Raw genomic sequence first — 57,671 nt, forward strand, 5'->3', positions numbered from 1 at the left:
ACAGTGGAGATTCCTGTAGCGCCAACCCTAGAAGTGCACCTAACATATCGAGAACTCAAACACACGAGATCGTCCATGCTGATGCCCTCGTAAATGTCATCAATGCAGCAAAATCAAATGGAGAACTTGGTAGCTTACATGATGATTTGCAATCGTGTAATCTAGTAAAAGATCAGTATGTAGCAGAAACTAACTCCGAACTACAGAGCGAAATCAGTCGCCAGCAAGATCATTTGGATCACGCGGGCCAAAGTAGATGGATACCATTTTGTGAGAATGACGGCGACCCTACCGTTGAACTAGAGTGTGGTGTCGATGGTTTACAATGCAGCCCCTCAAATACATACCCTAGCCCATAGAAATCTGATGGAGAAAACCATGTCGAAGTTCTTTATTGCACCTATATTGTTTGTTTTGAACATCTTTTTTAGCATCCATGTGTATGGTCAACCGGGGGCATTCGAAACAAGCGTAGTTGATGAAAATGGAGTTGTTCACCCCATTCAAATTTCCCAAGAAACAATTGCAAGAGCGATTGTTAGTAATCACGATGCACTGCTTAGTGCGCAAGTTCTGGCAATTAGAGATCCTGATTTTGATAGCCCTGTTTTGGAGTCCAGGTTGATTGAGCTAGAGCTAAAGGTAATTAAGTGGTACAAAACGTTGGAGCAGAGCGCATCAGAGACCAATGTCACAGTGCTTGTCAATAGCGACCTATTGGCAATGCCCGGAAAGAGACACTCAAGGCAGAGAGAAAAGCATGGCGTTACTAATATTGGCCCAGGTACAGCAATTCACGGGGAATCCTTCCCTGACAATGGTGCGGTTATTCTACCCAATGAAAGTTATTTGATGGGTTTCCGTAATTTTAATGGCAAGCTAAGACTTCCAACGAATCCGGAATCGCTGCACTGGGGTGACGAAATGAAGGCGCTGGAGACGGCGCTGGATAACCTGAACCTGAATTAATACACAAGGGGGTGGGGGTGCCGGGGATATGTCAGTCGTACGCACTTGCTTTCGAATGCGTCACTACGACAAAGCGAGGTTAATTGGAAGCAAAAGAAAAATTGCCGCGTATTGACACCCCCAGATTGGCACCTGGCGAAGTACAGGCGGTTGCTGAATCTCAGATTCTTGCGCCAGGCGAAGCCATATCATGGCGATATACTTTTGAATAACTTATCGACGAATTTCAGGCTTTCATAGATCAGGATAACTACAGCAGATTGAGTGTCCGAGCAGACCTGTTTTACGAAGCTGGAGCTGAATCCTCCGAACACTCTGACGCTAGCGGTGATGTGTTTAGCATAACCTGGCGGGCCAATATGTAGGATTGTCGGCTGATTACTGTTTTAAGCAAAAGAGATATTCATGTTTAGGAGCCCAATATATTCTTTAGCCACCATCATGTTCTTGGGCTGCAATGCGATTGTAGCCAACGAGCGGGATACGGAATTGACTTGGGAGTATGTTGAATCAGCCGATGAACAAAGAATGATTGCGTTCAGAGCCGAGTTTGGTTTCGACAGCGATAATATCGCTCGCATCGTTAAGGTGATTCTAACGAACACTTCGCACGAAACTCTGAAATTGTCCATGCCATCAAAGGAGAGCCTAACCAGGCTTGTAAATATTCGACAAGACCCCAAAGTATTCGCAATTACAGCGTCTTACGATCTTCCCATACTTGACATTGGTGAATCAGAAATAATTGAGATAGAGTCAGGAAAAAATGCTGTTTGGGAAGTGTCCATAAATAGCGCGGTCGACGATTTGGCGCACTATGAAGCCGTTGCCGACTATGATGAGATAAGAATCATTTTCCTGTTTAGAGGGCTGAAACTTACGGAGGGGACTGACCCGGATGATAGAGGTGAGCGGATTTCATATATTCTGCGCTGGACAAAAGCTGAAGGGCGACGGGTGGATTCTCAATAGAATTTGGGTGAGTCGACTCCATCAGTAGACTGGGCCGAGGTACTCTTTGCATAAGGTGGGGATTACCATTCGGCGGGATAGGGTCTGGTCCAGCAGGAGCTTCATGCTGCGTTGATTATCAGGGAGTGATGCTCTCGTTCAGCAGCATAAGCCAGGCAGGCCTGAATCTGTTCAACGCTGAGTTCGGGATAATCTTCCATCACGTCCTGAGAGCTCATACCTTGGGATAACCAGCCCAGCACGTCATAAACGGTAATACGCGTGCCTTTAACGCAGGGCTTTCCACTGCGCTTACCGGGTGTAATGTCGATGTAGTTCTGGAACTGCATGGGAATCACCTGTTGAGTAGGCAGGCATGTAGGCCTGCCCTGATATCTACTCGCCTAGCATAGGGCAAAATCGCGATAACTGGAAGGCGACAAGGGTCTATGGCCTGTATTAACGGGGTGACATCGGGGGTGGGGTTTGGTCCAGCTATGAAGCGTCATGCAGACAATTCAGTGAGGCCGCACGTCAGACTGGCTGGGATGAGTTTGGTGTGCGATACCGGCAACAACACCGACTCCCACAAGTGATTCTGGCTTAACCCGCCCAGCTCCCCGGGCAAATACCCGACACGCTCTCGAACAGTTGCAGGGTAAAGACTCAATGCAGGCGGCGCGATTCCATCAACTCTTCTTCAAAGAGCTTTTTGACGCGCAACAATTCCTTCATGTCACCCTCTGATTTGAGCAGGGGCAGGTGATTTTCAATATCGAGGATGATGTTGGTGATACTGCCGGTATCCAACGCGCTAAGGTCCACGTCAAACGGCCAGATCATATCTTGGCTGGTATCGTGACTCATGACTTTCCCGGCAGACCCCTGTAAACGAGTTGGCAGACTAAATGGCATACTCATTGTGTCGTCCGCGCCGGGGAAAGCTTTAACGGCCTGTTAACCCATGGCCTCACGCATCAATCGGTTCTTCAACAACGGCCACCCGTCGACTGCACGCATGCCGGTGTTACGCAGCCAGCGCACGGCCAGCGGCTGATCGGCGTAGAGCCGCTTGAAGCCTTCCATCATGGCCATCATCGCCAGATTATGGGGTTTGCGGCGGCGCTGGTAACGGCGCAGAACCATGGGATCCGTCAACTGGCGTCCGACCTGGACGGCGCGCATCAGCTCCCCGGCCAGCGCCTGCACGTCCAGCAGACCCAGGTTGGCGCCCTGACCGGCCAGTGGATGAATGCTGTGCGCCGCATCGCCCACCAGCACCACGGCGTCGCGGAAATAATCGCGGGCATGGCGTTGGCGCAGCGGAAAGCTGTAGCGCTGCGCGCAGTCGCTGATCGGTCCCAGCCAGTGCTCGCTGGCCCGGGTCAGGGCCTGACAGAAGGCAGCATCGTCCATGGCCATCAGCTCGGCGGCCTTGTCGGGCAGCAAGGACCAGACAATGGAACAATAGTGTTCGGCATCCTCGGCTGATTCAGACGATGCCAGCGGCAGAAATGCCAGTACCCCTGCGTCCATGAAACACTGCCGCGCCGTGGCTTGATGCGCATCACGGGTTTTGATGCTGGTGACAATGGCCTGGTGTTCATAATCCCATTCGCGAGTGTCGAACCCGGCCATGGCGCGCAACGGTGAATTGGCGCCATCAGCGGCAATCAGCAGGCTGGCGGTGATGTGCTGGCCATCGGCCAGAGTCAGTTGTGCGCCGACACCCGGATCATGGCGGTAGGCGTCCAGTGTTGCCGGTGCCAGTATGGTCAGCTCAGTTTTGTTATCGCTCCCGTGCGCCAGCCGCTGCAGGCCATCATGCAGGGCGCCAGTCAATACACTGTTTTCAACGATATGACCCAGTTCAGGGGCATGGATATCGTGGGCGGCAAAATCGATACTGGCAGTACCATCGGCCTCATGTACGTGCATGCGGGTATAGGCGCACAGGCGATCCGCCGGCATGGCCTGCCACACACCCAGACTTTCCAGCAGACGCTGCGAGGCGGCGGTCATGGCACTGACCCGGGCATCATAGTCGGCAATATCGTTGACTGGCGTGTCCTGCAGACCCTGCAAGGGTTTACTGTCAATCAGGGCAAGTCGCAGCCCGCTGTCAGCCAGCGCCAGCGCCATGGCCGCACCGGTGATACCGGCACCCACTATCACTACATCATAGTCATTCATGCGCAATCGCCCTGTCCACCTTGTTTTGCCGTATTCGCCCTATCTGTCTTTGGCTGCATCGTCTATATTACGGCTTATCTTAACGGTATCGAATCAGCCTTGATAGCAGGAGTTTATCATCCATGACAGCAGAAATGACCGTCGATGCGGCGCAAGCCCTGATCGGCACGGAAACCGGCATCAGCCAGTGGCACACCATCAGCCAGGAACAGGTCAATCAGTTTGCCGACACTACCGGTGATCATCAATTCATTCACCTGGATGAGGAACGTGCCAAAGTGGAAACGCCCTTCGGCGGCACCATCGCTCACGGTTACCTGACCCTGTCCTTGCTCAGCATGCTGGGCGCCGAGGCCGGCACTGTACGCCTGGCAGGCACCAAAATTACCATCAACTATGGTCTGGACAAGGTGCGCTTTCTGAATCCGGTGCGCGTCGGTTCGCGTATCCGTGCCCGCTTTGTCATGCACAGCATTACTGAAAAAAATCCCGGGCAGTACCTGATCAAGCATCAGGTCACCGTGGAAATTGAGAACCAGGACAAACCGGCCATGATCGCTGAATCACTGAGCCTGGCCGTTACCGGTTGACTATCAGATCTTTTGACTAACTTTCAGGACAACAACCATGCAACAGAAAATCCGAATCACTTTACGAGGGTTAATGATTGTGGGACTACTGACGCTTATTTCCTGTGCCGGTGACCGACCGACAACATTGGGCGTACAGGATGGTCAACTGGCTGCCTGCCCGGATTCACCCAATTGCGTGAGCAGTTTCGAGCAACGCGAGAGCCATGCCATTGCGCCTTTGACGGGTAACCTTGCCGCCGTGCGAGCAGCGCTTGAAGAGATGCCGCGAGCAGTCATCGTAACGCAGGAGAACAATTATATTCACGCTGAGTTCACCAGCCGTCTGATGGGTTTTATAGATGATGTTGAATTTCTCGCCGACCCGGCCTCTGGTCAGGTACACGTACGCTCGGCGTCGCGGCTGGGCCACAGCGACCTGGGCGTGAACCGCGAGCGCGTGGAAACAATACGCGGATTGATGACAACGAATTGACCGCTGTTTACAGGCGAGCCGAACGCCGGTCGGCCATGCCCATGGCCTGACGGGCAAACCAGCCTTTGGCCGGCGGCATCAGGTCCATCATCAGCAAACCCAGGTTGCGCCCCATCGCCAGTGCTGGCTGCGAGTTGGAGAACAGGCGGGTCGTCAGGTCGCTGAAGGCAATGGTTTTGCTCTGGTCGCCCGACTGCGCCGCCAGAAATGCCTGCAACACTTCCATTGAACCCGGGCTCCGATCACCCTTGTGTGCGGTCACAATCAACCCGGCCAGTGCGCGCGCATCACGCAAGGCCAGATTCAGACCCTGGCCGGCAACCGGATGCAGGGTGTGGGCAGAGTTGCCCAGCAGAACAATGCCGGGACGAATCTGTTCTCTTGCCACGGTCAGACTCAATGGGAAAAGTGACCTGGCGCCTGCCTGCGTGATCCGGCCCAGCCGCCAGCCAAAGCGTTGCTGCAGGGCGTCAATGAACTCAGCGTCCGGCAATGCCATGATACGCTCTGCACTGTACTGTTCCTGCTCACCCTTGGCGTTTATGTTGTTAGTATCAGCCAGCGTCCAAACCAGGGCGCCGCGATGCTGGCGTTCGCGCCCGGTACGATGGTCGGCCAGCGGCAGCACCGCCAGTGGCCCGGTGTCGGTAAAGCGCTCAAAAGCCTGCCCCTGATGATCATTGGCAAATGCAATATTGCAGATCAATGCCTGCTGCCCATAGTGCTTTTGTTGTACTGCAATCCCCAGCTGTTGGCACAAGCCGGAACGGCCACCGTCAGCCAGTACCAGCAGGCGGGTCTTTATTTTTTCCAGGCTGGCGCCTTTAATCGTTAACATGGCACCATCGCTGAGTGGCTGCACATGCTCGACACTGGCAGGCGCGCAAACGGTCAGCTGCTTGCTGTCGCGCAGGGCCTGTTGCAGGACACGCCCCAGGTGACGATTCTCTGCCACATAACCCAGGGCATCCACGCCCATCTGCTCGCTGTGCAATCGGGTCGCGCCAAAATGGCCGCGATCCGACACATGGATATCACGAATCGCGGTGACATCGCTGGCCAGCGCCGGCCACAAACCTGCCTGCTCGTAGATCAGGCGACTGCCCCAGGACAGCGCCGTACTGCGCGCATCAAAATCAGCAGCCCCAGCGTTGTTTTCCGGGTTTTGTACCGGGGCGGCGTCGAGCAACAGAACACGCAGAGCGCTGCCTCCGGCCAGGCGTTCAAGCAACAGTGCAAAACTGCCACCGACCAGGCCGCCACCGGCAATAACGATGTCGTATTCCGCGCTTAATTTGTTGTCAGTCATGATGTCTGTGGGTTGCTCTTGCTGCTACAGCCCGGCTCATCAAACGCGCCGGGCCATCAGGGTTTCAATTGCTTCCGTGGTCTTGGGTACACCATCGGACAGCACCTTATTGCCGGTTTTGGTGACCAGCACATCGTCTTCGATACGGATACCGATACCACGCCATTTTTTGGCAACCTTTTTATTGTCAGGCGACACATAAATGCCCGGCTCCACCGTCATCACCATGCCCGGTTCCAGTCGGCGGGGTTTGTCGTTGCACAGGTAACTGCCGGCATCATGCACGTCAATACCCAGCCAGTGACCCGCACGGTGCATGTAGAAATCGCGATAGGCGCCGGTTTCGATTAATTTGTCCGGATCCCCTTTCAGCAATCCCAGCTCGACCAGGCCATGGGTGATGATCCGCACTGTGACATGATGAGGCTCATCCCAGGGCACGCCGGGGCGGGTGACGGCGATCGCTTCCAGTTGGGCCTTAAGGACGATGCCGTACAACGCTTTTTGTTCGGCGCTGAAATGGCCGCTGACCGGAAACGTGCGGGTGATGTCGGCAGCGTAATAGTCGTATTCGCAGCCGGCATCAATCAGCACCAGATCTCCGTCACGCAGAGGGTCACGGTTCTCAATGTAATGCAGGATGCAGGCGTTGGCGCCAGCAGCCACAATGCTGTTGTAGGCGGGCGCGCGACTACCCGACATCATGAACTCATGCACCAGTTCGGCTTCCAGGTGGTATTCATGACGACCCTCACGCGCAGCCAGCATGGCGCGTTTATGGGCGCGCGCAGAGATATCGGCAGCCGTCTGCATCAGCGCGATTTCGCTTTTGCTCTTGAACAATCGCATCTCATGCAGCAACGGATCCAGCAAAACAAATTCATGCGGCGCTTTGGCGCCCATGCGGGTGCGGCTACGAATATTTTTTACCCAGCCGCTGACGCGTTGATCAAAGGTCGGCTCCCGCTCCATGCAGTAGTACACGCGCTCGCAACCATCCATCAGGCCCGGCAGAATGTCATCTATCATACTGATGGGATACGCCTCGTCCAGCAACAGACGTGTTCTGGCCTGCTCAGGCCCGGTCAGGATGCCGGTCCACAGCTCTTTGGTTTTGTCTTTGGGCTGACAAAACAGCACGACTTCGCCCTGTTTGCGTCCGGGAATCAGCGCCAGTACTGCGTTGTCTTCGGTAAAACCGGTCAGGTAATAAAAATCGCTGTCCTGCCGGTACGGGTATTCGGTGTCATTGCTGCGGGTGCGCTGCGGCGCTGCAGAGAGCAGGGCGATGCTTTTTTTGCCGATTTTGCCCATCAGAGCCCGGCGACGCTTTTTCGCCTGCAGGTATTTATCGGCGCCGGCGACACCAGCAGCCTTGTCCGGGCGCTGTGATTTAGGTTTTGCCATAGATTTTCCTGAGATTGTGCCTCGTGTTATTGACCGCCCACAGCCAGCTCTCTATAGTAAGGGTCCAGTAACGGAACCGGCTGGCTAGACTCCTGCCTCTGTAATCGATATGAATGACGATCAATTCAACACCCTTGATGAAAAAATCGATGCCCTGGTGGCATTGTGCGCAGCTATGAAGCAGGAAAACCAGCTGCTGCGGGCCAGTCAGCATAACTGGCAAACGGAACGCCAGCAACTACTGGAGAACAACCGCCAGGCCAAAAGCCGCCTGGAATCGGTCCTCAGCCGTCTGAGATCCATGGAACAGTCGCAAAGCGCCTGAGTGTGAAAATTTATGAACAACCCCCAGGAAGAAGCCAGCACGGTCGTGGTGAAAATCCTTGATCGCGAATACCAGATCAGCTGCCCGCCTTCAGAACAGGATGCATTGCTCAAATCGGCGCGTTATCTTGATGAAAACATGCGTAAAATCAAGGCCCGCGGCACAATTCATGGCCTGGAAAAAATTTCCGTGATGGCAGCATTGAATATCACTCATGAACTGCTGCAGAAGAACCGCCAGATCAATGAATCACGCCACAGCTCGGCGCAGCAGATCAAATACCTGGAAGACAAAATTGAACGTGCATTGCATAACGCGCGGCAGATCGAGCTGTAAGCCGCACCGTTGCGGCCTTCTGCTCTAACAGAGCGCGCTGTTACAAAAAAGTTCTCGCTTTTACTCGATACCCCAAAATAACTTCTATATACTCGATTCATAGTCACCTGGAGTACAGGCCAGCTGAAAATGTTCTTGAGCCGATATCTGTTACTCCGGAGGCTCTTCGCAATGATGTTGTTGAGCATGTCCGCACGACGGAAAGCCTGATACATCGCTGGAGCCACCACCTGAACCTGTGGGTTCAGGACTATTTCGGCAGCGGTACTCTGGGTGGCTTCCACTTGCTGCAGCCTTCCCATCAACATGCCTGATAACGCATGAAACCTTCATCGCCGGACCCCATCCCAACACCTGCCACACGCAAAGCCCTGCGCCAGCGTCTGCGGCGGATACGTCGGCAGCTTTCCTTCAGTCAACAGCGCAATGCGGCTCGCAGCCTTGCCCGGCAACTGCTGCATGCACCAGCCTGGCAATGCGCGCGCAGGATCGCCTTCTATCAGGCTGTGGCCGGGGAAATCGACCCGGCACCGGCATTGCGGCATGCCTGGCGGCAAGGCAAAGCCTGTTACCTGCCTGTGCTGCATCCTTTCAAGCCTGAGCACATGCTGTTTGTCCGGGTCAGACCTGACGACCGGCTGACGCGCAACCGCTGGGGTATTCCGGAACCGAAGCTATGCCTGAAAGACATATTGTCGCCGCGTCAGCTGCACCTGGTGCTGATGCCATTGGTAGGGTTTGATGAGGCGGGCAATCGTATCGGTATGGGCAAGGGGTTCTATGACCGGGCTTTTTCATTCATGCACGGCAAACATGGCCAACCTGTGCTGGTCGGGCTTGGTCACGAATGTCAGAAAGTGGCAGAAGGGATCACGCCTTCCGCCTGGGATGTTCCGCTTGATGCGCTGGCAACGCCTCGGCGCTACAAACCAATACGAAACCTTAAGTCCTTGTAAGATATCGGTTTATAGCAACCCGCTTTGCGCTACACCACTGACCAGGACACTGAGTCCAAACAGAACAACAACGACCATTAGCATATCTGGTTTGCGTTTCATGAGATGTCCGCTACTGTTAAATATCTGATTATTTAATTATTCCATTTTCCAGTTAATTAAGCCTGTCATCTAATAAACTATCAAGATAACCCTGCTAACATGCTGAAGACTAATACAATAGCAGGGGCTTGACAATCATTCATTGCAAAAATTTTACAAGTTTTTTTATCAAACCATGCCTTAATCTCTGTATCGGCACTTGCCTGAAATAAATATACTGTATATATTTACAGCTACACGACGCCCGACAACATCACGGCACCGGAGCACAGGCATGAACACAAACGCACCCACAGGTACAACAACGACCACGCCGCAGCACACGCCTGGCCAGGTTAGTGTGAGCGGCGAGAATGGCGAGAATAGCGAGAGTGCCAAGATCGACCAGTTGCTGCAGCAAACGCAGGGCCTGTGGCGCGGCAGCCATCAACAAAGCCCCGCTTCCCGGATCACCGCCAGCACCAGCCAGCGGCAAAAGGATGATTTTTTTACCGGCGGCCTTTTTGCTGATGATCTTTTTACTGCCGACCCCGCCCCGTTTGCTGCCGACAGCACCAGTGGCGCGGGCCAAAGCACCGGTCATGCCGAACTGGACGCACTGTTGCCCTGGGGAGCATGGCCACAGTCCGGGCTTATCGAGGTGGTCAACAAGCAGGCTGGCATCGGTGAATTACAGCTGCTGGCACCTCTGTTACAGGCACGCAGCCAACAAAAATCCTCCATTCTCTGGATCGCACCACCTTATCCGCTGCACGGCCCGGCGCTGGTCCAGATGGGCGTCAATACCCGCAACAGTTTTGTGGTACCGGCGCAGACCAGCTGCAACCAGGCCCTGTGGAGCATTGAAAAGGCCCTGCAGTCGCAGGAATGCGGCCTGGTACTGGCCTGGCAGAACTGGCTCAGTGCCCGCGTTATCCGCCGCCTGCAACTGGCCGCACGCGAAGGCAACACCCTGGGCATCCTGTTTCATCAGCGACCGGCAGCACATTCACCGTCAACACTGCAGTTGCAATTGAGCAGTGCGCCCGTCAGCGAAGCCGGATATCGCAACATGGACGTGCAGGTACTCAAGGCGCGCGGCAGCCACAGACAGGGACGGGTGCGCATTAAACTGCCATGCTGAGCAGCAGGCAGCATAAAACGCCTGCTCACACACCGCACGCCCATACAGCACGGAAAAGCACCCATACTCGCCGCAGGCTCAAATCAGAACATCATATCCGGCGCAGTCCGGTTGCAGGCAGCAGGCGCACCACTTTGTGGTATGCGCTTCATTTCCCGACACTTGTTACCCGGCCCGATGATCAGGTCACCACGTCTTCTGCCATCTCACTTATCGCACAACATTGCCAACAGATAAGCGATTACATCAGTCTGGACGGTGATGACGCCCTGGTACTGGAGGTTGGCAGAAGCCTGAATTATTTCGGCAGCCTGGCGCGCATCAGAACACGCATTGAATCCGGCATAGCGGCACAAGGGATACACATTGATTTTTTCCAGGCGGTGACACCAAACGCCAGCGCCAGCTTACTGCTGGCCCGTACCGGACATAATGTCGCGTTCGGCAAACCTGAGGACCTACGCTCACGCCTTGGCGGGATTCCCACCAGCGCACTTGCCATTGATATCCGGATCTGTAAAAAGCTCGCCAAATGCGGCCTTTTCTATTTAAGAGATATCTGGCGCCTGCCGTTGCCGGAACTGCGCATAAGATTCGGCAGACACTTCAGTGACTATATTGAACAGTGCCTGGGGTTACGCGCGGAAATGCGCATACCCTGGCAGGCAAGGCCGGATTATCATGATCGTTACGATGCCGAGCACGGCCTGTGTTCCGTGCAGCAGATTCTTTATGCCTGCGAACAACTTCTGCACCGGCTTGAAGCCTTTCTGAAGCAGAATCATCTTTGTACCGATGAACTGGTTTTTACTATGGATTATGCCAGTGCTGGCGAAGCGCAGAATTGTGAACGGGTCAGCGTCAACATTCGTAAAGCCGATCGTGCAGCAGCCTTGTTTCTGTTGTTGCTGGAGACGCGGCTGTCGGATATGCATTTTTGCGGAGAAGTTTACGCCATAAATTTGCGTGTCACGCAGTTCACCGACTTCAGGCCGGCAGGCGGCTTTCAGCACAGGAAGCAGACACAAAAAGAAGGGGTAAATTCGCAACTGCTTGACACGCTGGCCGCAAGGCTTGGCAGCAATGCGGTGCAACGACTCCTGATTCGACAGGATTACTGTCCGGAATTTTCCACTCTCATGGCGCCTTATCTGGCACCCTTGACAGAGGACAAGGCAGACGCCTGGCACAGCAGCTTATCTGTTAGCCAAAATCCATGCTGGTTGCTGGCACCACCGCACCCGTTGAGTATCCGGAACCAGCAACTGCATTACCTGTCTCCTTTGACACTGCTACGCGGCCCCCGCCGCATAGAAACACGGTGGTGGCAGGATGAAGCGGTACGCCGCGACTATTATGTTGCCGCCAATGCCCAGGGCAATTTACTGTGGATATATCAGGATCTGGCGCGCAAAACAGAAACGGAACGGCGCGGTACAGACTGGTATCTACACGGTTTTTTTGGTTAAAGCCCTGATTGCCACAGCTCTTCCATGTAGGGGAAATTCCAGTTCTCAAAATGCTCGCGAGCCTCAATGCTGTCTTCCTGGCCTGACACAGCAAGATCCACAATAATCTGAGGTAAAGGCATATTGGAACGTAAAGAAAAGAAAGTTTTTACTTTTGGTTTTAGCAGATATTTTTCATTCTGTTCGATAACCACGGCAAGACGCTGGCTCTTCAGCCGCACCAGAGAACCTATCGGGTAAATGCCTACCACTTTGACAAAAGCCTGAAACAGCGCCGAATCAAAGTGCCCTTTCCACTGCGCCATTTTCTGCAATGACTCAGCCGGCCCCCAGCCTTTTTTGTAAGGCCGGTTCGAGGTAATGGCATCATAAACATCACAGATTGCTCCCATGCGGGCATAGATACTGATGTCCTCGCTTTTCAGGCCATGCGGATAACCGCTGCCATCATATTTCTCGTGATGGTGCAAACAGACATCAATCACCATCGGCGGAATGTCACCGGCACGTAGCAGTATTTCCTGACCCTTTTCCGGATGCGATTTGATAACCTGAAACTCTTCATCACTCAACTGGCCGGGCTTGTTCAAAATGACATCCGGCACCGACATCTTACCCACATCATGCAGCAAACCCGCGTAACCGGCATCACGCACTTGCTCTTCAGTCATGCCTAATTCACGCGCCAGCGCCACCATCATGGCGCACACCGCCACTGAGTGCATATAGGTATAGTTGTCTGATGTTTTCAGGCGTGCCAGCGTAATCAGCGCCAGGGGATGACGACTGACAGAATCGCTAATTTCATCCACGACTGCTCTGGCTTCGGCCATGGTGACGGTATTACCCATGCGCGCTTCGCCAAACATTTTTGTCACGGCGCTCCGGGAACGATTACACAATTCACGCGCCCGCTTGAGTTCGTTCTGGAAACTGCCAGGTGTGGTTTTTAGCTCGGGTACAGCCAACGCCGCAACGGAGACCGGAGAGGGAGAATCTGGCTGGCGCGGCTCTTTGGCCGACATTACCTTGCTTTGACTCAGATCAACGCTGACACTGACAACGCCAGAGGCCTTGATTTTCGCCAGATCGGCAGGATCTTCCAGCAAAAAGCTGGTTTTCCAGAACGGATGGCTAAGCCAGGAGCCATGCAGCTCATAGAGATACATGCCCAGTTGCAGATCCTTAACGGGTATCTTTTTTATCATAAAGGTATGACGGTGATGCGCATATGCGTGTCCTGGCGGAGCCATTATGATAACGGCTCACGAAGCCATGCGATAGTGCTAGAATGGCGTCTGACTATCAAGCTAATCCAACCCGCTGCCAGATCTTTTGTCTCAAAACCATGCCCGGCATCAACACCGTTGAACACAAAACCATTACCCACGCCTGGATACAGATTCATGTCTGCGTAGTGTTATGGGGCTTCACCGCCATCCTTGGCAAACTCATCACCCTGGAGGCCCTGCCGCTGGTGTTGTGGCGTATGGGTCTGGTTGCACTAAGCCTGTTTCTCCTGCCCATGATCTGGCGCACAATTCTGACCCTGAAACCTGCTTTGTTACTGATCTATTGTGGTATTGGCACGCTGGTCGCTTTGCACTGGCTGACCTTCTATGGCGCCATCAAACTCTCCAATGCCTCGGTGGCCGTGACGTGTATTGCCACTGTGCCGGTATTCCTGTCACTGGTCGAGCCCGTGCTGGCCGGTCGACGCTTCCAGATAAAGGAATTGCTGCTGGGTCTGATGGTGCTGCCCGGCATCGTGCTGGTGGTGGGCGGTACGCCGGAGAGCATGAATACCGGCATCATCATGGGCATTGTTTCGGCCATGTTCGTGGCGCTGTTTGCTGCCCTGAACAAACGTTTTATCCTGCGCGCCGACCCGCTCAGTGTCACGGCTATTGAAATGGCTGCCGGTTGTGCGCTGCTGGTCGTGGTCGGCCTGGTTGTCGGTTCGCTTTCCGGAGCCAGCAGCATCGCGGGTATTATCGATGCTGATGCTTCCATTTTTGCCCTGCCTCGTGGCAGCGATATGCTCTGGATGGCGATACTGGCTTTTGGCTGTACCTTGCTGCCATTTGCCCTGTCCCTGATGGCACTGCGCCACCTGTCTGCCTATGCCAGCGCATTGGCTGTGAATCTGGAGCCCATCTACGCCATCATCCTGGCGGCCCTGTTGCTGGGTGAACAACAGGAGCTGAGTGCCCGCTTTTACCTGGGCGCGGGCATTATCATTGCCGTGGTGGTGATTTATCCCTGGTTGATGCGCTCGCCGTCAGGCAAAGTCGCGTGATGCCACCTGCATCTCGCCCAACCAGTCACTGAGATCAACCAGAGTGCTGGCGACGACATGAATGACGCCATCGCTTTGCTGCAGGTAACCGGCTACACCCAGCAGACTGGCCTCATGCACGGGCCGGTAAAACTTGTGCAACAACTGTGGCCACACCACCACATTGATGAATCCACTCTCATCTTCCAGCGTCAGGAAAGTCACACCAGAGGCGGTTTGCGGGCGCTGACGACAGGTCACCAGGCCAGCCACTTTGATGCGTCTGCGGTCGGGCAGCGCAGCCAGTTCATCTGCCCTGAGCACGCCATGGCCACGCAAGTGTTCCCGCCACAGGGCCAGCGGATGTCGACGCAGGCTGAGGCCAGTCTGATTGTAATCCGCCACGATATCCTGCGCCTCACTGGGCCGGGGCAGCATCAGGTCCAGATTCTCTGCTGAACGTCGGTAGCTCTCACCCATGGCTGCAAACAAGGGTGGCAGTTCCTCCACCGCACTGGCATCCCAGAACGCACGATAGCGGTCAGTGGTCAGACTGTTCAGGGCATCGCCTGCGGCCAGGGCATCGCGATCCGATTGCGATAGTCCTGCGCGACGGACCAGGTCGGCAATGCTGGTAAATGCGCCATCAGCCCTTGCCCGCAGGATGGCATGGATGGCTGTGCCGGACAGGCCCTTGAGCATGCGCAGGCCCAACCTCAGGGCCTGCCTCTCAGCCATAGCAATAAGCACCGGCTCCAGAGTACAGTCCTCGTCACTGATCTGCACATCAACCGGCATGACTGTACCACCATGGCGCTGGAAGTCCTGGACCAGTTGCGATGGCCCATAGAACCCCATGGGCTGGCTGTTGAGCAGGGCACAGACAAAGGCAGCGGGATGGTGGCATTTAAGCCAGGCCGACACATAGGCCAACAAAGCAAAACTGGCAGAATGGGATTCAGGGAATCCATAGTCACCAAACCCTTTTATCTGGTTGTAGATCTGCAACGCAAAGCTCTCGTCATAACCGCGCGCGCGCATGCCACGGATCAGCTTTTCCCGGAACGGCTCCAGACCGCCCTTGCGTTTCCAGGCCGCCATGGCCCGGCGCAACTGATCCGCCTCACCCCCGCTGAAACCGGCTGCGACCATGGCTATCTGCATCACCTGTTCCTGAAAGATCGGCACCCCCAGAGTTCTTTCCAGCACCCCGCGCACCGCCTCACTGGGATAGCTGACCTGTTCCAGCCCCTGTCTTCGTGCCAGGTAAGGATGCACCATATCACCCTGGATAGGGCCAGGTCTGACAATAGCGATCTGGATGACAAGATCATAATAACTGCGCGGGCGAAGACGGGGCAGCATACTCATCTGGGCACGCGATTCAATCTGGAACAGACCTACCGAATCAGCCCGGCAGATCATGTCATAGGTTTGTGCGTCCTCTGCCGGCACATCTGCCAGCGCCAGCGTTTTACCCTGAATGCCACCAACCAGATCCAGCGCCTTGCGGATGGCCGTCAACATGCCCAGAGCAAGCACGTCAACTTTCAACAGCCCCAGGGTTTCCAGATCATCCTTTTCCCATTGAATAACTGTGCGACCTGGCATACTGGCATTTTCGACCGGAACCAGTTGCGCAAGTGGGCCCTCACTGATGACAAAGCCACCGACATGCTGCGACAGATGCCGTGGGAAACCGATGATCTGCTGCACCAGAAACACCAGACGTTTGAGCACCGATTCGGGTAATTGCACAGGTTCGATCCATACCGGATTACCCTCACTGTCCATACGCAGGACGTCCAGCAATTGCTCGACCTGATCGTTCGACAGGCCCAGCGCCTTGCCGACATCACGCAGCGCACTGCGGCGCCGATAGCAGATCACCGTGGCGGCGAGTGCGGCACGATGCCGACCGTATTTCTGGTAGATATACTGAATGACCTCTTCGCGGCGCTCGTGCTCAAAATCCACGTCAATGTCCGGTGGCTCGTCACGCTCTTTTGACAGAAAACGTTCAAACAACAGGGCCAGCCGACCCGGATCCACAGCAGTAATGCCCAGGCAGTAGCACACTGCCGAATTGGCAGCCGAGCCCCGCCCCTGACACAGAATATTGCGACTGCGGGCAAACACCACAATATCGTGTACCGTCAGGAAAAAATGTTCGTAACCCAGCTCCGCAATCAAAACCAGCTCACGGTCGACCTGTGTTTTTACTTTACCCGGCACGCCTTCAGGCCAGCGCTGCTTCATGCCTGTTTCGGTCAACTGCCGCAACCAGCTTTGCGGCGTTTCGCGTGCCGGCACCAATTCCCGCGGGTATTCATAACGCAGCTCTGACAAACAGAACTGGCACTGCTCAGCGATGCGCAGCGTTTCCTGCAGCAGAGTCGAAGGGAACAACCGGGCCAGCGTTTGACGTGTCCGCAGACACTGCTGGCCATTAGCAGGCAACGCAAACGCAAGCCCGGAGACAGGGGTACCCAGCCGTATGGCCGTCAGCGTATCACGCAGCGGGCGCCGTTGCGGATGGTGCATCTGCACCCCGCCACTGGCACAGATTGGCAGACCGGTGTGTGCCGCCAGGGCCTGCAAAGCCGCCAGTTTTTCAGCGTCATCAGCCTCCAGAAACAGCTGCGCACTTATCCATAGCCGATCAGGGAAACGCCCGGCCAGCCAGCGCAGATCTGAGTCGCAGACATCAATAAGGCAGCGTTCGGACAATGTTGCATCAGGGCAGCCGAATACCGCTGACCATGACGGCAGCCACAGAGCCAGGCAGTCACTGCTGTCAAGCGCCTCCAGCATGGAGCGCTTGAGCAAATATTCGCCCTTGGGCGCCGCCCGGCGAGCCTCACTGATCAGCGTGCAGATCTGGCCATAGCCTCGTCGATTGCGTGCCAGCAACACCAGATGCAGTCCGTCCTGACAACGCAATTCGGTACCAATCAACAGCTTGAAGTTTGCAGCCACTTCGCTCGCAGACCTTAAAGCAGAGTAGGCTCGCACGATGCCTGCAACAGAACATTCGTCGGTGATGGCCAGTGCCCGGTAACCCAGCTCCAGGGCACGGCTGACCAGTTCTTCGGGAAAGGATGCACCCCGCAGAAAGGAAAAATTGGTAATGCAATGCAGCTCGGCATAAGCCGGCACGGGCAGGGGATTTGTAGCACGCATAAAAAACACCGACAAAAGGCTGTATATTTATACAGTATTTTGCCGGTGTTTTAAATGCCTGATAACCGCAGCATCAAGAAAACGTATTCGAGGCAGTCAGTGCGAGGCAAAAACAGGCGAAAAAGCGGAATTTACACGAAGTAAATGAGCATTTTGAGCCTGTTTTTAACGACGCAATGGCAACGCAGATAGTTTTCTTTAATTGATAGGCGTGATGCCGTCACCTATGGGAGACCCCGGTGCCCGCAGATCGCCAAACAACAGCTCTTCCACGAACTCCACGCACTTGTATTCCAGCAGCTTCATGTTCTCGTCCTGATGACGGTACAGATGCATGTTGATGGTCCAGGGACGTTCGTAAACATTGGGATCGTTAACAGTTGCAGAGTACTGGATGGTGTTGCGATCCAGCATGGTGTAACGCTCCTGCACATGCATCTCCCAGCCACTGTGGTAGTTGCCGGAACGGTCGAACCAGGTGTCCGGCATCTGACCGGTCACATCGATGACCAGCGTGTCGCCATCCCAGCTACCATTGTTGTGACCCATCCAGCTGTCCACCTGCGCTTCCAGTTCCGGACGATTCATGTGCACGATGCGATCTGCACCGGCAAACTGATAGGTAATCAGTGTGGCATCAGGTGCCTGGAAAATCTGGAACGGGTAAGGCTGATAGGTGGCACGCGGCACGCCCGGCAGATAACACTTGGTTGCCGGATCACGTTGCAGCCAGTTGGCCTGATTCTCTTCTTTCGCATCACGCATGCCGGGTTTGTAAGGCAACATGCCGCCTTCAACCACACCCATGCCGGGCGGAACTGCCAGATGGGCACCGGCCTGCAATGCAGCCAGCGGGCCGTGGCGTGCTTCGTGCGGCTCCAGATCCCAGTACGCGGTATTCATTGATTGCCAGATACCACTGAAATTGGGCTTGCCATCGGGCGTGCGGGGGATTTCGGTACGGGATTCATTCTGCGCCTGTGAAACGTCCTGGGTGACCCAGAACGCGCTGACTGCGGCCGCCGTTGCCGCTACTGCAAAAAATGTCTTGAATTGTGTTTTCATGAACAACCTTGTTTTTGTCTGTTAAAGTCTATTCCTGTGACGAGATCACTGCTCCAGACGCATGGCCCGGTTGTTCTCGTGATCCCAGGTGCCCTCGTCCACACGCTCCCCGCGCAGGATGTTGACCATGCCGTAGTTGCCTTCGTGGCAGGCATACTCAAACATCTCGCCATCGGAGCGGAACATCGGTACGACACCGGTGATCTTGTCTTCAAAGGCCAAAGGATCTTCCACGGTGAACTCGTACTCAACAACGCCGTCAGCCGCACGGGTAAACTTCTCGGTCAGCTTCTTGTTGGAGCTGATACCGACACCACGGAAGGTCTGGGTCTTGCTGTTGAAATTACGGGTTTCAACGACCAGGGTATCACCGTCCCAGTAACCACGTGAGTCACCGGTCCACTGGGTGATGTTTTCCGGGATGTGCTCGCGACCATCCATCGGCACAATGCGTGATTCGTGGATCATTTCGTTGTAGATGACAAAGTGATCTTCGGTCTGGAACAGCTGTACGTTGTTGTTGTACATGCTGGGCATGAACGGCGGCACCGAGTTGAATCCCAGCAGGCAGCGCTCGGAGACACCACGGTCTTCCGGGCCATCTTTGGCGATGCCACCCACGGCAACACGGACAGGACGCTCACCGTTGTAATCCGGGCCCAGACCGCCGTAAGCCACAGGGGCGCCTTCAACGCGCGCCGGCATGCGGCCATCTTCCGGATAAATCAGAATAGAAGTGCGCAGGTTGATGTCCTGGGGCATGCCTTCTACCCAGAACTGGTTGTAACCACCCACACCGCCCTGTGATGAATTGCCATCACTGGCAGCCGCTGCTGCCGCGGCGCGTTCGTCACGGGCCATGACTTCTTCCGGCGTGTAGAACTGACGATCACCGTAGTCACGCGGGCGTTCCAGTGGTGTATTGGAGCTGAAATTCCATACACCGCGCAGATCAGGTGTACCCCATTCGGTACGGGGCGCTTCATAACTTCCGCCGTTGTCAGCAGCCTGAGTGGTGATAGCCGTCAGGGCCATGGAACCGGCCACTGCAGCCGCTATCGCTGCTGATAAAATAGTCTGTTTTTTCACGTTTATCTCCTCAGAGAGCTTGATTTCAACTTGTTCCTCAGCATTCCCTGCGGTAACAAATTTCCAGAAAATCGGGTAATGGATGCACAAATTAAGGACTTCGCAGGGTAATCCAGCCCCTGTTATTATTCAAGCCTATGGCAGGCCATACCCGATATAAAGACAGTTTTGGGCGTCAGGCTGCCGAGTCTGACAATTGAAACCCTGTTATACCCCGAGACCCCTGGCGTGTTAAATTGCTTGCGCCCATTCGTCGTTTTTGGAGACCACATGATCCCTTATTCCCTGCTTGATCTGGCACCGGTCGTGCAAGACAGCACACCACGTCAGGCGCTGCTGAACGCCCGCAGCCTCGCCCAGACCGCCGAAGCCAGTGGTTATCAGCGCTTCTGGCTGGCCGAGCACCACAACATGACCGGCATTGCCAGTGCTGCAACCGCTGTGGTCATTGGCTACGTTGCCGAGGGAACAAAACGAATTCGTGTCGGCTCCGGCGGCATCATGCTGCCCAACCATGCGCCTTTGATGGTTGCCGAACAATTCGGCACCCTGGCCTCACTGTACCCGGATCGCATCGATCTGGGCCTGGGCAGAGCACCGGGCACGGACTCATTGACCATGCAGGCACTCAGGCGTTACCAGGACAGTGTTGATCAGTTTCCACGCGATGTGCAGGAATTGCAGAGCTATTTTAAACCGGCGACTGCTGGCCAGGCGGTGCAGGCTGTGCCCGGTGCCGGCCTGAATGTACCCCTGTGGCTGCTGGGCTCCAGTCTGTTCAGTGCGCAACTGGCCGCCGCTCTGGGCCTGCCTTTTGCGTTTGCATCACATTTTGCGCCTGACCAACTGCTGCAGGCGCTGGACATCTACCGCAGTCGCTTCCGGCCGTCTGAGCAGCTCCAGTCACCCTATTGCCTGGCGGCTGTGCCCATGTACGCAGCCCAAAGCCAGGACGAAGCCCGATACCTGATGAGTTCCACGCAACAACAATTCATTGCGCTAAGAAGAGGGACACCCGGACCGTTAAAGCCACCACTGGAAGACATTGAAGCGCATTTTTCCGCCGCTGAGCTGGCCGGGGCCGGACATGCTCTGGGCGAAGCGATAGTCGGGGATCAGGCTGCTGTGCAGCAGGGCATTGAGCGTTTCATCGGCCGGACTGGTGTCGATGAGATCATGTTCAGCGCGCACATTTACGATCACGAAAAACGCCTCGACAGCGTGCGCATTGCAGCGCAGGCGTGTCAGGCACTGGCAAAACAAACCGCCAGCGCCTGAACCGGTTACCTGCGGACGGGCTGTTTACGCCACACGGACACCTGACTGACGATGTATTCGTATTTGCGGCGATGCTCTCGGATCATGAAAGGCAGGTCCTGTTGGTGCACCAGTTCGTAGCCGGGCAGCAGCTCACCCAGCCGGGCCAGCGCGGTGGCGCTGTCCGGAGCATCAACAAACGCGTCCGTCGGCGTGTACTGCTCCATCCAGGTGTTGGGTGATGACAGCACCAGTATGCCCCCGTCACGCAACAAACCGTCAGGCCCGGTAAACTGGCGCAAACAGGCAGCAGGATCGGGCAGCCGGCATAACAGGTTGCTCATCAGCACCGCATCAAAACGCTCGTCGCTGGCGATACCTGCTTCGGCCAGACGGGCCGCATCACCCTGAATAAATTCGACGCGTGTGCGATCAATCGCTGCCGGAACCCGCGCCATCATCGGCGTGGAATGCCGACCACTTTCCAGACGCGAATAGGCCAGGCTGCCCTGACGCTGCATGACGCGCGCCGCTTCCACAAAGGCTTCGCTATAGTCGAGACCCAGCACACGCTCAAAACGTCGCGCCAACTCAAAGCTGGCCCGCCCGGTGGCGCAGCCCAGGTCCAGTACTGATCCGTGGCTGCCGGCAAAATCGCCGACCAGCTCGGCCATGGTTTCCATAAACATCCGCGTTTCGGGGTGACCCACGCCCGCACTGATGTCTTCATCGCGCTGCTCCGCACGCGAACCCCAGTGGAACAACATGTACTGATCCAGCAGGGCATCGGTTTCATAACGCTTGCCACCCTCCTGTCGCATTGCATTGTCATCGCCCTGCACCAGGCGGAACCCTGCATGCTGGAAGAAGTGTGGTCGGAAATGGAATCGCGCCCACACGCTGGCCTCATCGCCGGTGCTGATAAAGGAGCCGCCCATAATCATCTGGTGCTGCTCGTCAAAGCAGGGGGTGCTGAAATCGACGTAATACGGGTGAATGGCAAAACCCGGCAGGGGGTGGAAAGTATCCTCGCTCCACTGCCAGACGTTGCCCAGTACATCGTGAAAGCCTTTGCTGTTGGCAGCAAATTTTTCCACGGAGCCCTCACTGCCATAATGCAGATTATGATTGATTGCACGTCGGCCCGGTTCCTGCGATGACAGCCTTTTCATGACCGGATCACACACCAGCGCATCAGCAAGCGCAGGCTCATCACACCCGGGCTGCCACTGCCGCGCCAATTGCCACGCATCATCATGAAGCGCCAGATGTTCTTTTTCAGTGGCAAGCCGATAGGGCGTTTCTGCACCATCGTGCTGTGAACGCCACGCACAATACGCGCGTGCCTCATAGTAGTTGACGATGGCCGGCCAGTCCCACTGCATGGGTTCGACACTGAAGATGGTGCGCAGTTTGTACTGATGCGAACCTACCGGACCGTCCTGCACCCAGAATGCGGGCCAGCGTGTGTTCCGGAACCGGCGCCAGGCCCAGCCTTTTTCGCTCCAGTACTGTTCGTCGAGGTAGGCGCCGGAACTGACAAATTCATAGAACTCGCCATTGCTGATCAGACGTTTGCTGGCACGGAAAGCCTTGACCTCACGCGTGTCCGCGCCATACTCGTTGTCCCAGCCAAAGCTGGGCCAGTCCTTGGGTTTGCCCACGGCAACGGTCTGCGCTGCCACGTCGATCAGAGGGTTCTCTGCCGGATAATGCAGCCCGGCAACCGGCCGATCGAAATGCTCAGACGCATTCCTGGCCAGCGGCAATGGCGGCCACTGTTGCGGCGCACGCAGATATTTTACCGGCAGCTCCCGCATCAATACACTGGATGTTTCCAGGTGGATACGTTCATGCTCGAAACACATGACCAATGCCCAGCCCGGGCTGTCCATGGTGACAGGCTTGTCAAACTCGGGATGCAAGCTGATCAGCTGGTGCACAGTCTGGTATACCTGACGCCTATAATCACGGGCCTCAGCAACGCTGGGCCATATCTCCTGCCCACCTTCATGCAGATCGTCCCAGCTCATTTCGTCGACGCCGGTCTCAAACAATAACTCGTAATGCGGGTTCAGCGGTTTGTCGAGCAGCCCGGCAATCAGCAGTTTATTGATGTAAAAAGTCACCGGATGCACATAGTAGAAAATCAGGGGATGCCGGGTCTTGTGATACGGCCGGATAAAGTAGGCTTCCTCACTGACCAGCGCCGAAAACAGTGTCTCGGTCAGCTGCCAGGTGTTGGCAAAATAGTCCAGCAGCGCCTGACGCCCGGCCGTTATGTTCAGGCCCGGAAGACTGTGGGCTTGCTGGTCATGCCAGCGCGGTTCGATCTGTGGCGCCTGCTGCTGCGCGGCGTCTGCTTTGTCATCAGGTAAAGTCATGGCTGTATCGCTATCTGCGTCAGCTAAAGCTCGGGTCATTAGCGCTAATCCTGTATTCTGGGCCGGGCTCACGTTGCGGCCCGGTTTTCGGTATCAGCGGCAGATCGTGTAGACTCTGCCCAAAATATTTATTCAAGAGGTTATCACCTTGCGCAGCAAACTCCCCCAGGTGGGCACCACCATCTTTACCATCATGACGAGAATGGCACAGGCGCATAATGCCATCAACCTGTCACAGGGCTTCCCGGATTTCGATTGCCCGGAGGCGTTGCGTGAACGCGTGGCATTTTACCTTAATGACCGCCGCAATCAGTATGCTCCCATGACCGGGGTGGCCGAGCTGCGCGAGCAGATCGCGGCCAAAGTCGGGAGTTTATACGGCTGCCAAGTGGATGCAGATCAGGAAATAACCGTGACCTCGGGTGCCACCGAAGCCCTGTTTGATGCCATTCAGGCGACCGTGGGCGCGGGTGACCAGGTCATCATGTTTGACCCGGCCTACGACTCCTATGACCCGGCCGTGCGACTGGCGGGCGGCGAGCCGGTGCACATCCCGATGCTGCAGCCAGATACTGAGCGAGGCTGGGCAATCGACTGGGAACGGGTCGCCGGTCAGATTAACGCCCGCACGCGCCTGATCATCATCAACTCGCCGCACAACCCCAGTGGTTCGGTGCTGGCCCGGCAAGACCTGGACACCCTGGCAGAGCTGATCCGTGATCGCGATATCCTGGTGTTGTCCGACGAGGTATACGAACACATGGTGTTTGCGGGCGGACGACATGAAAGTGTGCTGTGTCATGCGGAGCTGAAAGAGAAGAGTTTTGCGGTGTTTTCGTTTGGCAAAACCTACCACGCCACCGGCTGGAAGGCCGCGTATTGTGTTGCGCCGCCGGCCCTGAGCACCGAATTTCGCAAGGTGCACCAGTTTGTCACCTTCACTTCAACCAGTTTTATCCAGTATGCGATAGCCGATTTTTTGCGCGACTGCCCCGACCATCACCTGCAATTGCCTGATTTTTATCAGCAAAAGCGCGACACCTTTTGCCGCCTTATTGCCGATTCGCGTTTCACTTTCACGCCCTCGGCAGGCACTTACTTTCAGTGCGTGGACTACAGCGCCATCAGCGACATGCCCGATATGGAGTTTGTCAGCTGGCTGTGCCGGGACAAAGGTGTTGCCGCCATCCCTTTGTCGCCATTCTATGAGCAGGCGCCGGACACACGGATCATTCGTTTCTGCTTCTGCAAGGACGACAGCACGCTGGAAGCCGCCGCCCACATATTACGGTCGCTTTGACATGACCACACCCGCGCGCTCACTGGATCCGGGGCAGGCCGCCACAATGCTGTCGCAGATCCGCGACCTGGCACTGACGCTGGGTTTTCAGCAACTGGCCGTCACCGACATTGATCTGAGCGCCTATCAGCCCCACCTGGATGCGTGGCTGGCACACAACTTTCATGGTGATATGGACTATATGGCCCGCCACCGGGACCTGCGCCTGCACCCCGAAGAGCTCCACCCGGGCACTGTCCGTGTCCTCAGCGTTCGCATGGATTATAGCCTTGAGTCGAAGCAATCACTTACTCCACTGAAAAACAAACACAAAGCCTATATCTCACGTTATGCCCGTGGCCGCGACTACCACAAACTGATACGCAAGCGCCTGCAGCAACTCGCGGATCGCATCACCGAGCTGGCCGGACCCATGGGCTACCGGGCCTTTGTCGACAGTGCACCGGTGCTGGAACGCGCCCTGGCAGAAAAAGCCGGGCTGGGCTGGATTGGCAAAAACACCATGCTGCTCAACAAAAAAGCCGGCTCCTGGTTCTTTCTGGGCGAGCTGTTCACGGATCTGCCACTGCCGGTTGATGCGCCAGTCAGTGGCCACTGCGGATCATGTACCGCATGCCTGGATATCTGCCCCACGCAGGCATTTGCCGGCCCCAATCAGCTCGACGCCAGGCGTTGTATTTCCTACCTGACCATTGAATTGAAAGGCAGCATCCCCGAGCATTTAAGGGCCGCCATTGGCAACCGTGTGTTTGGCTGTGACGACTGTCAGCTGATCTGCCCCTGGAACAAGTTCAGTCAGCTCAGTCAGGAGACCGACTTTGCCCCGCGTCATGGCCTGGACAATGCCGATCTCAGCGAGCTGTTTCTGTGGAGTGAGGAGACCTTTCTGCGTAATACCGAAGGCTCGGCAATACGGCGCACCGGCTACGAAGGCTGGCTGCGCAACCTGGCCGTTGGCCTGGGCAATGCACCGGGCACCATTGCGGTCATCAGTGCGCTGGAAAGCCGACAGCAGCATCCGTCAGCGGTGGTGCGTGAACATGTCGCCTGGGCCCTGCAGCAGCATGCACGGCGCCAGGGTCATGAAGCCTGAACCTATAGCCAGAACCTATAGCCTGAAAAAGTGCTCACGATAATACTGCAATTCACTGACCGAGTCCCTGATGTCATCCAGCGCCTTGTGATTTCCATTCTTGCTGAAACCGCCCGGCAGCTCCGGGCGCCAGCGCCGCGCCAGCTCCTTGACGGTGCTGACATCCAGGTTCCGGTAATGGAAAAATGCCTCCAGCGTGGGCATATACTTCACCAGAAAGCGCCGGTCCTGATGCACACTGTTGCCGCACATCGGTGAGCTGCCGGTTTCCGCATACTCGCGCAAAAAGTCCAGGGTCTGCTGCTCGGCATCGGCTTCATCAGACTGGCTTGCCCGTACACGGGCAACCAGACCGGAATCGCCGTGCGTGCGCTGGTTCCATTCATCCATGCCCGCCAGCACCGAGTCGGACTGGCGCACGGCCACTACCGGGCCCTCGGCCAAGATATTGAGATCAGCATCGGTGATCAACGTCGCTATTTCAATGACGCGGTCGGTGTCTGGCTCCAGGCCAGTCATTTCCATATCAATCCAGATCAGGGTTTTGCTTTTATCCACAACAGGCATGATGCTTCATCCAGTAGTTATTCATTCGGGCTGTCTCCATTCAGGCTTTATTTTAGCCAGGCGGGTCCCACGAGCCAGCCATTGTAATAGAATGCCGGGTTATGGCCAAACGACGACTTAACGAACATCAACTGCGGCGTATCAAAAGCCAGCAGAAAGCCCGTGGCAGGCAAGCCGATGCGGCTGACAGCCCGGCTGACGACCAAAGTGAATCCGCACTCGGGCCGGAACAGGAAGGCCTGATTGTCTGCCACTACGGTCAGCAGCTGGACGTGGAGTCACTGAGCCCGGAAACACGCGGGCAGCTTTTCCGTTGTCACCAGCGCAGCAACCTGCCGCCACTGGTCACTGGCGACAAAGTCATCTGGCAGGCAGAAGGCGACACCAGCGGCATCATCGTTGCGCTGGTGCCGCGACATTCTGCCATGAGCCGTCCCAATGCCCGTGGCGAGCAGCGCAGCATTGCCGCCAATATTGACCGCGTCGCCGTGGTATTTGCTCCTGTGCCGGAACCTTTCGGCAACTTGCTGGACCGTTATCTGGTCGCCATTGAGCACCTGCGCCTGAAGCCCCTGCTGGTGCTCAACAAATGCGACCTGATGCCGGCAGAGAGTAGCCAGGACGCGGCCGATGAAGCCGCGCTCAAAGTGTCGGACCTGTTGAAGCTGTATGCCGGTATTGGTTATGACACTATACGCGTTTCCTGCCATCAGCCGGAAAGCATTGACTCACTGCGACACATGCTCCGTGAAGAAACGGCCGTGTTTGTCGGTCAGTCCGGTGTGGGCAAGTCATCACTGATCAATACTCTGCGCGGCATCGACGATGATGACAATAAAGGCGGCGCCGCCGATGTCGGCGGCCTGTCCAAAGGCCGGGCGATCGGGCGCGAGAAAGGCACCCATACCACAACTGCCACCAAACTTTACCATTTGCCGGGTAGCGGCGATCTGGTTGATTCACCGGGTATTCGCGAGTTCGGTTTGTGGCATATCGAAGCCGAGCAGCTGATGTATGGCTTCGTGGAGTTCCGGCCTTACGCCGGGCAATGCCGTTTCCGCGACTGTCGCCATCAGCAGGAACCGGGCTGCGCGCTTCTGGCGGCAGTCAAAAAAGGCAAAATCCACACGTCCCGGCTGAACAGCTATCACCATATTCTGCAGGAACTCGGCAGAGGCTGAACCCCGGCGTCAGCGGCCAACCAGGGTTCGGGGCAGGTCAGGGAGAAGGGTCCGAGTGAGACTCAGAATATTTCCGGCATATCGTCGGGCAGGGCGTCTTCCGGCGGCGCGCCGCCGTCAAGCTCCGACTGCAGGGTGCCGTCCAGGATCCGACGTTCGGCCCGCTGGTTCAGGATCAGCAGTACAATGCGCCGGTTGGAGGCATCTTCAGGGGCGTCAGGCAATAACGGCAGTGACGAACCCATGCCAATAATCTGTGCGAACTGCGAAAACGACAGCCCCCCTTCCACCAACGCACGGCGCGCGGAATTGGCGCGATCGGCAGACAGCTCCCAGTTGGTATATTGCGCAAAATCGCTGCCAAACGGCACACTATCAGTGTGACCCAGGATACTGATTTTATTGGGTATGTCTTCCAGCACATTGGCCATCGCCCACAACACTTCCAGCGCATAAGGCTGCATCTGCTCGGAGCCGGACGCAAACAACGGGCGATTTTCGCGGTCAATAATCTGGATGCTGAGACCGTCCTCGGTCATTTCCATCGACAGACTGTCGGAGAACCACTCAAACTCCTGGTTGCCGGCAATCACCTCTTCCAGTTGCCCCTGCAGGCTTTGCAACAGTTCGGTCTCGCGCAAACGGGCAAGCTCAATGTATTCCTGGCTCTCCAGCTCGTCGGATGCCTCCACTGCCTGTTCCTGGTCCTCCTGCACCAGCGCCAGGTTCAGACCCTGGTTGGGCAGCGTCAGAGGCCGCCCCTGCAAGTCCAGCACATAGGGCGTACCGCCATCGCCCGCACTGGCCAGGCTGCGCGGATCCGAGAAATACCCGGCAATCACCATTTTTTCCAGCTCGGTGGTACTCTCGATCAGCCACAACACCAGGAAAAACGCCATCAGAGCCAGTGCGAAGTCGGCAAACGCAATTTTCCACGAGCCGCCATGATGGCCGGCCGCGTACTTTTTCACGCGTTTGATGACGATGGTCTGTTCAGACTTTTCCAAAACGATTCTCTTCCGCCAATGAATTCAGTGCCGCTTAGCGACTACGGATGTGTTCGTCCAGCTCTGTAAATGAGGGGCGCTCGCCGGAGTACAGGGTCTTGCGGGCAAACTCGACCGCCAGCTGTGGTGGCAGACCGTTCGCGGTTGCTACAATCGCAGCCTTCACGCATTCAAACATCTTGATCTCTTCTTCAGCAACCGATGCCAGACGATTACTCATGGGGCCGACAAAACCGTAGGCCGCAAAAATACCCACAAATGTCCCTACCAGCGCAGCCGCGACACTCTGCCCCAGCGCCTCGGGCGGACCACCCAGTTTTTGCATGGTGATCACGATACCTAACACGGCCGCCACGATACCAAAACCGGGCAGGGCATCGGCAACCCGGTGCACCGCGTGTGAGGGCTCGCTCAGTTCATGCATCTGGGTTTCAATTTCGGCATCGATCATGGATTCAATTTCATGCGGCGCCATATTGCTGGTCGTCATGATACGCAGGTTGTCGGTCAGAAATTCGATGATGCGTTTGTCTTTCAGCAGGGCCGGGTAGCGGGTAAAAATCCCACTTTCGGCGGGCACCTCGATATCGCCCTCAATTGACATCATGCCTTCACGACGCGCCTTGTTGAAAATATCGAACAGCAGTCCCAGCAGGTCGAGATACAGCTTTTCGCTGGTGGCAGAACCAAAGATTGCACGCGGCAGGCGTTTACCGGTTTCTTTTACCAGATGCATGCTGTTGGAAATCAGGAAAGCACCCAGCGCTGCGCCAAAGATGATGATAAATTCCGACGGTTGCCACAACACACCCAGCACACCGCCGTGCATGATATAGCCGCCGGCCACACTGAGCAGCACAACCAGAAATCCAATTATAAACAACATGACCTGCTCAACCTCCAGCCGGATAAAAGTGCGCCGCTTTCTTTACATCGGACAAATCCGGAAAATCATTAGCACCACCCGCGTTAATACGCCAAACTTGTAGGTCTGGACCGGCTTGATTAAGCTGATGCCTGACAAACCTGACAGCGTGGGAATTTAACGGGCAACTATTTAACGAACAACAATTTAATGGATAATTATGGCAGCCGACATGCTCGTCTGCCCGAACAGGATTTTCATGAAAGAATCGCTTTTCATTCTGATGCAGTACCTGGTTCCTCAGCACCTGCTGTCCCGGCTCGCCGGCACGCTGGCAGATTGCCAGTGGCCGACAATCAAGGCGCCGTTTATACGCTGGTTTATCCGTCGCTACAAGGTCGACATGACACAGGCGCAGGAACCGGACCCGGCTGCCTATGCAACGTTTAATGCTTTTTTCACGCGCGCCCTGCGGGCCGATGCACGCCCCCTGCACGGCGACGATACCAGTGTGCTCAGTCCCGCCGACGGTGTTATCAGCCAACTGGGCCCGGTTCGCGATGGCTTGCTGTTGCAGGCAAAAGGCCGCCGTTACAGTCTGCAAACACTGCTGGGCGGCGATGCCGCGCTGGCGTCGGAATTTGACGAAGGCTGTTTTGCCACCATCTATCTGTCGCCAAGTGACTATCACCGGGTGCATATGCCGATGCCCGGGATGCTCCGGGAAATGACCTACGTGCCGGGTAAACTGTTTTCAGTGAATCAGCTTACGGCTGATCGGGTGGACGACCTGTTTGCCCGCAATGAGCGCCTGGTCTGTATTTTCGACACCGATGTTGGCCCCATGGCACTGATCCTGGTCGGCGCCATGATTGTCGGCAGCGTCGAAACCGTATGGTCGGGCCAGGTATGCCCGGCACCACACAGTTTGCGCAAAACCGATTACCGGTCACAACGCCCTTCGGTGCAGATCGCCCGGGGCGGGGAGATGGGCCGTTTCAAGCTGGGATCCACAGTCATCGCCGTGTTCGCTGAGAACCGGGTGGAACTTGCCTCTGCGCTGGCGGCAGGCAGCCGTATCAATATGGGCGAAATCCTGGCCACTGTGATTGCAGAAGAAGACCTGAGCTAACGCTGCCGACACTGGTCGAACCGCACCGAAACCGATAAAATCCCCGGCCCCTATCTGTCGAGACACAATTATGAATAAATTTGAAAATGTGACCGTGGTCAAAGCGGCCAACATCTACTATGACGGCAAAGTCACCAGCCGCGTTGTTGAGTTCGACAACGGCGATGTCAAAACACTGGGCATCATGATGCCGGGCGAATACCGTTTTGGCACCGGTAAAAAGGAAATCATGGAAATCCTGTCCGGCCAGGTCGAGATACTGCTGCCGGGCGAAGATCTTTGGCGCAAGATCTCAGGCGGCGACACCTTTGAGGTACCAGCTGACTCGGCGTTCGACATCAAGGTTATGGCCGTGACCGATTACTGCTGTTCCTACATCGGCTGAGATCTGGCGCGGGTTAACTGCCTAGAGCGAACTGACTGCCCAGAGCGGGTTAACTGCCCAGAAAGGTCTGATACGCGATATTGTTGGTTTCCTCCTGAAACTGATAGGGGATTTCACGCACAAACGCATCAAAGGCTGCGATATCCTCAGGTGCCACCTGAAGCCCGACCAATACACGCCCGTAAGCGGCACCGTGATTGCGATAGTGGAACATGGAAATGTTCCACTGTTCGCCGAGCAAATCCAGAAAGGTCATCAGCGCACCAGGGCGCTGCGGAAACTCAAACCGGAACACCCGCTCGTTCAACGCTTTGTCACTGCGCCCGCCGACCATGTGACGTATGTGCAGTTTTGCCGCTTCGTTATGTGTCATGTCATGCACTTCGAAGCCTTTGCTGCGCAGCGTTGTGATCAGCTTGTCGCGGCCACCGTCAGGGTCATCAATTTCAACGCCGACAAATATTTTTGCCGCCGTTGAATCCCCATAACGGTAGTTGAATTCGGTCACACTGCGCTTGCCCAGCACTTGCGAAAAGCGGCGGAAACTGCCCGGTTTCTCATCCAGCGTCACCGCCAACACGGCTTCGCGACTTTCACCCAGCTCGGCCCGTTCGGAAATATGACGCAGGCGATCAAAATTGACATTCGCGCCAGTTACCATTGCCATCAGGCTCATGCCGCGTAGTGACTGCTCACGTACTGCTTTTTTGAGACCTGCAACGGCAACTGCACCGGCTGGTTCGGTCACTGCGCGGGTATCATCAAAAATGTCTTTGATGGCCGCGCAAATTTCATCCGTGGTCACGGTCACCACCTCATCAACGCAGTGTTTGAGTATCTTGAAGGTTTCCTTGCCCACCTGATTAACGGCCACACCGTCAGCGAACAGCCCGACCTGGGAAAGTTTGACCCTGCGCCCGGCTTCCAGGGCGGCTTTCAGACAGGCGGAATCTTCCGCTTCAACCGCCACCAGACGGATATCGGGGCGAATGTATTTGATGTAGGCCGCCATACCCGCCATCAGGCCGCCGCCACCCACGGGGACAAAAATGGCATCCAGCGGACCGCTGTGTTGCCGTATGATTTCCAGGCCCACAGTGCCCTGACCAGCGATCACATCGCGGTCGTCAAAAGCATGCACAAAGGTATAGCCTTTCTCGGCCACCAGTTTCATGGCAAATTCAGCGGCTTCATTATAGGTATCGCCGTGCAGGATCACCTTGCCGCCACGCGAGCGAACACCGTCTATCTTGATGGCAGGCGTTGTTACCGGCATGACAATGACGGTTTTTATGCCCAACTTGGTACCGGCCAGCGCCACACCCTGAGCATGATTGCCCGCGCTGGCGGCAATCACCCCGCGCCTGGCAGCCTCGGGCGACAGACGCGACATTTTGTTGTAGGCACCGCGCAGCTTGAAACTGAACACTGGCTGCAGGTCTTCGCGCTTGAGCCAGACATCATTGTCCAGACGCCGGCTCAGCGACGCGGCCTTGTGGATAGGACTCTCGATGGCGACATCGTAGACTTGCGCAGCGAGAATATCTTTAACGTACTTGTCCATACCTGTTGCCTTGTTCCGGATCCTCCCGTGTGGCATTAAAAGGGGACGGAGGATATTATGGCGACTCATAATATCCTCCGTCCCCTTTTAATGCCAGGAAACAACAGGAATACAGCATGGACCAGAATGAACTGAAAAAAGCCGTCGCCAAGGCTGCCGCCGATTACGTTAAAAGCCGCCTGGATGAGCGCACTGTTATCGGTGTCGGCACCGGTTCAACAGCCAACTATTTCATTGAATACCTGGGCGAGTTCAAACATGACATTCAGGCCACGGTGGCCAGCTCCGAAGAAACTGCCAGACGCCTGAAAGCGCTCGGCATCCAGGTTATCGACCTGAATTCGGCGTCAGAAATCAGCGTGTATGTCGACGGGGCTGATGAGGCAAACGAATATCTGCAGCTGATAAAGGGCGGCGGTGGCGCGCTCACGCGCGAAAAAATCATCGCTGCCGTAGCCAAAGAGTTCGTCTGTATCGCTGATGGTAGCAAACTGGTGGATGTGCTGGGTCGTTTTCCCCTGCCGGTAGAAGTGATTCCAATGGCGCGCAGCCACGTCGGACGGGAAATTGTAAAGCTGGGCGGTGATCCGGTTTACCGGGAGGGTTTTGTCACTGATAACGGGAACATTATCATCGACATCCATAATATGAGCATTGTCGATCCGCGAAAACTGGAACAACAGCTCAACCAGATTACCGGGGTAGTAACCAATGGATTGTTTGCAATGCGACCAGCCGACAAGCTGATTCTTGGGGCAAAAGATGGCCTCAGAACCATGAGCCTGTAACTCTAGCGTTGATCGTTGTTGGATTGAGGCAAAAAAACCCTGTCCACTGTTTTCAACGCAGTAGAATGCAGTCTGATATTCTGTCGTCAATGCACGGCAAATATAAAAAACGCAGGGTTTTAACGCCCTGCGTTTTTTGTATTACAGAGGATTTACGTTCTCTGCCTGTGGCCCTTTCTGGCCTTGAGTTACTTCCATCGTAACTTTCTGGCCTTCGTGCAGCGTCTTTCTTCCAGTACCGTTAATGGCACTAAAATGGACGAATACGTCCTTTCCACCTTCCTGCTCAATGAAACCGAAACCTTTCTCGTCATTGAACCACTTAACGGTACCTTCTACTTGCTGTGACATATTGCTCTCTTGCTATTTCCAAGGGACTGACCAGAATAACGTTCCCGGCGGATCCCGATATTTATTAACACAGTTGACAAATGTGTCATCTGCTGGATTCGACACTGAACCCTAAAAACAGTGTACCGCTATATTTTGTCGCTGGGAATACAGTTTTTGACGAAAAACCACGAAATATCGGCTTTTTCAGTAAATTTAACGCAAAAACTGTGATGCCGGTCTCATCAATCAGGTAAGCACCCGACTTTAATCAAAAATCTTCCCCGGATTCATCACCTTATTCGGGTCAAACACTTGCTTCAACGCCTTCATGCAGGAGATTTCGCCCTCGCTGCGACTGTACTGCAGATAGGGCTTTTTCAGCAGGCCGACACCGTGCTCGGCAGACACGCTGCCGCCGTAGGCTTTGACGGCATCAAAGATGTCGTAGCTGACCTCGCCGCACTGCCGGAAGAACTCGGCCTTGGGCAAGGCGTCAGGTTTCAGTATATTCAGATGCACATTGCCATCGCCGATATGGCCGAACCAGATAATCTCGAAATCCGGGTACTGACTGGTGACAATGGCATCCACTTCTTTCAGGAAAGCGGGCACCTTTGATACCTGTACCGAAATGTCGTTCTTGTACGGAGTGAACCTGGAGATGGTTTCCGAGATGTCTTCACGCAGCCGCCACAGACTGCGGGCCTGGGTGATGTTCTGGCTCATGGTGCCATCCAGCGCCCAGCCTTGCTCGACGCAGTGTTCGAATACCGACATCGCCGCATCCATCACCGCTTCGCTGGTATTCTCGAATTCGATCAGCGCGTAGAACGTACCCACGGTGTCGAAGGGGCGCTGCAGGCCTTTTTCCGCCATCACATGCAGCAGCGCTTTTTCCGAGAAAAACTCAAAGGCGCAGACATCAAGCGCCCCCTGGAACGCCTGCAACACATGCATGGTCGACTCCAGATCATCAACCGCCAGCACCAGCACGGTCGGATCCTTGGGCGGTGTGGCCAGCGCCATGGTCAGTTCGACAATAAAACCAAGGGTGCCTTCCGAGCCAATAAACAGATGCCGCAGGTCGTAGCCGGTAGCGTTTTTGACCAGGCCATGATTGAGTTCCAGCAACTCGCCAGTGCCGGTCACCACTTTCATGCCCATCACCCAGTCACGGGTCAGGCCGTAACGAATGACCTTGATACCACCTGCGTTGGTGGCAACATTGCCGCCAATCTGACTGGAACCCGAGGAAGCAAAATCCACCGGATAGAACAGCCCCTTGTCCTCGGCAAACTGCTGCAGCTGCTCGGTAATCACGCCCGGCTGGCACACCACCTGGCGATCCACGGCACTGAAATCCAGAATCTGGTTCATGCGGTCAAACGCCACCACCACCTCGCCATTGGCCGCCACCGCACCACCACTGAGCCCGGTGCGGCCACCTGATGGCACCAGCGCAAACTTCTGTTTATTGGCCAGACGTACCAATGCCTGCACTTCCCCGATGGAACCCGGAAACACAATGGCTGCCGGGTTTGGTTCATAGACCTTGGTCCAGTCCTTGCCAAAAACCTGAAGGGATTCATGATCAATACTGACTCGATCCGGTCCTACAATTTCAGCCAGGGAGGCCGCCAACGTCTGCTGCATCGCGCTCATTACCAGGATTACCTTTTATGTTACTGACAGTGTTTATGGTACCATAGCGCGCCTTGAACCTGAGAGCCTGTGACGATCAGTCCATCAATTGAGTCCTCCGACAGAAACCGCTGAGAGATACCGCATCGTATGAACCCTACGTCTCTGGATAAAAGCAAAATTCGCTTCCTGTTGCTTGAGGGCGTGCACCAAAGTGCCGTCAACACGCTGCATGAAGCCGGTTATACCAATATCGAGTACCTGAAAACCTCCTTGTCCGAAGACGATCTGGTCGAAAAGGTCAAAGATGTGCACTTTATTGGTATCCGTTCCCGCACCCAGCTGACCGAGCGCGTGTTTGAAGCAGCGTCCAAGCTGCAGGCGGTGGGCTGTTTTTGTATTGGTACCAACCAGGTCGACCTCAAGGCGGCACTGGTGCGCGGCGTGCCTGTATTCAATGCACCTTATTCCAATACCCGCAGTGTTGCCGAGCTTGTCATTGGCCAGACCATTTTGCTGTTACGCCGGGTTCCGGAGAAAAACGCAAAAGCGCACCTGGGTGTATGGCAGAAGGTCGCCACCGGCTCATTCGAAACCCGGGGCAAAAAACTGGGCCTGATCGGTTATGGCAATATCGGCTCGCAGCTCAGCGTGCTGGCCGAGTCCATGGGCATGAAGGTCTACCTGTATGACATCGTAACCAAACTGCCGCTGGGCAACGCGGTACAGGTGCCAACATTGAAGGAGCTGATGCAGACCTGTGACGTGGTCAGTCTGCATGTGCCGGAGACGCCACAGACGGCGAACATGATTGGCAAGGAAGAGCTAAGCTGGATGAAAAAAGGCAGCATCCTGATAAACGCCTCGCGTGGTACCGTGGTGGACATTGATGCACTGGTCGACGCACTGGAAACCAACCATCTCGCTGGCGCTGCGGTGGATGTGTTCCCGGTGGAGCCGCGCTCCAATGATGATGAGTTCATTTCGCCGTTGCGCAAGTTTGACAATTGCATCCTGACACCGCACGTGGGTGGCAGCACGATGGAGGCGCAGGAGAACATTGGCATGGAGGTGGCGGAGAAGCTGGTCCGTTACAGTGACAATGGTTCGTCAATTACATCGGTGAATTTCCCTGAAGTGGCGTTGCCGTCGCATCCGGGCATGCACCGTTTGCTGCATGTGCATGAAAACGTGCCGGGTGTCCTGTCACAGATCAACCGCATCTTTTCTGAGAGCGGCATCAATATCTGTTCGCAGTATCTGCAGACCAATGACAAAATCGGTTACGTGGTCATGGACATTGCCGAGGAAGACAGCGACATCGCGCTGGACAAGCTGCAGGAGATTACCGGCACCATCAGATGCCGGGTTCTTTGGTAGGTTGTTGGTTTTAATCGGGTAGCACTAGGGCAGGGTATCGGAGGGAGCACGGCGGACCAATCAGGCCACGTATTCTTCTTTGCCCGCCCACCCGATCAGCGGTAGGACTGTCTGAGTCCCGAGCGCACAGCGCGAGGTCGAGTTCCGCACCGCAGGGTGGGCGGGTGAAGAAGGTGGCCGGTCCGACGTCCTCCCTCCGATGGCCTGCCCGATCTCTAACAAATACGGAGTCTATTTCAACCCGTATTTGTCACTCATTTCTTCCAGCGTGTAGATCTTGCCGATGCGGCTCGCGTGCCCGGCCGTACCAAATGCTTCAAGACGGTCTTTGACAATGCCCTTCATGGCCTTGATGGTCGGAATCAGAAACTTCCTCGGATCAAATTCGGATTTATTCTCCGCCAGGAACTTCCGCGCCGCACCCGTAGACGCCAAACGCAAATCCGTATCGATATTGACCTTACGCACACCATGCTTGATGCCCTCCTGAATTTCCGACACCGGCACCCCATAGGTCTCCGGAATCTCGCCACCAAACTCATTGATGATCGCCAGCCACTCCTGCGGCACCGACGACGAACCATGCATCACCAGATGCGTATCCGGAATACGTGCATGAATCTGCTTGATACGCTCAATTGCAAGCGTGTCACCGGTTGGCGGACGACTGAATTTATAGGCACCATGACTGGTCCCCACCGCAATCGCCAGTGCATCAACGCCCGTGTCGGCAACAAACGACGCAGCTTCTTCCGGGTCCGTCAGCATCTGCTCATGGGTCAGCTTGCCCTCCGCACCAATACCATCCTCTTCACCTGCCATGCCGGTTTCCAATGACCCCAGACAACCGATTTCACCTTCAACCGATACACCACAAGCATGCGCCAGTTGCACAACATTACGCGTGACTTCAACGTTGTAGTCATAGTCCATCGGCGTTTTGCCATCCACACCCAGGGAACCGTCCATCATCACCGAGGAAAAGCCCAACTGGATAGATCGCTGACACACGGCAGGGGACACACCGTGATCCTGATGCATCACGATGGGGATATGCGGGAACTCTTCAATGGCAGCCAGGATCAGGTGGCGCAGAAAATTGGAACCAGCGTACTTGCGCGCCCCAGCAGAGGCCTGCAGTATCACCGGGCTGTTGACTTCGTTGGCAGCCTCCATGATTGCGCGCACCTGTTCCAGATTGTTCACATTGAATGCCGGTACGCCATAACCATTCTCGGCAGCGTGATCCAGTAATTGACGAAGACTGATAAGTGCCATGTTAAATTCCTCTTGTTAGTTCCAATTTCAATATCTTCAGGCGACCGGCGTTTCAGCTGCCAGGGTTTACCGCCGCTTACGCCTGGCCTTGAGCACGGGCTTCGAGAATAGCTACAGCTGGCAGCACATCGCCCTGGACAAACTCCAGGAAGGCTCCTCCACCTGTTGAAATATATGACACCTGATCCGTTATGCCGAATTTGTCGATGGCTGCAATGGTTTCGCCGCCACCCGCAATGGAGAACCCGGCATTGGCCGCAATGGCGGCGGCCACCGCTTTCGTGCCACCGGCAAATGCGTCATATTCAAACACGCCCAGCGGCCCATTCCAGATGATAGTTTTCACACCGGCGATGATCTCTGCAAGTTTGGCTGCCGTTTTCGGGCCTATATCAAGAATCATATCATCGTCAGCCACATCAGCGACGTCCTTGATCACCGCTTCCGCCTCGGCAGAAAATTCCTTTGCCACCACCACGTCCACCGGCAACGGTATATGTGTTGTTTTCATCAGCTCGCGCGCGGTGTCGACCAGGTCTTCTTCAACCAGTGATTTACCAACCGGATAGCCGGCAGCCAGCAGAAATGTATTGGCGATGCCACCACCCACAATCAGCTGATCGGTTTTTTCCGCCAGACTTTCCAGCACTTTCAGTTTACTGGAAACTTTGGCACCACCCACGATGGCGAGCATAGGGCGCTCAGGTTTTTGCAAGGCTTTCTCCAGCGCATCCAGCTCGCCCGCCAGCAAGGGTCCGGCACAGGCCACCGGTGCAAACTTCGCCACTCCATGCGTGCTGGCCTGGGCGCGGTGCGCCGTGCCGAATGCATCCATGACAAAGACGTCACACAGGGCTGCATACTTCTTTGCCAGGGCGTCGTCGTTGGAGCTTTCGCCTTTGTTGATACGAACATTTTCCAGCAATATCACTTCGCCGTTGCGGGGTCTGGCTGCGTCAGGATTGTCGAGATAATCTGCTACCACACGGACAGTCACACCCAGAAGATGAGCCAGATGCGCACCCACAGGCGCCAGCGACGATTCCGGCTGCTCACTGATGGCGACACCTTCTTCCGGGCGCCCCAGGTGAGACATGACAATAAGGCTGGCGCCTGCCGCCAGCGCCAGTTTCAACGCCGGCAAAGCGGCCACGATTCGGGTGTCATTGCCAACCTGCCCATTCTTTACCGAAACATTAAGATCTTCGCGAATCAGGACACGTTTTCCCTGCAAATCCAGATCCTGCATTCTTTTAATGGTATTGGATGGTGTTGTCATGAGTAACTGAGGTCCTCCCAGACCGGGTATCGTATATACATTCAAAGCTGCCGGATCAGGTTTGCGACATCCAGCATGCGATTGGCATAGGCCCATTCATTATCGAACCAGGCCAGTACTTTGACCAGATTGTGACCACTGACCCGGGTCTGGCTCAAATCCACAATCGCGGACCTGGGATCGTGATTAAAATCACAGGACGCCAGCGGTTCGTCCGTGCAGGCCAGCACTCCCGGCGCTGACTGCGCCGCAGCCTGCCGTATGGCGTTGTTGACACTCTCGACGTCAGCACTCTGCCTGACCGTTATGGTCAGGTCGATCGCTGAAACATTCAGTGTTGGCACACGCATGGCCTGCGCCGAAAACCGCCCGTCCAGATGCGGCAGTATGCGGCCGATGCCTTTGGCGATTTCGGTATCCACCGGAATAATGGATTGCACGGCGCTACGCGTCTTGCGCAGATCCTGATGGTGATATGCATCAATCACTGGCTGATCGTTCATTGCCGAGTGTATGGTGGTAATCACACCATACTCCAGACCAAACGCTTCATCCAGACACTGAATCACCGGCACCACACAGTTTGTGGTGCACGACGCCGCCGAAATCACCCGATGTGATGCCTGCAGCACGTCATGGTTGATACCATACACAACTGTTGCGTCGACATCGCTCTGCGCTGGCTGCGAGAACAACACCCGGCCCGCCCCGGAATTCAGATGTAGTTCGGCCGTTGCTCTATCATTGAACGTTCCGCTGCACTCCAGTACCAGGTCAATCCCCAGTTTTTGCCAGGGCAACTGTGTAATGTCCGGCTGCGAAAGAACCGCTACACGCTGGCCATTGATGACCATGTGTCCGGCATCTTCCAGTATCACCTCACCGTGAAAGCGACCATGGGTACTGTCATAACGTGTGAGGTGCGCCAGCGTGCGCGCATCGGTCAGATCATTGAGCGCAACAATCTGCAAATCGCTGTGCGTGGCGCTTTCATGCAACGCCCGCAACACACAACGCCCGATACGCCCATAGCCGTTAATTGCCAGCCTGAAAGGCATAGTGGTTTCCTGTCTTACTTCAGCAGTTGTTCTGCCTTGGCGATAATATTGTCTGCCGTGAAACCAAACTCTTTCATCAGCGCGCCGCCCGGTGCAGATTCACCGAAGCTGGTCATGCCAACCACGGCACCATCCAGCCCGACATATTTGAACCAGTAGTCCGCAACAGCGGCTTCTACCGCCAGACGTTTGCGCACCGCCGATGGCAATACAGATTCGCGGTAAGCAGCATCCTGTGCATCAAATACATCAGTTGACGGCATCGACACCAGGCGTGCTTTGACTGATTTTTTCTGCAGTGCTTTCACGGCATCACGCGCAATTGACACTTCTGAACCGGTTGCGATCACAATCAGGTCCGGCTGGCCCTGACAATCCTCCAGCACATAGGCGCCACGTTCAATACCACGCAACTGATCATCGTTACGTGCCTGGTGCGGCAGGCCCTGGCGCGAGAACACCAGCGAGGTCGGCCCGTTGCGGCGCAGCAAGGCGTGTTTCCAGGCCACGGCAGTTTCGACGGCGTCACAGGGGCGCCAGACTGACATATTCGGCGTGGTTCGCAGACTGGCCAGTTGCTCGATCGGCTGATGCGTAGGGCCGTCTTCGCCCTGGCCGATGGAATCATGGGTGTAAACATTGATGGCGTGCTGCTTCATCAGCGCCGCCATGCGCACTGCGTTACGTGCGTATTCCATAAAGATCAGGAAGGTACCACCGTAGGGAATGAAGCCGCCGTGCAGGGCAATGCCGTTCATGATGGCGGTCATGCCAAACTCACGCACACCGTAATAAATGTAATTGCCATCCGCGCTGTCAGAAATCGGCACACTGCCTTTCCAAAGTGTCAGATTTGACCCCGCCAGGTCGGCAGAACCGCCAATCAGTTCTGGCAGGATTTCAGCAAAAGCGGCGATACTGTTCTGCGATGCCTTGCGCGAAGCAATGCTTTCGCCTTTTTCCTGACAGGCAGCGATGTGCTCCGCAGCTCGTTCGGCAAAGTAACCCGGCAACTCACCTTTCAGGCGGCGTACCAGTTCCAGGGCCAGATCAGGATGCGCTTCTTCGTAACGGACCAGTTTTTCTTTCCACTGCGTTTCCGCCTGGAAACCACGCTCGCGTGCGTCCCAGTCTTTCTTTATATTTTCCGGCACATCAAAAGGCGGGTATTCCCAGCCCAGCTGCTTGCGGGTTGCGGCAACTTCGTCATCACCCAGCGGTGCGCCGTGTATGCCTGCGGTACCACTTTTGGCGGGCGAACCAAAACCGATGACGGTTTTGCAGCGGATAATTGTAGGACGTTTGGTCTCTTTTCGGGCGGCGTCAATGGCGCCTTTGATCTGTTCTGCATCATGGCCGTCTACGGCCAGCACATGCCAGCCGTAAGAGTCAAAACGCTTGCTGGTATCGTCGGTGAACCAGCCATCAACCTCACCGTCAATGGAAATGCCATTGTCATCGTAGAACATGATCAGTTTGCCCAGGCCCAGTGTACCGGCCAGTGAACAGACTTCGTGCGATACCCCTTCCATCAGGCAGCCGTCGCCGGCAAACACATACGTGAAGTGATCAATGATGTCATGGCCCGGGCGGTTGAACTGCGCTGCCAGGGTTTTTTCGGCAATTGCCATACCAACGGCATTGGCCACGCCCTGGCCCAGCGGACCGGTGGTGGTTTCCACGCCGGGGGTGTAACCGAACTCAGGGTGCCCCGGGGTTTTTGAGTGTAGCTGGCGGAAGTTCTGCAGCTCTGACATGGGCAGGTCATAACCGCTCAAATGCAGCAGCGAATAGATCAGCATGGAGCCATGGCCGTTCGACAGTACAAAACGATCCCTGTTCATCCACTGCGGATTGACCGGGTTGTGCGACAGGAAGTCATTCCACAGCACTTCGGCGATATCTGCCATGCCCATCGGTGCGCCGGGATGGCCGGAATTGGCTTTCTGGACAGCGTCCATGGCGAGAGCACGGATGGCATTGGCGCATTCTCTGCGCGAGGTCAGTCGGGTGGACATACGAGTGGAGCTCCTGTAAGCGGGGTTCGGGTCGTAAAAAAAGCGTATTTTCCCGCAGTTGGGCCTTATTTTCCAGACATATCCGGCCCGGGAGCGCAGATACCGGATATGGCACCCCCGCCTCGATCAGAATCTCTCTATCAAAATATTTTGATATAGATCCCAGAGCTGTTATAGTTCGCGCCCTATGAGCGCTAATCTACAGACAATCGATATTGCCACACGGCTCCCGGCCGGCGGCACCACCAACGAACTGGCCCGCGTATTCAAGGCGCTGGCTGATCCGCTGCGGCTGGATATCCTGCACCTGTTGCGCGCAGAATCTTTTGGCGTGCTGGAGCTATGTCGAATCGTTGATGTGCGCCAATCTGCTCTGAGCCACCATCTCAAGATTCTGGCGCAGGCAACGCTGGTCTCTACCCGACGCGAAGGCAACAGTATTTTCTACCGCCGCGCGCTGCTGCAGACAGATGATCCGCTGCTGGCCGTGAAACAATCAGCCTTTGCGGCCCTTGACCGGCTTGCGCTGCGCGGCGAACTGGCAGACGGCATACAACAGATTCATGATGAACGCTCGGAGCAGTCGCTGCTGTTTTTTGAGCGCCACGCTGAACGCTTCCTGGCGAAGCAGGAGCTGGTCGCAGAATATGCACACTACCGCGACACCCTGCACGACCTGCTCGATGGCCTGACATTGCCGGCGCAGCCCCGGGTGCTGGAAGTCGGCCCCGGCGAAAGCCCCCTGCTCAGTGAGCTGGCCGCCCGCTTTCAGCAATTGACCGCGCTGGACAATTCCATGGAAATGCTCAACCGCGCGCGCAGTTCACTGGCACAGCGACTGGGCCAGCGTGGCACTGACCATCAGGTCGCGTTTATTCACGGTGATACCCGGGCGGCCCTGTCTCAAGGCCTGGGCTTTGACCTGATGATCTACAACATGGTGTTGCACCATATTCCATCGCCACGCGAGACCTTTCAGGACTGCGCACAGCTATTGCACAACAACGGCACGTTGCTGTTGATTGATCTGAGCCACCATGATCAGGATTGGGTGCGCGAATCCTGCGGCGATCTGTGGCTGGGTTTTACCGAACAGGATCTTGATGCCTGGGCGGATGAGGCCGGACTTGAAAGCGGGCAACGTGTCTATCTGGGACTGCGAAACGGTTTTCAGGTCCAGATGCGAGTTTTTACCCGGGCACATTAACTAACTGACTTTAATTACAGACTGAAATAACTGACTTTAATAACCGAATTTTATTGAAACAACTGACATACAAAAAAGGACCTTAAGCATGACAACCAGCTTATTCACCTCCGAATCCGTATCCGAAGGGCATCCGGACAAAATAGCCGACCAGATCTCCGACGCCGTGCTGGACAACCTGCTGCAGCAGGATCCACGTGCACGCGTCGCCTGTGAAACATTGGTCAAAACCGGCATGATCATTGTTGCTGGCGAAGTGACCACCGAGGCTTACGTTGACCTGGAAGAGATCGCGCGCAAAGTGGTCATCGACATCGGCTACGATCACTCAGACAAAGGTTTCGACGGGCACTCCTGCGCCGTGCTCAACGCCATCGGCAAACAGTCCCCCGATATTGCCATGGGAGTGGACGAAACCCAGGATCACGAGCAGGGCGCGGGCGATCAGGGCCTGATGTTTGGTTACGCCAGCAATGAAACCGATGTACTGATGCCGGCACCGATTACCTATTCTCACCGACTGGTCAAACGTCAGGCGGAAGTGCGTAAAAACGGCACACTGCCCTGGCTGCGCCCGGACGCCAAGAGTCAGATCACCTTCCGCTACCAGGACGGTAAACCCGTTGGCGTAGACGCCGTTGTGCTGTCTACCCAGCACGATGACCACATCGAACAAAAAGCGCTGCAGGAAGCGGTGATGGAAGAAATCATCAAACCGGTACTGCCTGCAGAATGGTTGGATGCCAACACCAAGTATTTCATCAACCCGACCGGTCGATTTGTGATAGGTGGCCCCTTCGGTGACTGTGGCCTGACCGGCCGCAAAATTATTGTTGATACCTACGGCGGTATGGCACGTCACGGTGGCGGTGCATTCTCCGGCAAGGACCCGTCAAAAGTCGACCGTTCCGCCGCCTATGCTGCGCGCTATGTTGCCAAGAACATTGTGGCGGCAGGCATTGCTGATCGTTGTGAGATCCAGGTGTCTTATGCCATTGGTGTGGCTGAACCGACATCAATCAGCGTAGAAACCTTTGGCACCGGCCGAATCAGTCACGAACGAATCGTTGAACTCATTCGCGAGCACTTCGAACTGCGCCCCAAGGGTCTGATCAAAATGCTGGACCTGATTCGCCCGATCTATTTCCCGACGGCCGCCTATGGTCATTTTGGCCGGGAAGAGGCCGCGTTCACCTGGGAAAAAACTGACAAGGCTGACGCCCTGCGTGACGCTGCAGGCCTGTAACAGCCAGACCAACCAATTCATTAGTAAAAGGTATATTTATGAGCACCACCGATTTTAAAGTAGCCGACATCAATCTGGCTGAATATGGCCGCAAGGAAGTTGTACTGGCACAGTCTGAAATGCCGGCCCTGATGGCGCTGCGTGAACGCTACAAAAACGAGCAGCCACTGGCAGGCGCAAAAATCATCGGCTGTATCCACATGACCATTCAGACGGCGGTACTGATTGAGACGCTGATTGAACTTGGCGCGGAAGTGCGCTGGTCATCGTGCAACATTTTCTCCACCCAGGATCACGCTGCGGCATACATCGCAGCCAAAGGCATCGCAGTCTATGCCTGGAAAGGTCAGACGGTAGAAGAAGGCGACTGGTGTATTGAACAGACCATTCTGAAAGATGGCAAGCCCTGGGATGCCAATATGCTGCTGGACGATGGTGGCGACCTGACCGGCATGGTACACAACAAGTACCCAGCCATGCTGGAGAAGATCCACGGCATTACCGAAGAAACCACCACGGGTGTGCACCGTCTGCTGGAAATGCTGGAAGAAGGTTCACTGAAAGTGCCGGCCATCAATGTCAATGATTCGGTGACCAAGTCCAAGAACGACAACAAGTACGGCTGCCGTCACAGCCTCAATGATGCCATCAAGCGTGGTACCGACATGCTGTTGTCCGGCAAAAAAGCGCTGGTCGTAGGCTACGGCGACGTGGGTAAGGGGTCGGCGCAGAGCCTGCGTCAGGAAGGCATGATCGTAAAGATCAGCGAGATCGATCCGATCTGCGCGATGCAGGCCTGCATGGATGGTTTTGAAGTTGTCTCCCCGTACAAAGGTGGAAACAACACCGGTCGCCTGGAAGACATCGACACTGTGCTGCTGGGCAACACGGATCTGATCGTAACCACAACAGGCAATATCGATGTGTGTGACAAGAATATGTTACAGGCAGTCAAGAACGGCGCGGTCATCTGCAATATCGGCCACTTCGACAATGAAATTGACACCGCGTATATGCGCAAGAACTGGCACTGGGTTGAAGTCAAACCCCAGGTTCACCAGGTGTTCCGCGGCGATGCCGACAAGAACCCGGAGAACTACCTGATTCTGTTGTCTGAAGGCCGGCTGGTCAATCTGGGCAACGCGACAGGGCACCCGTCACGCATTATGGATGGATCGTTTGCTAATCAGGTGATCGCTCAGATTCACATGTTCAAGCAAGCCTTCGCAACACGCTCGGCTGACGAAAAGCAGCAGATGCTGCGTGTTGAAGTACTGCCCAAGAAGCTGGACGAGGAAGTAGCCGCACTGATGGTGGGTGGATTCGGCGGCGTCATCACCAAAATGACACCGACCCAGGCCAAGTACATTGGCGTCAAGACCGAAGGTCCGTTCAAACCAGAGTCATACAAGTACTGATCTTGTCTGGCCCATTGCCACAGGCTGTCACCATGGCGGCCTGTGGTTTTTGTAGAGAGAACAGCATATGGATATCGTGAATACAGACGCACGCTTCAGCTTCGAGTTTTTCCCTCCCCGTACAGATGTCGGTGTAGAGAAGCTTCAGCTTGTGCACGAAGAGCTTGCCGCTCTTAAACCGGATTTCTTTTCTGTGACGTATGGCGCTGGCGGCTCGACCAAAGATGGCACGCGACAGACCGTGACGCGCATCAAGCAGGCGGGCTCGGATGTTGCACCACACTTGTCATTCGGTGGCTCAAGCCGCGAAGAAATCGCAGCGCTGCTGACGAGTTATCAGGCCATGGGCATCAATCGGCTGGTGGCTCTGCGCGGCGACATTCCATCGGGCACGGGGACTGCCTCACAGTATTACTACGCCAACGAACTGATCGAGTTTGTCCGAGAGACCACCGGCGACCACTTCCATATTGAAGTGGCCTGTTACCCGGAGATTCATCCGCAGTCGGACAGTTACGATTCCGACATTGCGTTTTTCAAGCGTAAAATTGATGCGGGCGCCAACAGTGCGATCACACAATACTTTTACAACCAGGATGCGTACTTCTATTTCCTGGACAGCTGCGAGAAGGCAGGCATTGATATTCCGATTGTGCCTGGCATCATGCCCATCACCAATTTCACCAACCTGCAGCGTTTCAGCAACAGTTGTGGCGCTGAAATACCGCGCTGGATTCGTCAGCGTCTGCAGTCCTATGGTGACGACAGTGTCAGTACTCGTGAATTCGGCATCGAGGTGGTACAGAGCCTGTGTGAGGACCTGCTCGCCGGCGGCGCGCCGGGCCTGCATTTTTACAGCATGAACCAGACCGAGCCGGTTCGTCAGATCTGGCAGCAACTTAATCTGCGCTAAGCGATCATTATGCGTTTATCCCGACTTTACACAGAACAGCCTCTGCTTCCCGGCGCGATAATTGAGCTGGACGGCGACCAGGCGCATTATCTGGGCAAGGTGCTGCGCGCAAAACCAGGCCAGCAATTTGCCTTGTTTAATGCCAACAGCGGGGAATATATCGCGGAAGTGATGGGTGTCAGTAAACGCAGTGTTCAACTGCAACTGGCGGACGCGCAGGAGCGGGTCGCTGAAACACTGCTGCCAACACACATCGGTCTGGGCCTGTCACGTGGCGAACGTATGGACTACGCCATACAAAAGGCAACCGAGCTGGGTGTTAGTGTGCTCAGCCCACTGTTTACCGAGCACAGCGAGGTCAAACTCAGCCATGAGCGTGCCGACAAGCGCGTTGCTCACTGGCACAAAGTGGCGATCAGTGCGGCGGAACAATGCGGCCGCTGCACGGTGCCCGTCATCAACAACCCACTCAGCATCAGCGACTGGCTGGCGCAGGTGCCCCCCGGCCAGGGATTTCTGCTGGACCACACCGGCGAGGCTGGCTTCACCGGCGCCTGTCCCGAGCAGATCCATCTGCTAATCGGCCCGGAAGGCGGTATCAGCCCGGAAGAAAAATCAGCGGCGCTGCGCCAGGGATTTACCCCCGTGCGCCTTGGCCCGCGCATTCTGCGTACCGAAACCGCGCCCGTCGTAGCACTAACAGCGATCCAGCTACAGTGGGGCGACCTTTAAAGAATGGGGACGGAGGGAATACTTTTTGATAAAGAATGGGGACGGAGGGAATACTTTTTAACCACCTGTGGTTAAAAAGTATTCCCTCCGTCCCCATTCTTTATCCGTCCCCATTCTTTATCCGTCCCCATTCTTTTTCATTCTAAAAAAAAAGCCGGGTTCAGATGAACCCGGCTTTTTTGTTGAGAGCGAACTCTCGGGGGGGATATTACTTGGTGAATTCCGGGTAAGCCTCCAGGCCACACTCGGAGATGTCCACACCTTGGTCTTCCTCTTCTTCAGAGACCCGGATACCCAGCACTGCTTTCAGTACCATCCAGACGATGAAGCTGGTCACGAATACCCAGATGAAGATGGTCAGGGCGCCGATGATCTGGCCAGAGAAGCTTGATGCATCGTTGGTGATCGGCACCAGCAACAGACCCAGCAGACCACAAGTACCGTGCACGGAGATGGCACCGACCGGATCGTCGATCTTGATCTTGTCAAAGAAGAGAATGCTGAACACCACCAGGATACCGCCCAGGGCACCGAAGATGGTTGCCATCAGTGCAGTCGGTGTAGAAGGCTCAGCAGTAATAGCTACCAGGCCAGCCAGCGCACCGTTCAGTGCCATGGTCAGGTCAGCTTTGCCGAACAGCAGTCGCGCTGTGATCAGTGCAGCGATCAGGCCGCCGGAGGCTGCTGCGTTAGTGTTCAGGAACACCATCGCCACTGCATTGGAGTTGGCAACATCAGCCAGCTTCAGAACAGAACCACCGTTGAAACCGAACCAGCCCATCCACAGGATGAACATGCCCAGTGTCGCCAGCGGCAGGTTGGCACCCGGAATTGCGCGGGTTGTGCCATCAGCAGCGTATTTACCTTTACGGGCACCCAGCAGAATCACACCTGCCAGTGCTGCAGCAGCACCTGCCATGTGCACGATACCGGAACCTGCAAAGTCAGAGAAACCAAGGTCACCCAGTGTGTACAGACCAAAGACAGACGCGCCGCCCCAGGTCCATGAACCTTCCATCGGGTAGATGAAGCCGGTCATGACCACTGCGAATGCCAGGAAGGCCCACAGCTTCATGCGCTCAGCAACCGCACCAGAGACGATGGACATTGCTGTCGCCACGAATACCACCTGGAAGAAGAAGTCAGACGCGCCTGAATAGACAGATCCGCCGTCGAAGCCTTCTTCGGCTTTGGATGCCAGTGCATCAGCCACCAGTGTTTCGCCACCGGCGATGCCGGACAGGAAGTAGCCGCCGCCGTACATAATGGCGTAGCCACAAACCAGATACATGGTGCAGGAGACCGCGAACAGAGCTACGTTCTTGGTCAGAATTTCAGTTGTGTTCTTGGCTCGTACCAGGCCTGCTTCCAACATCGAGAAGCCGGCTGCCATCCACATTACCAGCGCGCCGCACACCAGAAAGTAGAAGGTGTCCATTGCATACTGCAGTTCAAAAATTTGGTTTTCCACCGTTATTTCCTCCGCTTGAGAGCTTAGTCAGCTTTAAACAGCTGCTTCTCCAGTTTCACCAGTTCGGATACGGATTACCTGAGTCAGGTCCGCAACAAAGATTTTTCCGTCACCGATCTTGCCAGTATTGGCAGCCTTGGTGATGGCCTCGAGTGTCTGATCCAGCAGATCGTCACCGATGGCTACTTCAATCTTTACTTTGGGAAGGAAATCCACCACGTATTCTGCGCCACGATACAGCTCGGTGTGGCCTTTCTGACGGCCGAACCCCTTAACTTCGGTCACCGTAATGCCCTGCACGCCAATCTCGGACAGTGCCTCACGGGCATCGTCCAGCTTGAAAGGCTTGATAATCGCCGTTACTAACTTCATATGTCGCTCCTTACTTGTTAATACCTGCGCCGCCTATTCAGTGCAGATACACCTGCGAGACACTATGCATGGCCCGTGCCATATTGAATATCCACTTTTATATCAATTACATACGTATTTAAGCGGAGTGCAATACGCTGTATGGCGGTGATAACAAACGATTGACGCACCATATTAGTGCGTGATGATTTTTGATCGCACCATGTTGGCACTTACCGCTTAATGGGGACGGAGGGAATAAAAAGTATTCCCTCCGTCCCCATTAACGACTGTAGAATGCGTATCGAGGAGAAAAACCATGACCAAACGCTCAATCATTGATGAAATCAGCGAACAGATCAGCCGGGTGTTGCCACAGGTCAGCGCGGCGGGGGAGGAAGTCAGGGAAACCGTGAGAGGGGCGGTGAAGCAGTCACTGGCCAAGATGGATCTGCTGACGCGGGAAGAGTTTGACGCTCAGACCCGTGCCCTGAAGCGGGCCGAAGACCGCATCGCCGAGCTTGAAGAGGCCGTCAAAGCGCTGGAGACACACTTAAAGCACTGATGCCACGGTAGCTGGCGGCCTCTGCCAGGTGCCCGGGATTGATGTCTTTACTCGCTTCCAGATCCGCAATGGTCCGTGCCAGCTTGATCAGGCGGTGACAGGCACGCGCGGACAAGCGCAGGCGCTCCACTATCTGCTGCAACAGCACATCGCTGTCTTTGCTCAGTAAACACACCGAATCCAGTTGCGCCGCCGTCAGCCCGCTGTTCAGCACGCCGGCACGCGCCAGCTGCAAGTCACGGGCCACCACCACGTTGGCGCGCAAGGCAGCGCTGCTGGCCGCCGAACCCTTCTGCTGAGCATCCCCCATCAATTCCCGGTAATCCAGCCTCGGCACTTCCACTTGCAGGTCAATCCGGTCCAGCAACGGCCCGGAGATCTTCTCCAGGTATCGCGCGATGCGCTCAGGTGTGCAGCGGCACTGGCCCTGACTGTCGCCATGATAACCACACGGGCACGGGTTCAACGCCGCAATCAACTGGAACCGCGCCGGCAGTGTCACCCGATAGTCTGCGCGCGCAATGGTCACCATGCCCGACTCCAGCGGTTCGCGCAGACACTCCAGCACATGGCGCTTGAATTCGGTCAACTCATCCAGAAACAGCACACCGGCATGCGCCAGTGTTACCTCTCCCGGGGACAGATGACGACCACCACCGACCATGGCAACACTGCTGGCACTGTGATGGGGAGCGCGGAACGGCGGCAACGCCCACTGCATCGGCTGCAGCGGCTGCCCGGCGACCGAGCGGATTGATGCTGCCTCCAGCGCGTGCGCCTCACTCAGCGTCGGCAACAAACCGGGCAGGGTATTGGCCAGCAGGGTTTTGCCGGTGCCCGGCGGCCCAACCATCAGCATGTTATGGTTTCCGGCTGCGGCAATCAGCAGCGCCCGTTTGGCCAGATGCTGACCACGGATATCGGCAATGTCGGGGTGCTGCTGGCCAGCGGCCACCCCGGCTTCACCACGCGTGTGCGCCAGCGCCGACAGCGGCTTATCAACAAAGTGCTGACAGGCCTCCTGCAGCGTACTGGCGGCAAAGGTATTGGCACCGGCTACCAGCGTCGCCTCGGCGGTATTGGCCGCGGGCACCAGCAAACTGCGCCCGGCATCGCGCGCAGCAATCACAGCCGGCAATACCCCCTGCACGCCGCGAACATCACCTGCCAGCGCCAGTTCACCCAGGATTTCAGTGGTTGCCAGCTTCTCAGACGGCAGCTGACCCGATGCCGACAGAATGCTCAGGGCAATCGCCAGATCGTAACGACCTCCGCTTTTAGGCACACCAGCCGGTGCCATGTTGATGGTGATGCGCCGCGCCGGAAACTCCAGCCCCGCATTCAGGATGGCACTGCGCACCCGCTCGCGGCTCTCACGCACCGCGGTCTCCGGCAAGCCCACCATGGACAGGCTGGGCAATCCGTTGGATAAATGCGTTTCCACCGTCACCAACGGCGACTCAACGCCCTGATTGGCCCGGGTATACACCACTGCCAGCGACACACGCATCCTCCCTGATGAAAGCTGTATCAGTGTTTTAGTTCAAGTATTCTAATTTTGCAAATGTGATTGTCTGAATAGCATGGAAAGCCCAATGCTATTCTTCAAATTAATTGCGTACTCATCGCGTTCGCTTCGAATTTTTGTGCAGCAGAATAGTGACTTTTCAAAAAATGGAGCGGAAAGGATATCGTAATCTGGTGCTGCGCTGGAGGTTGTCCTTCCGAGCCAACTCTCGCTTATCCGATAACTTATTCCGAGTTATTATCAGGGGAAAGTCCAGTATTTGTGATTGCTTCTATGAGCTGACGTCCATCATTGACTAGTTGAGAGTCTTCAGGCAGAAGGATCAATACTAGATACGATATTAGCAGCGTTACGAATAATGTGGCACAAGCATTCCATAAAAACCGGAAGCACTTGCGGGCCAATCGCTTGGCGTTACTAATGATCACACCGATTTCCTGGTAATCTTCTAAGAGTATATCCCCTAATTCGAGAGCATCAGCAAGGATTGATCGCAATTCGTCAACTACAGGTTCCCCCGCAGACTCCCTTCTAAAAATATCCTTTCTTTTCGTCTCTATAGCCCGCAATTTAGTTTTTATGGCTCGCCTTAGGGTACCTTCGGTCAATTCAATCCGATAGATGGAACTCACTAGCTGCTCACGTTTATGAATTATACTGAGCTTTAAACAGTCCCTTTTGGCACGCTGCAGATGTTTCTTCGCATCTTCTATTTCTTGTTGAGGATCAGGTATATCGGGAATCAGCGCACGAGCAAGATGAGTAAGGGCATTTCGTACTTCATTATTAACTTGTTCTGGATGCTTTTCCGCGATAGAAATAGTGACCCCATATATATCGAGGAAGTCATTTAGGTAGTCATCGTGAATAATGGATGTGATCTGATCCTGAATGGTTTGAGTCATACAGAGCCGCTCTCAAGATCGCTTAACTATTTGATAATATTTGTTTTTATTAAATCTATATATAGTTCAGCGAAATGAAGCAAATCGGAACCGGAGGTTTGTTAGAAACCTAGATGTAATTCGGCCGGCCGCTATATGAGCGCTACCTGAAATTTTTATCAATTCAGGCCTGACCATAGCCACCGGAAGGTCATTCCTAGGATTAGTAGGCTCGATTTTATGCTTTTCCAGGTACTTTTTAATACGTATTTGGGAATCGGTCATAACAATATTATGCTGCTTGCTTAATAGCATTGGATCGTCTTTCGATGACTGGCGCATATAGATCCTGTAGACAAAGATAATGATGCCTGTGTAATCAGGCATTTACCTTATTTAATTCCTTTTCCCACATTCGCACGAAAACTGCTGGGCTCCCGACTGCATATCTCGGCAAATACTAGATATTATGAAGCTCATACAACGCAATTTATAAAAAGTCAATAGTACTTTTTTAAGGAGCCGATATTATATTGACTTTTGTACTTGATTTCAAATTCAAACTAAACATACCGACGCATCTCTTAGTATATCTAGTACATCAGCGAGCTGTTTGTGCAAAATATCATTTTTAACTCGCCCTCCAGCCAATATACTATATCTAACGTAGATTCAAGTACTAAATTAGCATATGCAAGGTTTATATACTCAAGCAAGTGATCAAACGACTGGCGGCACCACCAGCAAGCTACACTCGACACCACTGCCAGCGACACACGCATCCTCCCTGATGAAAGCTGTATCAGTGTTTTAGTTCAAGCAGGGAGGGATTGCACAAGAAAGTTGAACGTACGGACTACCGGAAAACGAAAATCTCAGTTCAGCGCCTCGGACAGCACCGATTCAAACCCACGTTCGCGCTCCAGCGCCAGCAACACGATAAAGTCGTCATAACTGATGGGGCGGCTGAAATAGTAACCCTGCACCTGATCGCATTTGTGTTCACGCAGGAAATCCACCTGTTCCATGGTCTCCGCACCCTCAGCAATCACCTCCATGTTAAGGCTGTGCGCCAGGTTGATGATGGCTTTGACGATGGTGGCATCGTCCAGATTTGTCTGCACATTATTGACAAAAGAGCGGTCGATTTTCAGGGCCGAAATCGGCAGCCGCTGAATATGCGCAAACGAAGAATACCCGGTACCAAAATCATCCAGTGATATCGCGATGCCCAGTTCGCTGAGCTGCCGCAGACTCTGATCAACCGCACTGCCCTCGATCATCATGGTGGTTTCAGTCAGTTCGAACTCCAGACGCCCCGGCGAAATATCATGCTTGCGAATGATGTTGGCAACCGTGCGCACAAAGTTGCTGTCCTGAAACTGCTTGAACGCCACGTTCACCGCTATCTGAATATGATCATGGCCCTTGGCGGAGAGTTCATTCAGGTATTTGCAGGCCGCATGAATAACCCAATACCCCAGCGGCACAATCAGACCGCTTTCTTCCGCGACCCGAATGAACGCCCCCGGCGGCAACAGGCCACGGACCGGATGCTGCCAACGCACCAGCGCCTCCACGCCCACAATACGGTTGCGACTGATATCGACACGCGGCTGAAAGTGCAGCACAAAATCTTCTTTGCGCAGACTGCGCCGGATTTCCGACTCCAGCTTCAGCTCCTTTTGTGCCGAATCAGTCATATCCCGGGTATACAGTTTACGGGTGCTGCCCTTGTCCAGCTTGGCTACCCGCATCGCCATGTCCGCGTGCGCAAACAACGTGTCTACCGTCATGATGCCCGCGTCCTTTATCGCCAGGCCCAGGCTCACATGCATTTTCACGGCGTGACGTGCCAGCGGAAACGGTTTATTCATGCATTGCAGAATGGCATCGGTACGTAACGTTGCTTCCTCTTCCACCGAGCCGCCCGCACTCTGGAAAACCACCGCAAACTCATTGCCGCCGATTCGCGCCAGGCGCTGCGTCGGCGCCAGACAAGACTGTATACGCTCGGCAATAAGCTGAATCAGTGCGTCACCGGCGCCCTGCCCATAGGACACATTGACCTTTTTAAACTGATCCACATCAATCAGCAGCAGCGCCACGCTGGCAGCCTCTGCTTTATCTGTCAACACCGCGGCCAGCTGTTCACGCAGGTGCTGCCTGTTATTCAGCCCGGTCAGCGGATCAGGCACACGCGCAGGCATTGACGTGGCCGCCTGTCGGCGGGCGCCAAAATGCATCAGTGCGCTGCGCATCAACGGCACGCTCAGGGTGTCGCGCGACAACACTTCAAAATCTTTGGGGGAGGCCTGGTGCCTGGTGCTGCCGTTTGCCGGTTTGTCTGTCAATACGACCAGCGGCAGGGATATATGCTGGCGGCTGAGCTCCATCAGCAGGCGCGCGGCAATGTGCACATCGGACACGGTACCCCACAGCATCAGGTGAAAACGGCCCAGATCCCGCGCCGCCAAAGCCTTGGGGTCGGCCGGACAACTGACCAGTTCGCTGGGGATATCGGCAATACCGTGCAGCAGCCGCTCCACCAGACTATGGTCACTGTCCTGCTCAGAAATCAACAATATGCGCACTGCGCAACTCCCGGCTTGTGCGTAAAATCAGGGTCCGTGCTGCCCCATAAGGGACTACTCCAAGTTCAGGTATCGGCCAGTTATCCATAAACTTTCATTTTTTTGGGTGATGCAGCTCACATTTCTCACATTTTTCTTTGAAATCATCAGCTTCAAGCCTGTTTTTGGCTATTTCCCTGCGCCCTGCCATTCCGCGCCAAATGCAGATCAGATGATGGCCGGATGATGAGTAGTCACCTTTGGCATAGGGTATACTACGCGGCCATGGGCCCATGCCAGATGCTCACCTTGTCAGCAGGAAACGCTCCCGTTCGTGAACAAACTTAATGCCAGACAAAAAGAAGCCGTCCGCTACATCGGCTCCCCGCTGCTGGTGCTGGCCGGGGCGGGCAGCGGCAAAACCAGCGTTATAACACAAAAAATCTCCTACCTGATTAACCAGTGCGGCATTCCGGCACACAAAATTGTCGCCGTGACCTTTACCAACAAAGCCGCGCGGGAAATGAAAGAAAGGGTAGGCCGACTGCTGCGTTCCAACAGCGAAGGTGCCAGTTCGCGCGGATTAACCATCGCCACGTTTCACCATCTGGGACTCACCATTATACGGCATGAACTCAAGCATTTGGGCCTAAAAAGCGGCTTCTCCATTTTTGACAGTCAGGACGCCCTGGCGCTGCTGAAAAGCCTGATGCTCAAGGAACAGGACGTCGACGAAGCCAGCCTGCGCACGATTCAGAACCAGATCTCGGACTGGAAAAACGACCTGCTGCTGCCACCCCAGGCGCTTGCCTCGGCGCAGGATGCCGACACGGTGTTTGCGGCCCGCGTGTATGAACAATACCAGCGCCATTTGAGGGCATTCAACGCCGTGGATTTTGATGACCTGATCCTGATGCCTGCCGTGCTGTTTCAGGACAAACCTGCCGTGCTCGAGCGCTGGCAAAACCGCGTGCACTATTTACTGGTCGATGAATACCAGGACACCAACACCAGTCAGTACCTGCTGGTCAAACTGTTGGTGGGCCCGCGCAACGGGCTGACGGTGGTGGGCGATGACGATCAGTCCATCTACGCCTGGCGCGGCGCCCGACCGGAGAACATGCTGGAGCTGCAAAGCGACTACCCCAATCTCAAAGTCATCAAGCTGGAGCAGAATTACCGCTCCAGCAACATCATCCTGCAGGCGGCCAACACGCTGATCGCCAACAACCCGCACATCTACGACAAAAGCCTGTGGAGTGAACTGGGGCTGGGCGAACCCATGCGCGTGCTGGCAGTGCCCGACCAGGACGCGGAGGCCGAGCGCATCTGCATCGAAATTCTGAACCTGTGTGTGCACAAACAGCTCAAGTTCGGCGACTTTGCCGTGCTGTACCGTGGCAACCACCAGGCCCGCTTGCTGGAGATCAAACTGCAGGCCCACCAGATTCCCTACCAGCTCAGCGGCGGCACCTCGTTCTTCAGCCGAGCCGAGATCAAGGACATCATGGCCTACCTGCGGCTGCTGATTAATCCGGATGACGACAACGCATTCTTGCGCATCATCAACACGCCGCGGCGCAAAATCGGCCCCTCGATTCTGGAGAACCTGGGCACCTACGCCAATGATCGCGGTGTCAGCCTGATGGCCGCCTGCGACGAGATGGGCCTGGAACAACTGATGCCCGCGCCCCAGATAGACAAGCTGCGCCGTTTCAGCCACTGGCTGCGAGGCGTGGCGCGCCACTGCCAGCAGGATGACCCGATCAGGGCCATCCGCGAGATGATCAGCGACATCGACTACGACGGCTGGCTGCATCAGAACAGCACCACGCCCAACGCCGCCGAGCGTGCCATCGGTAATGTCCAGCTACTGGTGGAGTCGCTGGCCAAAAGCCTGCGTAACGCCGAGGATGACGACAACGACGAGGCCCAGCACATCGAAGCAGCCATTAACAAACTCATCCTGCGCGACCTGCTGGAACGCCAGGAAGACGACGCGGTGGAAAACCAGGTGCAACTGATGACGCTGCACGCCGCCAAAGGCCTGGAGTTTCCCTGGGTGTTCATCATGGGCATGGAAGAAGAGCTGCTGCCGCACCGCAACAGCATCGAGAACGATGATATCGAAGAGGAGCGCCGCCTGGCCTATGTCGGCATTACCCGCGCTCAACGTGGACTGGTGTTTACCCTGACCAAAAAACGCAAACTGTTTGGTGAGGTGATCAGTTGCACCCCCAGCCGCTTCCTGGACGAACTGCCGCAGGACAACCTGCAATGGGAAGGACGCGGCGACAGCACGCCGGAGCAGAAGAAGCAGAAGGGGCTGGATGCGCTGGCGGGGTTGCGGGAATTGCTGGGGGGGTAAATTCCTGTACAATTGTACATATGAACATTATCGCAGACACAAATATCTTTCTTACTGTCTCGCTGAATGAGCCAGAGAAAGCCCG

52 protein-coding genes and 1 other RNA gene (2 of these 53 only partly in view) are annotated in these 57,671 nt (G+C 55.4%); 28 read left to right on the plus strand and 25 right to left on the minus strand.

The features are described 5' to 3' along the window. The 3 genes from WD071_RS07410 to WD071_RS07420 all read left to right on the plus strand — a co-directional run. On the plus strand, window positions 1–359 hold the end of the coding sequence (locus WD071_RS07410; RefSeq protein WP_368047717.1) for a hypothetical protein. The gene continues 883 nt to the left of window position 1, outside the view; the window shows 359 of its 1,242 coding nt (coding positions 884–1,242); its start codon lies beyond the left edge, outside the window; its stop codon occupies window positions 357–359. Between the two features lie 19 nt (window positions 360–378). Further along, entirely contained in the window at window positions 379–969 is a 591-nt protein-coding gene (locus WD071_RS07415; RefSeq protein WP_368047718.1) for a hypothetical protein, read from the plus strand. Between the two features lie 405 nt (window positions 970–1,374). Then, entirely contained in the window at window positions 1,375–1,941 is a 567-nt protein-coding gene (locus WD071_RS07420) for a hypothetical protein (RefSeq protein WP_368047719.1), read from the plus strand. A 101-nt stretch (window positions 1,942–2,042) separates the two neighbouring features. Here the strand turns inward: WD071_RS07420 and WD071_RS07425 are convergent, their stop codons facing one another. The 3 genes from WD071_RS07425 to WD071_RS07435 all read right to left on the minus strand — a co-directional run bounded on the left by WD071_RS07425 (window position 2,043) and on the right by WD071_RS07435 (window position 4,113). Continuing rightward, entirely contained in the window at window positions 2,043–2,270 is a 228-nt protein-coding gene (locus tag WD071_RS07425; RefSeq protein ID WP_368047720.1) for a DUF433 domain-containing protein, read from the minus strand. 316 nt (window positions 2,271–2,586) lie between these two features. Next, entirely contained in the window at window positions 2,587–2,787 is a 201-nt protein-coding gene (locus tag WD071_RS07430; RefSeq protein WP_368047721.1) for a hypothetical protein, read from the minus strand. Between the two features lie 90 nt (window positions 2,788–2,877). Continuing rightward, complete coding sequence (locus WD071_RS07435; RefSeq protein WP_368047722.1) at window positions 2,878–4,113, minus strand: FAD-dependent monooxygenase; 1,236 nt, start codon at window positions 4,111–4,113, stop codon at window positions 2,878–2,880. Between the two features lie 122 nt (window positions 4,114–4,235). On the opposite strand from WD071_RS07435, the gene WD071_RS07440 reads away from it, so the two are divergent. Both WD071_RS07440 and WD071_RS07445 read left to right on the plus strand, forming a co-directional pair. Beyond that, window positions 4,236–4,703: a MaoC family dehydratase gene (locus WD071_RS07440; protein ID WP_368047723.1), complete on the plus strand. Its 468-nt coding sequence runs from the start codon at window positions 4,236–4,238 to the stop codon at window positions 4,701–4,703. 37 nt (window positions 4,704–4,740) lie between these two features. Then, window positions 4,741–5,178 carry a DUF1499 domain-containing protein gene (locus WD071_RS07445; RefSeq protein WP_368047724.1) on the plus strand — a complete coding sequence of 146 codons (438 nt, stop codon included), beginning with the start codon at window positions 4,741–4,743 and terminating at the stop codon, window positions 5,176–5,178. 7 nt (window positions 5,179–5,185) lie between these two features. On the opposite strand, the gene ubiH is transcribed toward WD071_RS07445, so the two are convergent. Beyond that, complete coding sequence (ubiH, locus tag WD071_RS07450; protein ID WP_368047725.1) at window positions 5,186–6,487, minus strand: 2-octaprenyl-6-methoxyphenyl hydroxylase; 1,302 nt, start codon at window positions 6,485–6,487, stop codon at window positions 5,186–5,188. A gap of 39 nt (window positions 6,488–6,526) precedes the next feature. After that, window positions 6,527–7,894 (minus strand): Xaa-Pro aminopeptidase, encoded by a 1,368-nt coding sequence (gene pepP / locus WD071_RS07455; RefSeq protein ID WP_368047726.1) that lies wholly within the window; start codon window positions 7,892–7,894, stop codon window positions 6,527–6,529. Between the two features lie 109 nt (window positions 7,895–8,003). On the opposite strand from pepP, the gene WD071_RS07460 reads away from it, so the two are divergent. The 6 genes from WD071_RS07460 (at window position 8,004) to WD071_RS07485 (ending at window position 12,205) form a co-directional block, all read left to right on the plus strand. Further along, entirely contained in the window at window positions 8,004–8,219 is a 216-nt protein-coding gene (locus tag WD071_RS07460; protein WP_368047727.1) for a TIGR02449 family protein, read from the plus strand. 12 nt (window positions 8,220–8,231) lie between these two features. Further along, window positions 8,232–8,555 carry a cell division protein ZapA gene (locus tag WD071_RS07465; protein ID WP_368047728.1) on the plus strand — a complete coding sequence of 108 codons (324 nt, stop codon included), beginning with the start codon at window positions 8,232–8,234 and terminating at the stop codon, window positions 8,553–8,555. A gap of 101 nt (window positions 8,556–8,656) precedes the next feature. Further along, window positions 8,657–8,835: non-coding RNA, 6S RNA (ssrS, locus tag WD071_RS07470), on the plus strand. A 40-nt stretch (window positions 8,836–8,875) separates the two neighbouring features. Then, window positions 8,876–9,511: a 5-formyltetrahydrofolate cyclo-ligase gene (locus tag WD071_RS07475; protein ID WP_368047729.1), complete on the plus strand. Its 636-nt coding sequence runs from the start codon at window positions 8,876–8,878 to the stop codon at window positions 9,509–9,511. A 376-nt stretch (window positions 9,512–9,887) separates the two neighbouring features. Then, entirely contained in the window at window positions 9,888–10,736 is an 849-nt protein-coding gene (gene imuA / locus WD071_RS07480) for a translesion DNA synthesis-associated protein ImuA (protein WP_368047730.1), read from the plus strand. Between the two features lie 134 nt (window positions 10,737–10,870). Continuing rightward, window positions 10,871–12,205, plus strand: a complete 1,335-nt coding sequence (locus WD071_RS07485) for a hypothetical protein (RefSeq protein ID WP_368047731.1) — start codon at window positions 10,871–10,873, stop codon at window positions 12,203–12,205. On the opposite strand, the gene WD071_RS07490 is transcribed toward WD071_RS07485, so the two are convergent. Next, the gene (locus WD071_RS07490) at window positions 12,202–13,413 is read right to left on the minus strand and encodes an HD-GYP domain-containing protein (protein ID WP_368047732.1); all 1,212 of its coding nucleotides are present in this window, start codon (window positions 13,411–13,413) and stop codon (window positions 12,202–12,204) included. The genes WD071_RS07485 and WD071_RS07490 overlap by 4 nt on opposite strands. 83 nt (window positions 13,414–13,496) lie before the next feature. Between WD071_RS07490 and WD071_RS07495 the strand changes: the two genes are divergently transcribed. Then, complete coding sequence (locus WD071_RS07495; RefSeq protein ID WP_368047733.1) at window positions 13,497–14,504, plus strand: DMT family transporter; 1,008 nt, start codon at window positions 13,497–13,499, stop codon at window positions 14,502–14,504. On the opposite strand, the gene WD071_RS07500 is transcribed toward WD071_RS07495, so the two are convergent. The 3 genes from WD071_RS07500 to WD071_RS07510 form a co-directional block, all read right to left on the minus strand. Next, complete coding sequence (locus WD071_RS07500) at window positions 14,487–17,642, minus strand: error-prone DNA polymerase (RefSeq protein WP_368047873.1); 3,156 nt, start codon at window positions 17,640–17,642, stop codon at window positions 14,487–14,489. The two genes, WD071_RS07495 and WD071_RS07500, sit on opposite strands and share 18 nt — an antisense overlap. A 222-nt stretch (window positions 17,643–17,864) precedes the next feature. Continuing rightward, entirely contained in the window at window positions 17,865–18,731 is an 867-nt protein-coding gene (locus WD071_RS07505; RefSeq protein ID WP_368047734.1) for a hypothetical protein, read from the minus strand. A gap of 45 nt (window positions 18,732–18,776) precedes the next feature. Continuing rightward, entirely contained in the window at window positions 18,777–19,820 is a 1,044-nt protein-coding gene (locus tag WD071_RS07510; RefSeq protein ID WP_368047735.1) for a hypothetical protein, read from the minus strand. A 270-nt stretch (window positions 19,821–20,090) separates the two neighbouring features. On the opposite strand from WD071_RS07510, the gene WD071_RS07515 reads away from it, so the two are divergent. After that, window positions 20,091–21,098, plus strand: coding sequence for an LLM class flavin-dependent oxidoreductase (locus tag WD071_RS07515; RefSeq protein WP_368047736.1), 1,008 nt, complete (start codon window positions 20,091–20,093; stop codon window positions 21,096–21,098). A 5-nt stretch (window positions 21,099–21,103) separates the two neighbouring features. On the opposite strand, the gene ovoA is transcribed toward WD071_RS07515, so the two are convergent. Then, window positions 21,104–23,500, minus strand: coding sequence for a 5-histidylcysteine sulfoxide synthase (gene ovoA / locus WD071_RS07520; protein ID WP_368047737.1), 2,397 nt, complete (start codon window positions 23,498–23,500; stop codon window positions 21,104–21,106). A 109-nt stretch (window positions 23,501–23,609) separates the two neighbouring features. On the opposite strand from ovoA, the gene WD071_RS07525 reads away from it, so the two are divergent. Both WD071_RS07525 and queG read left to right on the plus strand, forming a co-directional pair. Next, the gene (locus WD071_RS07525; protein WP_368047738.1) at window positions 23,610–24,761 is read left to right on the plus strand and encodes a methionine aminotransferase; all 1,152 of its coding nucleotides are present in this window, start codon (window positions 23,610–23,612) and stop codon (window positions 24,759–24,761) included. A 46-nt stretch (window positions 24,762–24,807) separates the two neighbouring features. Beyond that, entirely contained in the window at window positions 24,808–25,854 is a 1,047-nt protein-coding gene (queG, locus tag WD071_RS07530) for a tRNA epoxyqueuosine(34) reductase QueG (RefSeq protein ID WP_368047874.1), read from the plus strand. A 15-nt stretch (window positions 25,855–25,869) separates the two neighbouring features. On the opposite strand, the gene orn is transcribed toward queG, so the two are convergent. Beyond that, window positions 25,870–26,421 (minus strand): oligoribonuclease, encoded by a 552-nt coding sequence (gene orn / locus WD071_RS07535; protein WP_368047739.1) that lies wholly within the window; start codon window positions 26,419–26,421, stop codon window positions 25,870–25,872. 101 nt (window positions 26,422–26,522) lie between these two features. Between orn and rsgA the strand changes: the two genes are divergently transcribed. Continuing rightward, window positions 26,523–27,602 carry a small ribosomal subunit biogenesis GTPase RsgA gene (gene rsgA / locus WD071_RS07540; RefSeq protein ID WP_368047740.1) on the plus strand — a complete coding sequence of 360 codons (1,080 nt, stop codon included), beginning with the start codon at window positions 26,523–26,525 and terminating at the stop codon, window positions 27,600–27,602. 62 nt (window positions 27,603–27,664) lie between these two features. Here the strand turns inward: rsgA and motB are convergent, their stop codons facing one another. Next, window positions 27,665–28,609, minus strand: a complete 945-nt coding sequence (gene motB / locus WD071_RS07545) for a flagellar motor protein MotB (RefSeq protein WP_368047741.1) — start codon at window positions 28,607–28,609, stop codon at window positions 27,665–27,667. Between the two features lie 34 nt (window positions 28,610–28,643). Continuing rightward, window positions 28,644–29,495, minus strand: coding sequence for a flagellar motor stator protein MotA (gene motA, locus WD071_RS07550; RefSeq protein ID WP_368047742.1), 852 nt, complete (start codon window positions 29,493–29,495; stop codon window positions 28,644–28,646). Between the two features lie 238 nt (window positions 29,496–29,733). Between motA and asd the strand changes: the two genes are divergently transcribed. Next, window positions 29,734–30,606 carry an archaetidylserine decarboxylase gene (gene asd, locus WD071_RS07555; RefSeq protein WP_368047743.1) on the plus strand — a complete coding sequence of 291 codons (873 nt, stop codon included), beginning with the start codon at window positions 29,734–29,736 and terminating at the stop codon, window positions 30,604–30,606. 70 nt (window positions 30,607–30,676) lie between these two features. After that, window positions 30,677–30,991, plus strand: coding sequence for a pyrimidine/purine nucleoside phosphorylase (locus WD071_RS07560; protein ID WP_368047744.1), 315 nt, complete (start codon window positions 30,677–30,679; stop codon window positions 30,989–30,991). Between the two features lie 49 nt (window positions 30,992–31,040). Here the strand turns inward: WD071_RS07560 and ilvA are convergent, their stop codons facing one another. After that, window positions 31,041–32,591 (minus strand): threonine ammonia-lyase, biosynthetic, encoded by a 1,551-nt coding sequence (gene ilvA, locus WD071_RS07565; RefSeq protein WP_368047875.1) that lies wholly within the window; start codon window positions 32,589–32,591, stop codon window positions 31,041–31,043. 80 nt (window positions 32,592–32,671) lie between these two features. On the opposite strand from ilvA, the gene rpiA reads away from it, so the two are divergent. Next, window positions 32,672–33,343, plus strand: coding sequence for a ribose-5-phosphate isomerase RpiA (rpiA, locus tag WD071_RS07570; RefSeq protein ID WP_368047745.1), 672 nt, complete (start codon window positions 32,672–32,674; stop codon window positions 33,341–33,343). A 141-nt stretch (window positions 33,344–33,484) separates the two neighbouring features. On the opposite strand, the gene WD071_RS07575 is transcribed toward rpiA, so the two are convergent. Then, on the minus strand, window positions 33,485–33,694 hold the full coding sequence (locus WD071_RS07575; protein ID WP_070117378.1) for a cold-shock protein: 210 nt from the start codon (window positions 33,692–33,694) through the stop codon (window positions 33,485–33,487). Window positions 33,695–33,940: 246 nt separating this feature from the next. After that, entirely contained in the window at window positions 33,941–35,329 is a 1,389-nt protein-coding gene (locus WD071_RS07580) for an FAD-binding oxidoreductase (protein ID WP_368047876.1), read from the minus strand. A 138-nt stretch (window positions 35,330–35,467) separates the two neighbouring features. On the opposite strand from WD071_RS07580, the gene serA reads away from it, so the two are divergent. Further along, window positions 35,468–36,697, plus strand: a complete 1,230-nt coding sequence (serA, locus tag WD071_RS07585; RefSeq protein WP_368047746.1) for a phosphoglycerate dehydrogenase — start codon at window positions 35,468–35,470, stop codon at window positions 36,695–36,697. Between the two features lie 231 nt (window positions 36,698–36,928). Here serA and fba read toward each other — a convergent pair whose 3' ends face one another. The 4 genes from fba to tkt all read right to left on the minus strand — a co-directional run bounded on the left by fba (window position 36,929) and on the right by tkt (window position 42,318). Further along, complete coding sequence (gene fba / locus WD071_RS07590) at window positions 36,929–37,975, minus strand: class II fructose-bisphosphate aldolase (RefSeq protein WP_368047747.1); 1,047 nt, start codon at window positions 37,973–37,975, stop codon at window positions 36,929–36,931. 76 nt (window positions 37,976–38,051) lie between these two features. After that, window positions 38,052–39,254 (minus strand): phosphoglycerate kinase, encoded by a 1,203-nt coding sequence (locus WD071_RS07595; protein ID WP_368047748.1) that lies wholly within the window; start codon window positions 39,252–39,254, stop codon window positions 38,052–38,054. Window positions 39,255–39,295: 41 nt separating this feature from the next. Then, on the minus strand, window positions 39,296–40,312 hold the full coding sequence (gene gap, locus WD071_RS07600) for a type I glyceraldehyde-3-phosphate dehydrogenase (protein ID WP_368047749.1): 1,017 nt from the start codon (window positions 40,310–40,312) through the stop codon (window positions 39,296–39,298). Between the two features lie 14 nt (window positions 40,313–40,326). Continuing rightward, window positions 40,327–42,318, minus strand: coding sequence for a transketolase (gene tkt, locus WD071_RS07605; RefSeq protein ID WP_368047877.1), 1,992 nt, complete (start codon window positions 42,316–42,318; stop codon window positions 40,327–40,329). A 199-nt stretch (window positions 42,319–42,517) separates the two neighbouring features. On the opposite strand from tkt, the gene WD071_RS07610 reads away from it, so the two are divergent. The 5 genes from WD071_RS07610 to WD071_RS07630 all read left to right on the plus strand — a co-directional run bounded on the left by WD071_RS07610 (window position 42,518) and on the right by WD071_RS07630 (window position 47,846). After that, entirely contained in the window at window positions 42,518–43,537 is a 1,020-nt protein-coding gene (locus tag WD071_RS07610) for an ArsR/SmtB family transcription factor (RefSeq protein WP_368047750.1), read from the plus strand. Window positions 43,538–43,625: 88 nt separating this feature from the next. Beyond that, window positions 43,626–44,783: a methionine adenosyltransferase gene (gene metK, locus WD071_RS07615; RefSeq protein ID WP_368047751.1), complete on the plus strand. Its 1,158-nt coding sequence runs from the start codon at window positions 43,626–43,628 to the stop codon at window positions 44,781–44,783. Between the two features lie 38 nt (window positions 44,784–44,821). Continuing rightward, on the plus strand, window positions 44,822–46,201 hold the full coding sequence (ahcY, locus tag WD071_RS07620) for an adenosylhomocysteinase (RefSeq protein ID WP_368047752.1): 1,380 nt from the start codon (window positions 44,822–44,824) through the stop codon (window positions 46,199–46,201). Window positions 46,202–46,277: 76 nt separating this feature from the next. Continuing rightward, a complete protein-coding gene (metF, locus tag WD071_RS07625; RefSeq protein WP_368047878.1) occupies window positions 46,278–47,114 on the plus strand; it encodes a methylenetetrahydrofolate reductase [NAD(P)H] in 837 nt (278 codons plus the stop codon). A 9-nt stretch (window positions 47,115–47,123) separates the two neighbouring features. Then, window positions 47,124–47,846 (plus strand): 16S rRNA (uracil(1498)-N(3))-methyltransferase, encoded by a 723-nt coding sequence (locus WD071_RS07630; RefSeq protein WP_368047753.1) that lies wholly within the window; start codon window positions 47,124–47,126, stop codon window positions 47,844–47,846. Between the two features lie 208 nt (window positions 47,847–48,054). On the opposite strand, the gene WD071_RS07635 is transcribed toward WD071_RS07630, so the two are convergent. Both WD071_RS07635 and glnK read right to left on the minus strand, forming a co-directional pair. Beyond that, complete coding sequence (locus tag WD071_RS07635) at window positions 48,055–49,317, minus strand: ammonium transporter (RefSeq protein ID WP_368047754.1); 1,263 nt, start codon at window positions 49,315–49,317, stop codon at window positions 48,055–48,057. A 33-nt stretch (window positions 49,318–49,350) separates the two neighbouring features. Beyond that, window positions 49,351–49,689: a P-II family nitrogen regulator gene (glnK, locus tag WD071_RS07640; protein ID WP_070117347.1), complete on the minus strand. Its 339-nt coding sequence runs from the start codon at window positions 49,687–49,689 to the stop codon at window positions 49,351–49,353. Between the two features lie 298 nt (window positions 49,690–49,987). Between glnK and WD071_RS07645 the strand changes: the two genes are divergently transcribed. Then, window positions 49,988–50,233 carry an accessory factor UbiK family protein gene (locus WD071_RS07645; protein ID WP_368047755.1) on the plus strand — a complete coding sequence of 82 codons (246 nt, stop codon included), beginning with the start codon at window positions 49,988–49,990 and terminating at the stop codon, window positions 50,231–50,233. Here WD071_RS07645 and WD071_RS07650 read toward each other — a convergent pair. The 3 genes from WD071_RS07650 to WD071_RS07660 form a co-directional block, all read right to left on the minus strand. Next, a complete protein-coding gene (locus tag WD071_RS07650; protein ID WP_368047756.1) occupies window positions 50,202–51,737 on the minus strand; it encodes a YifB family Mg chelatase-like AAA ATPase in 1,536 nt (511 codons plus the stop codon). The two genes, WD071_RS07645 and WD071_RS07650, sit on opposite strands and share 32 nt — an antisense overlap. Window positions 51,738–51,985: 248 nt before the next feature. After that, window positions 51,986–52,666: a hypothetical protein gene (locus tag WD071_RS07655; RefSeq protein ID WP_368047757.1), complete on the minus strand. Its 681-nt coding sequence runs from the start codon at window positions 52,664–52,666 to the stop codon at window positions 51,986–51,988. A gap of 854 nt (window positions 52,667–53,520) precedes the next feature. Next, complete coding sequence (locus WD071_RS07660; protein WP_368047758.1) at window positions 53,521–55,239, minus strand: putative bifunctional diguanylate cyclase/phosphodiesterase; 1,719 nt, start codon at window positions 55,237–55,239, stop codon at window positions 53,521–53,523. Between the two features lie 313 nt (window positions 55,240–55,552). Here WD071_RS07660 and rep point away from each other — a divergent pair, with 313 nt between their 5' ends. Both rep and WD071_RS07670 read left to right on the plus strand, forming a co-directional pair. Next, the gene (rep, locus tag WD071_RS07665; RefSeq protein ID WP_368047759.1) at window positions 55,553–57,586 is read left to right on the plus strand and encodes a DNA helicase Rep; all 2,034 of its coding nucleotides are present in this window, start codon (window positions 55,553–55,555) and stop codon (window positions 57,584–57,586) included. 20 nt (window positions 57,587–57,606) lie between these two features. Further along, window positions 57,607–57,671, plus strand: the 5' end (the start) of a protein-coding gene (locus WD071_RS07670; RefSeq protein ID WP_368047760.1) for a type II toxin-antitoxin system VapC family toxin. Its footprint extends 325 nt past the window's final position; only the first 65 of its 390 coding nucleotides appear in the window; it begins with the start codon at window positions 57,607–57,609; its stop codon lies off the right edge, out of view.

It is taken from the genome of Pseudohongiella sp. (assembly GCF_040877505.1).
Lineage (GTDB): Bacteria > Pseudomonadota > Gammaproteobacteria > Pseudomonadales > Pseudohongiellaceae > Pseudohongiella.

Excerpts from the sequence above, each read along its gene's own strand:
- WD071_RS07415 (WP_368047718.1), top strand. The coding sequence starts at position 379 with ATGTCGAAGTTCTTTATTGCACCTATATTGTTTGTTTTGAACATCTTT.
- WD071_RS07420 (WP_368047719.1), top strand. The coding sequence starts at position 1,375 with ATGTTTAGGAGCCCAATATATTCTTTAGCCACCATCATGTTCTTGGGC.
- WD071_RS07425 (WP_368047720.1), bottom strand. The coding sequence starts at position 2,270 with ATGCAGTTCCAGAACTACATCGACATTACACCCGGTAAGCGCAGTGGA.
- WD071_RS07430 (WP_368047721.1), bottom strand. The coding sequence starts at position 2,787 with ATGAGTCACGATACCAGCCAAGATATGATCTGGCCGTTTGACGTGGAC.
- WD071_RS07435 (WP_368047722.1), bottom strand. The coding sequence starts at position 4,113 with ATGAATGACTATGATGTAGTGATAGTGGGTGCCGGTATCACCGGTGCG.
- WD071_RS07440 (WP_368047723.1), top strand. The coding sequence starts at position 4,236 with ATGACAGCAGAAATGACCGTCGATGCGGCGCAAGCCCTGATCGGCACG.
- WD071_RS07445 (WP_368047724.1), top strand. The coding sequence starts at position 4,741 with ATGCAACAGAAAATCCGAATCACTTTACGAGGGTTAATGATTGTGGGA.
- ubiH (WP_368047725.1), bottom strand. The coding sequence starts at position 6,487 with ATGACTGACAACAAATTAAGCGCGGAATACGACATCGTTATTGCCGGT.
- pepP (WP_368047726.1), bottom strand. The coding sequence starts at position 7,894 with ATGGCAAAACCTAAATCACAGCGCCCGGACAAGGCTGCTGGTGTCGCC.
- WD071_RS07460 (WP_368047727.1), top strand. The coding sequence starts at position 8,004 with ATGAATGACGATCAATTCAACACCCTTGATGAAAAAATCGATGCCCTG.
- WD071_RS07465 (WP_368047728.1), top strand. The coding sequence starts at position 8,232 with ATGAACAACCCCCAGGAAGAAGCCAGCACGGTCGTGGTGAAAATCCTT.
- WD071_RS07475 (WP_368047729.1), top strand. The coding sequence starts at position 8,876 with ATGAAACCTTCATCGCCGGACCCCATCCCAACACCTGCCACACGCAAA.
- imuA (WP_368047730.1), top strand. The coding sequence starts at position 9,888 with ATGAACACAAACGCACCCACAGGTACAACAACGACCACGCCGCAGCAC.
- WD071_RS07490 (WP_368047732.1), bottom strand. The coding sequence starts at position 13,413 with ATGATAAAAAAGATACCCGTTAAGGATCTGCAACTGGGCATGTATCTC.
- WD071_RS07495 (WP_368047733.1), top strand. The coding sequence starts at position 13,497 with ATGGCGTCTGACTATCAAGCTAATCCAACCCGCTGCCAGATCTTTTGT.
- WD071_RS07505 (WP_368047734.1), bottom strand. The coding sequence starts at position 18,731 with ATGAAAACACAATTCAAGACATTTTTTGCAGTAGCGGCAACGGCGGCC.
- WD071_RS07515 (WP_368047736.1), top strand. The coding sequence starts at position 20,091 with ATGATCCCTTATTCCCTGCTTGATCTGGCACCGGTCGTGCAAGACAGC.
- ovoA (WP_368047737.1), bottom strand. The coding sequence starts at position 23,500 with ATGACCCGAGCTTTAGCTGACGCAGATAGCGATACAGCCATGACTTTA.
- queG (WP_368047874.1), top strand. The coding sequence starts at position 24,808 with ATGCTGTCGCAGATCCGCGACCTGGCACTGACGCTGGGTTTTCAGCAA.
- orn (WP_368047739.1), bottom strand. The coding sequence starts at position 26,421 with ATGCCTGTTGTGGATAAAAGCAAAACCCTGATCTGGATTGATATGGAA.
- rsgA (WP_368047740.1), top strand. The coding sequence starts at position 26,523 with ATGGCCAAACGACGACTTAACGAACATCAACTGCGGCGTATCAAAAGC.
- motA (WP_368047742.1), bottom strand. The coding sequence starts at position 29,495 with ATGTTGTTTATAATTGGATTTCTGGTTGTGCTGCTCAGTGTGGCCGGC.
- asd (WP_368047743.1), top strand. The coding sequence starts at position 29,734 with ATGAAAGAATCGCTTTTCATTCTGATGCAGTACCTGGTTCCTCAGCAC.
- WD071_RS07560 (WP_368047744.1), top strand. The coding sequence starts at position 30,677 with ATGAATAAATTTGAAAATGTGACCGTGGTCAAAGCGGCCAACATCTAC.
- ilvA (WP_368047875.1), bottom strand. The coding sequence starts at position 32,591 with ATGCCACACGGGAGGATCCGGAACAAGGCAACAGGTATGGACAAGTAC.
- rpiA (WP_368047745.1), top strand. The coding sequence starts at position 32,672 with ATGGACCAGAATGAACTGAAAAAAGCCGTCGCCAAGGCTGCCGCCGAT.
- WD071_RS07575 (WP_070117378.1), bottom strand. The coding sequence starts at position 33,694 with ATGTCACAGCAAGTAGAAGGTACCGTTAAGTGGTTCAATGACGAGAAA.
- WD071_RS07580 (WP_368047876.1), bottom strand. The coding sequence starts at position 35,329 with ATGCAGCAGACGTTGGCGGCCTCCCTGGCTGAAATTGTAGGACCGGAT.
- serA (WP_368047746.1), top strand. The coding sequence starts at position 35,468 with ATGAACCCTACGTCTCTGGATAAAAGCAAAATTCGCTTCCTGTTGCTT.
- fba (WP_368047747.1), bottom strand. The coding sequence starts at position 37,975 with ATGGCACTTATCAGTCTTCGTCAATTACTGGATCACGCTGCCGAGAAT.
- WD071_RS07595 (WP_368047748.1), bottom strand. The coding sequence starts at position 39,254 with ATGACAACACCATCCAATACCATTAAAAGAATGCAGGATCTGGATTTG.
- gap (WP_368047749.1), bottom strand. The coding sequence starts at position 40,312 with ATGCCTTTCAGGCTGGCAATTAACGGCTATGGGCGTATCGGGCGTTGT.
- WD071_RS07610 (WP_368047750.1), top strand. The coding sequence starts at position 42,518 with ATGAGCGCTAATCTACAGACAATCGATATTGCCACACGGCTCCCGGCC.
- metK (WP_368047751.1), top strand. The coding sequence starts at position 43,626 with ATGACAACCAGCTTATTCACCTCCGAATCCGTATCCGAAGGGCATCCG.
- ahcY (WP_368047752.1), top strand. The coding sequence starts at position 44,822 with ATGAGCACCACCGATTTTAAAGTAGCCGACATCAATCTGGCTGAATAT.
- WD071_RS07630 (WP_368047753.1), top strand. The coding sequence starts at position 47,124 with ATGCGTTTATCCCGACTTTACACAGAACAGCCTCTGCTTCCCGGCGCG.
- glnK (WP_070117347.1), bottom strand. The coding sequence starts at position 49,689 with ATGAAGTTAGTAACGGCGATTATCAAGCCTTTCAAGCTGGACGATGCC.
- WD071_RS07645 (WP_368047755.1), top strand. The coding sequence starts at position 49,988 with ATGACCAAACGCTCAATCATTGATGAAATCAGCGAACAGATCAGCCGG.
- WD071_RS07655 (WP_368047757.1), bottom strand. The coding sequence starts at position 52,666 with ATGACTCAAACCATTCAGGATCAGATCACATCCATTATTCACGATGAC.